At 63.4% G+C, this 56,748-nt stretch carries 51 protein-coding genes (1 of these 51 cut by a window edge); 25 read left to right on the forward strand and 26 right to left on the reverse strand.

Annotation, left to right across the window (positions count from 1 at the left end; all coding sequences use genetic code 11):
* The first annotated feature begins 32 nt into the window (after positions 1-32).
* The 3 genes from V1293_RS29625 to V1293_RS29635 all read left to right on the forward strand — a co-directional run bounded on the left by V1293_RS29625 (position 33) and on the right by V1293_RS29635 (position 3,729).
* Entirely contained in the window at positions 33-1,157 is a 1,125-nt protein-coding gene (locus tag V1293_RS29625) for an alkene reductase (protein ID WP_334514483.1), read from the forward strand.
* A 111-nt stretch (positions 1,158-1,268) separates the two neighbouring features.
* Positions 1,269-1,781 carry a GFA family protein gene (locus V1293_RS29630; RefSeq protein ID WP_334514485.1) on the forward strand — a complete coding sequence of 171 codons (513 nt, stop codon included), beginning with the start codon at positions 1,269-1,271 and terminating at the stop codon, positions 1,779-1,781.
* Positions 1,782-2,064: 283 nt separating this feature from the next.
* Positions 2,065-3,729, forward strand: a complete 1,665-nt coding sequence (locus tag V1293_RS29635) for a thiamine pyrophosphate-binding protein (RefSeq protein ID WP_334514486.1) — start codon at positions 2,065-2,067, stop codon at positions 3,727-3,729.
* Between the two features lie 93 nt (positions 3,730-3,822).
* Here V1293_RS29635 and V1293_RS29640 read toward each other — a convergent pair whose 3' ends face one another.
* Complete coding sequence (locus V1293_RS29640; protein WP_334514488.1) at positions 3,823-5,211, reverse strand: LLM class flavin-dependent oxidoreductase; 1,389 nt, start codon at positions 5,209-5,211, stop codon at positions 3,823-3,825.
* Between the two features lie 186 nt (positions 5,212-5,397).
* Between V1293_RS29640 and V1293_RS29645 the strand changes: the two genes are divergently transcribed.
* Positions 5,398-6,783 carry a M20 family metallopeptidase gene (locus V1293_RS29645; protein ID WP_334514490.1) on the forward strand — a complete coding sequence of 462 codons (1,386 nt, stop codon included), beginning with the start codon at positions 5,398-5,400 and terminating at the stop codon, positions 6,781-6,783.
* 7 nt (positions 6,784-6,790) lie between these two features.
* On the opposite strand, the gene V1293_RS29650 is transcribed toward V1293_RS29645, so the two are convergent.
* The 4 genes from V1293_RS29650 to V1293_RS29665 all read right to left on the reverse strand — a co-directional run bounded on the left by V1293_RS29650 (position 6,791) and on the right by V1293_RS29665 (position 11,378).
* Positions 6,791-8,299 (reverse strand): tripartite tricarboxylate transporter permease, encoded by a 1,509-nt coding sequence (locus tag V1293_RS29650; protein WP_334514492.1) that lies wholly within the window; start codon positions 8,297-8,299, stop codon positions 6,791-6,793.
* A 7-nt stretch (positions 8,300-8,306) separates the two neighbouring features.
* Positions 8,307-8,792 (reverse strand): tripartite tricarboxylate transporter TctB family protein, encoded by a 486-nt coding sequence (locus V1293_RS29655; RefSeq protein ID WP_334514493.1) that lies wholly within the window; start codon positions 8,790-8,792, stop codon positions 8,307-8,309.
* 162 nt (positions 8,793-8,954) lie between these two features.
* Complete coding sequence (locus V1293_RS29660) at positions 8,955-9,926, reverse strand: Bug family tripartite tricarboxylate transporter substrate binding protein (protein ID WP_334514495.1); 972 nt, start codon at positions 9,924-9,926, stop codon at positions 8,955-8,957.
* 189 nt (positions 9,927-10,115) lie between these two features.
* Positions 10,116-11,378, reverse strand: coding sequence for a D-amino acid dehydrogenase (locus tag V1293_RS29665; RefSeq protein ID WP_334514497.1), 1,263 nt, complete (start codon positions 11,376-11,378; stop codon positions 10,116-10,118).
* 455 nt (positions 11,379-11,833) lie between these two features.
* Here V1293_RS29665 and V1293_RS29670 point away from each other — a divergent pair, with 455 nt between their 5' ends.
* The 6 genes from V1293_RS29670 to V1293_RS29695 all read left to right on the forward strand — a co-directional run bounded on the left by V1293_RS29670 (position 11,834) and on the right by V1293_RS29695 (position 17,175).
* A complete protein-coding gene (locus V1293_RS29670) occupies positions 11,834-12,772 on the forward strand; it encodes a LysR family transcriptional regulator (RefSeq protein ID WP_442894381.1) in 939 nt (312 codons plus the stop codon).
* Positions 12,773-12,875: 103 nt separating this feature from the next.
* On the forward strand, positions 12,876-13,727 hold the full coding sequence (locus tag V1293_RS29675) for an amino acid ABC transporter substrate-binding protein (protein ID WP_334516967.1): 852 nt from the start codon (positions 12,876-12,878) through the stop codon (positions 13,725-13,727).
* Between the two features lie 232 nt (positions 13,728-13,959).
* Positions 13,960-14,691: an amino acid ABC transporter permease gene (locus V1293_RS29680; protein WP_334514501.1), complete on the forward strand. Its 732-nt coding sequence runs from the start codon at positions 13,960-13,962 to the stop codon at positions 14,689-14,691.
* A gap of 2 nt (positions 14,692-14,693) precedes the next feature.
* The gene (locus V1293_RS29685) at positions 14,694-15,386 is read left to right on the forward strand and encodes an amino acid ABC transporter permease (protein WP_334514503.1); all 693 of its coding nucleotides are present in this window, start codon (positions 14,694-14,696) and stop codon (positions 15,384-15,386) included.
* 4 nt (positions 15,387-15,390) lie between these two features.
* Positions 15,391-16,122 carry an amino acid ABC transporter ATP-binding protein gene (locus tag V1293_RS29690; protein ID WP_334514505.1) on the forward strand — a complete coding sequence of 244 codons (732 nt, stop codon included), beginning with the start codon at positions 15,391-15,393 and terminating at the stop codon, positions 16,120-16,122.
* A gap of 195 nt (positions 16,123-16,317) precedes the next feature.
* Complete coding sequence (locus tag V1293_RS29695; protein ID WP_334514507.1) at positions 16,318-17,175, forward strand: D-amino-acid transaminase; 858 nt, start codon at positions 16,318-16,320, stop codon at positions 17,173-17,175.
* Positions 17,176-17,329: 154 nt separating this feature from the next.
* Here the strand turns inward: V1293_RS29695 and V1293_RS29700 are convergent, their stop codons facing one another.
* Positions 17,330-17,737, reverse strand: a complete 408-nt coding sequence (locus V1293_RS29700; RefSeq protein ID WP_442894382.1) for a cupin domain-containing protein — start codon at positions 17,735-17,737, stop codon at positions 17,330-17,332.
* A 21-nt stretch (positions 17,738-17,758) separates the two neighbouring features.
* Positions 17,759-18,220 (reverse strand): carboxymuconolactone decarboxylase family protein, encoded by a 462-nt coding sequence (locus V1293_RS29705; RefSeq protein WP_334514509.1) that lies wholly within the window; start codon positions 18,218-18,220, stop codon positions 17,759-17,761.
* A gap of 190 nt (positions 18,221-18,410) precedes the next feature.
* Between V1293_RS29705 and V1293_RS29710 the strand changes: the two genes are divergently transcribed.
* The 3 genes from V1293_RS29710 to V1293_RS29720 are packed head-to-tail and all read left to right on the forward strand — an operon-like array spanning position 18,411 to position 21,393.
* Positions 18,411-19,598: an acyltransferase gene (locus tag V1293_RS29710; protein ID WP_334514511.1), complete on the forward strand. Its 1,188-nt coding sequence runs from the start codon at positions 18,411-18,413 to the stop codon at positions 19,596-19,598.
* A gap of 28 nt (positions 19,599-19,626) precedes the next feature.
* On the forward strand, positions 19,627-20,610 hold the full coding sequence (locus tag V1293_RS29715; protein WP_334514513.1) for a Bug family tripartite tricarboxylate transporter substrate binding protein: 984 nt from the start codon (positions 19,627-19,629) through the stop codon (positions 20,608-20,610).
* A 48-nt stretch (positions 20,611-20,658) separates the two neighbouring features.
* Entirely contained in the window at positions 20,659-21,393 is a 735-nt protein-coding gene (locus tag V1293_RS29720; protein ID WP_334514514.1) for a helix-turn-helix transcriptional regulator, read from the forward strand.
* A 15-nt stretch (positions 21,394-21,408) separates the two neighbouring features.
* On the opposite strand, the gene iaaH is transcribed toward V1293_RS29720, so the two are convergent.
* The 4 genes from iaaH to V1293_RS29740 all read right to left on the reverse strand — a co-directional run bounded on the left by iaaH (position 21,409) and on the right by V1293_RS29740 (position 26,256).
* Complete coding sequence (gene iaaH, locus V1293_RS29725; protein WP_334516971.1) at positions 21,409-22,836, reverse strand: indoleacetamide hydrolase; 1,428 nt, start codon at positions 22,834-22,836, stop codon at positions 21,409-21,411.
* Between the two features lie 167 nt (positions 22,837-23,003).
* Complete coding sequence (locus V1293_RS29730; RefSeq protein ID WP_334514516.1) at positions 23,004-23,789, reverse strand: fumarylacetoacetate hydrolase family protein; 786 nt, start codon at positions 23,787-23,789, stop codon at positions 23,004-23,006.
* A 15-nt stretch (positions 23,790-23,804) separates the two neighbouring features.
* Positions 23,805-25,172 (reverse strand): LLM class flavin-dependent oxidoreductase, encoded by a 1,368-nt coding sequence (locus V1293_RS29735; protein ID WP_334514518.1) that lies wholly within the window; start codon positions 25,170-25,172, stop codon positions 23,805-23,807.
* Positions 25,173-25,203: 31 nt separating this feature from the next.
* Complete coding sequence (locus V1293_RS29740; RefSeq protein ID WP_334514519.1) at positions 25,204-26,256, reverse strand: Ldh family oxidoreductase; 1,053 nt, start codon at positions 26,254-26,256, stop codon at positions 25,204-25,206.
* A gap of 392 nt (positions 26,257-26,648) precedes the next feature.
* Here V1293_RS29740 and V1293_RS29745 point away from each other — a divergent pair, with 392 nt between their 5' ends.
* Positions 26,649-30,737, forward strand: coding sequence for a sensor domain-containing phosphodiesterase (locus V1293_RS29745; protein ID WP_334514521.1), 4,089 nt, complete (start codon positions 26,649-26,651; stop codon positions 30,735-30,737).
* Here the strand turns inward: V1293_RS29745 and V1293_RS29750 are convergent.
* From V1293_RS29750 to V1293_RS29760, 3 genes are all read right to left on the reverse strand, one after another.
* The gene (locus V1293_RS29750) at positions 30,711-31,055 is read right to left on the reverse strand and encodes a hypothetical protein (RefSeq protein ID WP_334514522.1); all 345 of its coding nucleotides are present in this window, start codon (positions 31,053-31,055) and stop codon (positions 30,711-30,713) included. The two genes, V1293_RS29745 and V1293_RS29750, sit on opposite strands and share 27 nt — an antisense overlap.
* 60 nt (positions 31,056-31,115) lie before the next feature.
* Positions 31,116-31,355, reverse strand: a complete 240-nt coding sequence (locus V1293_RS29755; protein ID WP_334514524.1) for a DUF2171 domain-containing protein — start codon at positions 31,353-31,355, stop codon at positions 31,116-31,118.
* A gap of 139 nt (positions 31,356-31,494) precedes the next feature.
* Positions 31,495-31,962 carry a cupin domain-containing protein gene (locus V1293_RS29760; RefSeq protein WP_334514526.1) on the reverse strand — a complete coding sequence of 156 codons (468 nt, stop codon included), beginning with the start codon at positions 31,960-31,962 and terminating at the stop codon, positions 31,495-31,497.
* Between the two features lie 221 nt (positions 31,963-32,183).
* Here V1293_RS29760 and V1293_RS29765 point away from each other — a divergent pair, with 221 nt between their 5' ends.
* Complete coding sequence (locus V1293_RS29765; RefSeq protein WP_334514528.1) at positions 32,184-32,786, forward strand: 3-keto-disaccharide hydrolase; 603 nt, start codon at positions 32,184-32,186, stop codon at positions 32,784-32,786.
* A 34-nt stretch (positions 32,787-32,820) separates the two neighbouring features.
* Here the strand turns inward: V1293_RS29765 and galE are convergent, their stop codons facing one another.
* The 7 genes from galE to V1293_RS29800 form a co-directional block, all read right to left on the reverse strand.
* The gene (gene galE, locus V1293_RS29770) at positions 32,821-33,831 is read right to left on the reverse strand and encodes a UDP-glucose 4-epimerase GalE (RefSeq protein ID WP_334514530.1); all 1,011 of its coding nucleotides are present in this window, start codon (positions 33,829-33,831) and stop codon (positions 32,821-32,823) included.
* Positions 33,828-34,652, reverse strand: coding sequence for a WecB/TagA/CpsF family glycosyltransferase (locus tag V1293_RS29775; RefSeq protein WP_334514532.1), 825 nt, complete (start codon positions 34,650-34,652; stop codon positions 33,828-33,830). Before V1293_RS29775 ends, galE begins: the two co-directional genes overlap by 4 nt.
* The gene (locus V1293_RS29780) at positions 34,645-36,918 is read right to left on the reverse strand and encodes a GumC family protein (RefSeq protein WP_334514534.1); all 2,274 of its coding nucleotides are present in this window, start codon (positions 36,916-36,918) and stop codon (positions 34,645-34,647) included. Before V1293_RS29780 ends, V1293_RS29775 begins: the two co-directional genes overlap by 8 nt.
* 156 nt (positions 36,919-37,074) lie before the next feature.
* Positions 37,075-37,827: a polysaccharide deacetylase family protein gene (locus tag V1293_RS29785; protein ID WP_334514536.1), complete on the reverse strand. Its 753-nt coding sequence runs from the start codon at positions 37,825-37,827 to the stop codon at positions 37,075-37,077.
* A 4-nt stretch (positions 37,828-37,831) separates the two neighbouring features.
* Positions 37,832-38,620: a class I SAM-dependent methyltransferase gene (locus V1293_RS29790; protein ID WP_334514538.1), complete on the reverse strand. Its 789-nt coding sequence runs from the start codon at positions 38,618-38,620 to the stop codon at positions 37,832-37,834.
* A 40-nt stretch (positions 38,621-38,660) separates the two neighbouring features.
* On the reverse strand, positions 38,661-39,872 hold the full coding sequence (locus V1293_RS29795) for a hypothetical protein (RefSeq protein WP_334514540.1): 1,212 nt from the start codon (positions 39,870-39,872) through the stop codon (positions 38,661-38,663).
* The gene (locus V1293_RS29800) at positions 39,872-41,347 is read right to left on the reverse strand and encodes an oligosaccharide flippase family protein (protein WP_334514542.1); all 1,476 of its coding nucleotides are present in this window, start codon (positions 41,345-41,347) and stop codon (positions 39,872-39,874) included. Before V1293_RS29800 ends, V1293_RS29795 begins: the two co-directional genes overlap by 1 nt.
* A 614-nt stretch (positions 41,348-41,961) precedes the next feature.
* Here V1293_RS29800 and V1293_RS29805 point away from each other — a divergent pair.
* The 4 genes from V1293_RS29805 (at position 41,962) to V1293_RS29820 (ending at position 47,401) form a co-directional block, all read left to right on the forward strand.
* Complete coding sequence (locus tag V1293_RS29805; protein ID WP_334514544.1) at positions 41,962-43,860, forward strand: acyltransferase family protein; 1,899 nt, start codon at positions 41,962-41,964, stop codon at positions 43,858-43,860.
* Entirely contained in the window at positions 43,847-44,833 is a 987-nt protein-coding gene (locus tag V1293_RS29810) for a glycoside hydrolase family 26 protein (RefSeq protein ID WP_334514546.1), read from the forward strand. The genes V1293_RS29805 and V1293_RS29810 overlap by 14 nt, the downstream gene beginning before the upstream one ends.
* Before the next feature lie 256 nt (positions 44,834-45,089).
* Entirely contained in the window at positions 45,090-46,091 is a 1,002-nt protein-coding gene (locus V1293_RS29815; protein ID WP_334516973.1) for a glycosyltransferase family 2 protein, read from the forward strand.
* On the forward strand, positions 46,088-47,401 hold the full coding sequence (locus V1293_RS29820) for an O-antigen ligase family protein (RefSeq protein WP_334514547.1): 1,314 nt from the start codon (positions 46,088-46,090) through the stop codon (positions 47,399-47,401). Before V1293_RS29815 ends, V1293_RS29820 begins: the two co-directional genes overlap by 4 nt.
* Positions 47,402-47,404: 3 nt before the next feature.
* On the opposite strand, the gene V1293_RS29825 is transcribed toward V1293_RS29820, so the two are convergent.
* Complete coding sequence (locus V1293_RS29825) at positions 47,405-48,496, reverse strand: hypothetical protein (protein WP_334514549.1); 1,092 nt, start codon at positions 48,494-48,496, stop codon at positions 47,405-47,407.
* A gap of 231 nt (positions 48,497-48,727) precedes the next feature.
* Here V1293_RS29825 and V1293_RS29830 point away from each other — a divergent pair, with 231 nt between their 5' ends.
* From V1293_RS29830 to V1293_RS29840, 3 genes are all read left to right on the forward strand, one after another.
* On the forward strand, positions 48,728-49,660 hold the full coding sequence (locus V1293_RS29830) for a cupin-like domain-containing protein (protein WP_334514551.1): 933 nt from the start codon (positions 48,728-48,730) through the stop codon (positions 49,658-49,660).
* 12 nt (positions 49,661-49,672) lie between these two features.
* On the forward strand, positions 49,673-50,860 hold the full coding sequence (locus V1293_RS29835) for a GNAT family N-acetyltransferase (RefSeq protein WP_334514552.1): 1,188 nt from the start codon (positions 49,673-49,675) through the stop codon (positions 50,858-50,860).
* Positions 50,861-51,039: 179 nt separating this feature from the next.
* Complete coding sequence (locus V1293_RS29840) at positions 51,040-51,231, forward strand: hypothetical protein (protein WP_334514554.1); 192 nt, start codon at positions 51,040-51,042, stop codon at positions 51,229-51,231.
* A 320-nt stretch (positions 51,232-51,551) separates the two neighbouring features.
* Here the strand turns inward: V1293_RS29840 and wrbA are convergent, their stop codons facing one another.
* From wrbA to V1293_RS29855, 3 genes are all read right to left on the reverse strand, one after another.
* Positions 51,552-52,151, reverse strand: a complete 600-nt coding sequence (gene wrbA / locus V1293_RS29845) for an NAD(P)H:quinone oxidoreductase (RefSeq protein WP_334514556.1) — start codon at positions 52,149-52,151, stop codon at positions 51,552-51,554.
* 152 nt (positions 52,152-52,303) lie between these two features.
* A complete protein-coding gene (locus V1293_RS29850) occupies positions 52,304-53,002 on the reverse strand; it encodes a pirin family protein (protein ID WP_334514558.1) in 699 nt (232 codons plus the stop codon).
* Between the two features lie 73 nt (positions 53,003-53,075).
* Positions 53,076-53,828, reverse strand: coding sequence for an SDR family NAD(P)-dependent oxidoreductase (locus V1293_RS29855; protein WP_334514560.1), 753 nt, complete (start codon positions 53,826-53,828; stop codon positions 53,076-53,078).
* A gap of 116 nt (positions 53,829-53,944) precedes the next feature.
* On the opposite strand from V1293_RS29855, the gene V1293_RS29860 reads away from it, so the two are divergent.
* The 3 genes from V1293_RS29860 to V1293_RS29870 all read left to right on the forward strand — a co-directional run bounded on the left by V1293_RS29860 (position 53,945) and on the right by V1293_RS29870 (position 56,481).
* Positions 53,945-54,862, forward strand: coding sequence for a LysR family transcriptional regulator (locus tag V1293_RS29860; RefSeq protein ID WP_334514562.1), 918 nt, complete (start codon positions 53,945-53,947; stop codon positions 54,860-54,862).
* A 132-nt stretch (positions 54,863-54,994) separates the two neighbouring features.
* Positions 54,995-55,984 (forward strand): tripartite tricarboxylate transporter substrate binding protein, encoded by a 990-nt coding sequence (locus tag V1293_RS29865; RefSeq protein ID WP_334514563.1) that lies wholly within the window; start codon positions 54,995-54,997, stop codon positions 55,982-55,984.
* Positions 55,985-56,109: 125 nt separating this feature from the next.
* Complete coding sequence (locus V1293_RS29870) at positions 56,110-56,481, forward strand: hypothetical protein (RefSeq protein ID WP_334514564.1); 372 nt, start codon at positions 56,110-56,112, stop codon at positions 56,479-56,481.
* Here V1293_RS29870 and V1293_RS29875 read toward each other — a convergent pair.
* Positions 56,478-56,748: the 3' portion of a YbaK/EbsC family protein gene (locus V1293_RS29875; protein ID WP_334514566.1), read on the reverse strand. It continues 215 nt past the right edge of the window; the window shows 271 of its 486 coding nt (coding positions 216-486); its start codon lies off the right edge, out of view; it ends in the stop codon at positions 56,478-56,480. The genes V1293_RS29870 and V1293_RS29875 overlap by 4 nt on opposite strands.

The raw sequence follows: 56,748 nt of genomic DNA on the forward strand, positions 1-56,748 counted from the left end.
TATCCGCATCAACACGGGGTTCTGGAACAGACATGAATTATCCATCGTTGTTTTCGCCGCTCAAGGTCGGCCCCTACCAGCTCAAGCATCGTCTCGCGTTGGCGCCGTTGACGCGGATGCGGGCGGCAAAACCTTCGCTCGCGCCGCGGCCGCTCAACGCCGAGTATTATGCGCAGCGCGCGACGCCGGGCGGGTTGCTCATCGCCGAAGCCTCGCCGGTGACGGAAACGGGCTTCGGTAGCCCCGGCGTGCCCGGCATCTATACCGAACAGCAGATCGCGGGCTGGCGCGAGGTCGTCGATGCCGTTCACGCCAGGGGCGGAATTATTTTTCTGCAGCTCTGGCATGTCGGACGCGTCTCGCATTCCTCGTTCCAGCCGGGCGGGGTGTTGCCGGTCGCGCCGTCGGCGGTGCCGATTGCGGACCTGAGAACAGGGACCGCGGACGGCAAGGCGGTGCCCTACGAGACGCCGCGCGCGCTCGAGACATCGGAAATCCCTTTGGTGGTCGACGCCTATCGTCAGGCGGCGAAGAATGCGCTGGCAGCCGGCTTCGACGGCGTCGAGGTGCACGGCGCCAACGGCTATTTGATCGAGCAATTCCTGCAGTCGCACACCAACTTGCGCACCGACCAATATGGCGGCTCGATTCCGAACCGCACGCGCTTCCTGATGGAAGTGACGCAGGCGGTGGTGGACGTGTGGGGCGCCGACCGCGTCGGCGTGCGGCTGTCGCCCTATGGCGTCGCCAATGGCAGCGGCGAGCCGGACCCGATGCCGCTCTACACATATGCTGTTGAACAGCTCAGTCCGCTTGGCCTCGCCTATTTGCATTTCATCGAGCCGCGCTCCTCCGGCGCCGGCCGCGCCGAGGTCAACCATCAGAACGTGCCCTCGGCGATGGTGCTGTTCCGCCCGATCTGGAAGGGCGTGCTGATCACCGCCGGCGGCTTCACCGGCGACACCGCGGATGCGGCGATCCGCGAAGGGCACGCCGACGCGGTCGCGTTCGGCCGCATCTTCATTTCCAACCCGGACCTGCCGCGCCGCCTGCAACGCGGTTTTCCGCTGACGCCGTACAACCGCGCGACGTTCTATGGCGGCGACGTGGTGGGCTATACGGATTATCCTGTTCATAACGAGCTGGAGCAGGCGTGATCGCTTCGTCGCCCGGATGGAGCGAAGCGCAATCCGGGGCCAATAGCACCGGCGTTCCCGGATTTCGCTTCGCTCCATCCGGATCTACATGATCGTCGAAAGGGCCCGACCATGTTTCCGGAAGATGAATCGGAAAAGAAGAAAACCAAAGCCGTCGCGATCGGCAAACCCGCCGCCGGCCAGTGCCTGTGCGGCAAAGTCGCCTTCGAGATCGACGTGCCGGCGCGCTGGGCCTGGCACGATCATTCGCCGTCGAGCCGCCGCGCGCATGGCGCGGCCTATGCAACCTATGTCGGAAGCTGGCGCAAACGTTTTCGTATCACCAAAGGCAAGACCAGCCTTGCACGCTACGAAGACGAGGCCACCAAGACCGTACGCAGCTTCTGCTCGCACTGCGGCACGCCGATCGCCTACGAGCGCCCGCGCTCGCCGCACATGGTCAATATCCCCCGTGCGCTGTTTTCGGGCCGCACCGGGCGGCAACCGCTCTATCACATCGCGATCGAGGAATTGCAGGAATGGGCCTACACCGGCGAGCCGCTGGTGCCGCTGAAGGGATATCCCGGCGTGGTCTGGCAGCGCTCGAAAAGGAAGAAGCGCGCGGACCGGGAAGGGATGGTCTAGAGCAGGATGAGATCAGGTTGGGCCGTGACGACGGACTATCTCGTGCCCCGGAAGCAAGCGGCCTGAACGCTGCGGGCCGGCGCCCATTCTACTTTGCATGGGGTTGTTTTCGCGATTTTGTGTCTGGGCCCTGCGGTGTACCGCCGAAGCGTATCTGAGCGGCGTCCGGGAGACGGGCGTGGACGCGCAGGGCAGCCATGATCTCCCTCCATTGCGCGCGTCCTTCAAGTTTGATCATCTGCCTCCATCCCGCGGGCCAATGAACCGGCGGGCAGGAGGGGACATGAAAAACAAGATCACCGGGCGCTCCGCATTTCTGGCACTGCTGAAAGACGAAGGCGTCACGCATCTGTTCGGCAATCCCGGCACCACCGAACTGCCGATCATGCACGCGCTGAAGGACCATCCCGACCTCACCTATGTGATGGCGATGCAGGAAAGCCTCGTCGTCGCCATGGCCGACGGTTTTAGCCGCGCCTCGGGCAAGCTCGTCGCATGCAACGTGCACGTCGCGCCCGGCCTCGGCAACGCGATGGGCTCGCTCTATAACGCGAGCTTTACGGGGACGCCGCTGATCCTGACAGCCGGCCAGCAGGAGCAGGGTCACGGCCTGACGGAGCCGGTGCTCCACGGTCCGCTGGTGCAGATGGCGGCGCCGCTGGTGAAATGGGCGGTCGAGGTGACGCGGCTGGAAGATTTGCCGCGCATCGTGCGCCGCGCCGCCAAGATCGCGACCACGCCGCCGACCGGCCCGGTATTCATCTCGCTGCCGGGCGACATCCTCAATGCCGAGGCCGGCATCGAACTCGGCCGCTCGACCCGGGTCGATACGCGCGTCAAACCGGCGGAGGAATCGTTGCAGGCGCTGACCGCGCGCATCCTCAAAGCGGAGCGGCCCGTCATCATTGTCGGCGACGAGATCGTCAAGAGCGACGCATTGCAGGAGGCGGCTCGATTGGCGGAAACGCTGGGCTGTCCGGCGTATCAGTCTTCAACGCCCTATGGCGCGCATTTCCTCTCTGAGAGCCCGTGCTTCATGGGCGCGCTGGCGCGCATCCAGAAAATCGCCCGCGATACGCTGTCGCCGTACGATCTCATCATCGCGCTCGGCGGCGATCCCTTGCGGATGTCGGTGTTTAGCGAAATCGAACCGCTGCCGGACGGGCTTTCAATCGTTCAGGTCGGCCTGGTCGATCACGACCTCGCCAGGAATTACGGCGTCGAGATCGCGCTCAAGGCCGATGTGCGGGAAACCCTGCGTGCGCTGGTGCCGGCGCTGAAGGCCGCGGGCGGCAGTGGGCTCGAAACGCGTGCGAAGCAGGGACTGGCCGCGCTGGCGTCGAAGAACTGGACAGCCAGGCGCAGGCCGCTGGTCGAACAGATATCGAAACACGTCAGCACTTCGCCGATCGATCCGGATTGGCTGGCGCTGCAGGTGGTCGAGGCGATGCCCGAGAATGCGATCCTGGTCGATGAGGGACTGACCTCGTCGCGGCAGATGATCGCGCTGCGCCCGCATCGCGATCGCTACGGCTATCACGCGCTCGCTTCGGGCGGCATCGGCTGGGGATTGCCGGCGTCCGTCGGCGTCAGCCTCGCCAACCCCGAGCGGCCGGTCGTGTGTTACTCCGGCGACGGCAGTTCGATGTATTCGATCCAGTCGCTATGGACCGCGGCAAACCACAAGCTGCCGCTGACGTTCGTGATCGTCAACAATGGCGGCTACCGCATCATCAAGCAGCGCTTGCTCGCCTTCCACGGCGACGATCACTATGTCGGCATGGATTTCATCGATCCGCCGGTGGATTTTACGGGCGTGGCGAAATCGCTCGGACTTGAGGCGACACGGGTCACCGATCCCTCGCAATTGAAGTCCGTATTGTCATCCGCCTTCAGCCGCCCCGGCGCCAAGCTAGTTGAGGTGGTGGTGAGCAATTCGGTGAATTGATTACACCGTCATTCCGGGGCGATGCGAAGCATCGAACCCGGAATCTCGAGATTCCGGGTCTGGTCCTTCGGACCATCCCGGAATGACAGAGCACTACTCAGCCGCCTTCGCCTGCATGTGGGGCCGATACCTCGCCGCCGGATGCTGCGTCGTCAGCCGCGCCCGTCCGGCACCGAACAGTTTTTCGCGCAACGTTCCTTTCGCGTACTCGCTCTTGTACCGTCCGCGCTTCGTCAGCTCCGGCACCAGCATATCGGCGATATCCTCGAAATCGCCGGGTGAAGTCGCGAATGCGACGTTGAGGCCATCGACGTCGGTCTGCTCGAACCAGGCCTCGATATCGTCGGCGACCTTTTCGGGCGAGCCGACCACGACCGGCCCGGCGCCGCCGATGCCGACATGCTCGACAACCTCGCGCACGGTCCAGACCCTATCAGGATCGGCACGGGTGACGTTGTCGAGCGCGGTGCGGCCGGCATCGTTCTGAATGTGGCGCACCTGCTGGTCGAGGTCGTAGCCCGAGAAGTCGATACCCATCCAGCCCGACATCAAGGCCAGCGCGCCCTCGGGCGCGATGTGGCGGCGATAGTCGGCGTATTTCGCTTTCGCCTCGGCCTCGGTGCGGCCGAGAATGATCGTCATCATCGAGAACATCAGGATCTCGGCCGGATTGCGCCCGATTTCCTTCGCAGCCGCGCGGATCGCCGCTACGCGTGGCCCGATGATCTTGGCCGACGGGCCCGACATGAACACGCATTCGGCGTGCTGGGCGGCGAATTGCCGTCCGCGTGGCGAGGTGCCGGCCTGATACAAGACCGGCGTCCGCTGCGGCGACGGCTCGCTGAGATGAATGGCGCTGAGCCGGTAGTTGCTTCCCTCATGCTCGATCCGATGCACCTTGGAAGGATCGGCGAAGATGCCGCGCGAGCGGTCGCGCAGCACGGCGTCGTCCTCCCAGCTTCCTTCCCAGAGCTTGTAGACCAGCTCCATATATTCATCCGCGATCGCGTAGCGGTCGTCATGCGCGGTCTGCTTGTCCTTGCCGGCGCCGCGGGCGGCACTGTCGAGATAGCCGGTCACCACGTTCCAGCCGATCCGCCCCTCAGTCAGGTGATCCAGTGTCGACATCCGTCGGGCAAACGGGTAGGGCGGCTCGAAGGAGAGATTGCTGGTGACGCCAAAACCGAGATTTTGCGTCACCGCCGCCATCGCCGGGATCAGCATCAGCGGCTCGTTGGCCGGCGTCTGCGCGGCATTGCGCAGCGCGGCGTCGGGGTTATCGCCGAACACGTCGTAGACGCCGAGCACGTCGGCGAGAAACAGTCCGTCGAAGCGGCCGCGCTCCAGCACCCTTGCCAGATCGAGCCAATAGGGCAGGCGGTTGTAGCCGAGTGTGCGGTCGCGCGGATGGGTCCAGAGCCCCGGCGATTGATGCGCCACGCAGTTCATGGCGAAGGCGTTGAGCCGGATTTGTTTTGTCATGACGCGAACCTCGGTGCATGCAGGTTCCCTGCGCGTTCGCCCGGTTAAACGCCGGGCTGTTGCCTGAAATTGTTGCATCCTCGCTGTTTTTAGCAAGGCCTCATTCGGTAGCCCATGCCACTTCCAGCGGGCGGCTTATCCCGATAGGTTGCGCTCCACACATTAGCGAACAAGGGAAAGAAAAATATGGCTGATAGAGCCGACGCGATTGCGCGGGTACGTGAGCATCTAAATTCCGGTGCGTTTCTCGCCGAGCTCGGCCGCAGGGTCGGTTATCGGACCGAAAGCCAGAACCCCGGCAGCGGCGAGGCGTTGCGCGCCTATCTCGTCGACGACCTCCAGCCCGCCTTCGCCGCGCTCGATTTCTCCACCCGCCTGATCGAATCGCCGACCGGCAAGGGTCCGTATCTATTGGCGGATTATCGCGAGGACGCCTCGCTGCCGACCGTGCTCACCTATGGCCATGGCGATGTCGTCGACGGCATGGAAGGCGAATGGCGCGACAATCTCGACCCCTGGAAAACCACGACCAAAGGCGAGCGCGTCTATGGCCGCGGCACCGCCGACAACAAGGGCCAGCACAGCATCAATCTCGCGGCCTTGCGCGCCGTGCGCGAGACCCGCGGCGGCAAGCTCGGCTTCAACGCCAAATTCATCATCGAGACCGGCGAGGAGATCGGCTCGCCGGATCTGCGGCAGGTGTGCGAGGCTCATCGCGAGGAGCTGAAGGCCGATCTGTTCCTGGCCTCCGACGGCCCGCGGCTTTCGGCCGATCGGCCGACCATTTTCCTCGGCTGCCGCGGCGGCAACCGCATCCATCTCGACGTCAATCTGCGTGAGGGCGGGAACCATTCGGGCAATTGGGGCGGCGTGCTCGCCAACCCCGCGACGATCCTTTGCAACGCCATCGCGAGCCTCGTCGACGGCAAGGGGCGGATGAAGCTCGACGCGCTCAAGCCGCCGCGGATTTCGAACGCAGTGCGCGCGGCGCTCGCGGACGTGAAGATCGAGCCGACCGCCGGCGAGCCGGCGCTGGCGCCCGACTGGGGCGAGGAGGGATTGTCGCCGGCAGAACGGCTGTTTGCCTGGAACACGCTGGAAGTGCTGGCGATGTCGTCGGGCAATATCGACAAGCCGGCCAACGCCATTCCCGGCCGCGCCAATGCCGTGCTGCAGCTTCGCTTCGTCGTCGGCACCAGGTACGAAGAGGTCGCTGACGCCGTGCGCGCGCATTTGCATGCCAACGGCTTTCCGATGGTGGAGGTCAGCGGCGCGCAGCGCTTCGCCGCCTCGCGCACCGATGTCGACAGTCCCTGGGTGAACTGGACGGCGGACTCGATCCTGAAGACCACCGGCAAGGCGCCCGCGATGCTGCCGAATTTCGGCGGCTCGCTGCCCAACGACGTATTCGCCGAAGGACTGGGGCTGCCGACGATCTGGGTGCCGCATTCCTATCCCGGCTGCTCGCAGCATGCGCCGGATGAACACATTCTTCTGCCCGTGACCGAGGAAGCGCTCGCCATCATGGCGGGGCTGTTCTGGGATCTCGGCGAGAAGAAGCGGGCCTTTTAGCTGCGGCTCACACTCCTTCGTCCAGCGCGACCAGTTCGCGCTTCTTGCGCAGCGCCGGCAGCAGCGGGCCGATCAGCAGCACGACCGCCAATGCGAGACAGGCGGCCGAAATCGGCCGCTCGACGAAGGTCATCAGATCGCCCTGCGACAGGATCAGCGACTTGCGCAGGTTGTTCTCCAGCATTGGCCCGAGCACGAAGGCCAGCACCAGCGGCGCCGGCTCGTAGCCGAGCTTGCGCATGAAATAGCCGATAATGCCGAACGCGATCATCACATAGACATCGAACACGTTGTTGCTGGAGCAATAGACGCCGATGATGGTGAACAGGATGATCAGCGGGAACAGGATGTTGTAGGGCAATTTGAGGAGCTGCACCCACATGCCGATCATCGGCAGGTTCAGCACCAGCAGCATCAGGTTGCCGATATACATGCTGGCGACGATGCCCCAGAACAGGCCGGGGTTCTGCGTGATCATCAGCGGACCGGGCTGCAGCCCGTGAATGACGAAGGCGCCGAGCAACAGCGCCATTACCACGTTTGGTGGAATCCCAAGTGTCATCAGCGGAATGAAGGCGCCGCCCGCTGCGGCATTGTTGGCGGCTTCGGGTCCCGCCACGCCCTCGATCGCGCCGTTGCCGAAGCGCTCCGGCGTCCTGGACAGCCGCTTCTCCAGCGCATAGGACGCGAACGACGAGATCACCGCGCCGCCGCCCGGCAGGATGCCGAGGAAAAATCCAAGAACCGTTCCGCGCGTCATCGGGCCGGCACTGGCTTTCCAGTCCTCTTTGCTTGGAAGCAGGTGCGTGATCTTGGTGTTGATGATGTCGCGTTTGATGACCTGCTCGGTGTTGAGCAGCACTTCGGCGATTCCGAACAGGCCCATGACCACGGGGACGAGGCCGATGCCGTCGATCAACTCCACCCGGCCGAAAGTCAGGCGCGGCTGCGCGGTGATGCTGTCGAGCCCGATCACGCCGAGCACGACGCCGATGCAGGCCATCAACAGCGCCTTCGCCATCGAGCCCTGCGTCAGGAAGGTCAGCACCACGAGGCCGAGCACCATCAGGCTGAAATACTCGGCCGGGCCGAATGCAATCGCGACGCTGGCGAGCTTTGGCGCCACCAGCATCAGCGCGATCAGCGCGAAGGTACCGGCGAAGAACGAGCCGAATGCGGAGATGCCGAGCGCAGGTCCCGCGCGGCCCTGCTTGGCCATCTGGTGGCCATCGATACAGGTGACGACGGAAGCGGCCTCGCCGGGAATGTTGACCAGGATCGAGGTGGTCGAGCCGCCATACATCGAGCCGTAATAGATGCCGGCCATCATGATGATGCCGGACTCCGGCGTCCCCGACAGCGTGATCGGCAGCAGCAGCGACATAGCCGAGATCGGGCCGATGCCCGGCAGCACGCCGACCAGCGTGCCGATGAACACGCCGATGAAGCAGTAGATCAGATTGACGGGTTGAAGGGCGACGCCGAAGCCATGGGCGACATTGATGAGTGTGTCCATGGTGCGATCAGCCGATTTCGAAGATGCCGGAGGGCAACTGGATCAGGAGCAGACGTTTGAGGACCCACCACATCCCGAGCGGAACCAGCACGGCAATCGGAACGGCTAGCGGCCAGCGGACGGGATCGACCACGCGCAACAGCAGCAACATCAGCGGGATCGAGGACAGCAGAAATCCGAGCGGGTTGAGCGCGAAGGAAAAAGCGATGAGGCAGACGATCACCAGCAGCGGCTTGGTCCAGCGCGTGTCCACCCAGCGCGAGCCAAAGGTCGGCCCGCCCTCGGTCAATGCGGCGATGGTGATCGAGGCGGCGAACAGGCACATCAGGATGCCCGTATAGAACAGCACGAAGCCGGAGCCGGGATCGTTGATGGTGCCGAGCTTGAGCTTGAGGCCGGACCAGATCACGAAGCCGCCGAGCCCAAGCCCGACCAGCCCGCCCCACAGTTCGGAATTGTTGAGGCGGAATTTGACGTTGGTGTCGTTGGTCATTGCATCTTTCTCAGCCGTTCCCCGGACGCGGCGCAGCGCGAAGCGGTGCGCTGCAGAGCCGGGGTCCATGTGTTCGCGGGCGTAGTGTTTGCAGATGCAGTGGGTCCCGGCTCTGCGGAGCAGCGTGAAGAACGCTGCACCGCGTCCGGGACACGGCCGAAACTAGTTCGTCTTCTTCGCCAGCCCGAGCTTGTCGATCACCTTGCGCTCGGATTCGGTCACTTCGACGACGAACTTCTTGTAGTCCTCGGTGTTCTTGTAGTTCGGCACCATGTCGAATTTGGCGAGCGTGGCGATCACGGCTGGGTCTTCCAGTGCCTTCTTGAAGGCGTCGTGCAGCTTGGCGACGATCTTCGGGTCCATGCCCTTCGGTCCGGCGATGCCGAACGGCGAATCATAGACCATGGGATAACCGAGCTCCTTGAGCGTCGGCACATCGGGATAGTTCGGCGAGCGCGCCGAGGTCCACACCATCAACAGCCGCAGCTTGCCGGCGTCGACCAGCGGCCGCCAGCCGGTCGAATCCGCCTGCAGCATGGTGTGCTGTCCCAGCACCGCGGCATTGGTTTCCGCGCCGCCCTTGAAAGGCACCTGTGTCAGCTTGATGCCGGCCATCGAAGCGATCTGCTCCATGCCGATATGCAGCGACGTGCCGGCGCCTGGCGTCGCATAGGTCACCTTGCCGGGGTTCTGCTTGGCGTATTCGACCACATCCTTCCAGGTCTTGAATGGCGACTCGGCGCTGGCGGTGACGCCGAACGTGTAGCCGGTGAGGTGGACGATATAGGTGAAGTCCTTGTCTGGATTCCACGACACCTCCTGCATTAACGGCAGGCGGAACACGGTGATCGGAATCTGCGCGATAGTGTAGCCGTCCGGCCTGGCCGCCGCCGCCATGGTGGCAGGGCCGACGGTGCCGCTGCCACCGGCCTTGTTGTCGATGGCGATCGGCTGTCCGAGCAGTTTTGAGGCGCTTTCGGCGATCGCCCGCATCGAGATGTCGGTCGAGCCGCCTGCCGGCCACGGGACGATCAGCGTGATCGGCTTGGTGGGATATTCCTGCGCGCCGGCGGCTGCTGAAATCAGCATGCCGACGGCGGCGACGGCGATCGTCAAACGGCGAGCCCTGGACATATCGAACACTCCCCTGCGGCCTCATTGACGGGGAGGCGCGCTTATCTTCTTTTTCTGGGATCGATCTTCCCCGAAATCGCCTGAGAAGAAAAGCGTATTGACCGCGGCGAATGCCGCCGAGGCCGTCGCAATCGGGCGGAAATGCGACGTGCGACAATTGGCCTGCCGCGGCCTCCCGAGATACGGAATTTATGCCGCGCGCCGCAGCGCAAACGCGCTCGCCTCGTTGGCCTCGGGCTTGCGATCGATCATATCGGCTGTTAGCCGCGCACTGCCGCAGGCGAGCGTCCAGCCGAGCATGCCGTGGCCCGAGTTGATGAATAGCCCGTCGAGTGGCGACCAGCCGATGATCGGCCGGCTGTCCGGTGTCATGGGACGAAGCCCGCACCACGGCTTGACGTCGCCGTCGGCGTCGATGCCGAGCAAATCAGCCGAAGCGCGGCGCAGGATATCGACACGCCCGGCATCGACCGTTGTGTCGTCGCTTTCGAGATCGGCGATGCCGGCGACCCTGATCGCCGTATGCCCATCGCGCGCGAGCGGCGCGAATACCAGCTTGCGCTCCATATCCGTCACGCTGTGCCTCATGACGCGCGCACCGGGCGGCGGTGTCAGCGTGATGCTGTAGCCCTTGAGCGGATAGATCGGCAGATAGAACCCGCACGCTCTGGCAAATGCGCTCGATGCCGCTCCCATGCACAGAACGAAGCGGTCTGCCTGCACATGTCCGTTTCCGGTGTCGATGGCGACAAGCCGGCCGCCGGATCGAACCGGCCCGACAACGGGCGTATTGAGCAACCATTCGACGTTTCGCTGCCGTCTCAGGCGGAACGTAAGCCCCGCACAGAATGCCGCACAATCTCCGACCTGTTCGGAAGCGGTGAAGATGCCGCCCGCGAGTTCGCCGATGCCGTGTTGGAGCGCAGGCTCCAGCGCCAGGCATTCGGCCGGCGTCAACACCTGCTGGCCGACCTCGCCGGTCTCTCTGGTGATCGCGCGCCGCGCCGCGTCGAATTCCCTGCTGCTGCGGAACACCACAAGCTTGCCGGCGGTTCGCAGCCCGAACGAAAGCATCAGGCTTTGGGACAGCCGCACCAGTTCGCTCCGGCTCAAGGCGGCGAGCGCGAACTGCGCTGCGACGGTCTCGCGCACCGCTGCCGGCCGGCAGGCGAGCAGGAATCGCGCTCCCCAGGAGATCAGGGCGGGATCGAGGCCGGCGCGGATGCGCATCGGCGAATCCCGCGACAGCAGCAGCGATGGCAGCTTCCTGAGGGTTGCCGGAGACGCCAGCGGCGCCACGAACGCGTAAGAGAGCTGGCCGCCATTGGCGGCGCTGGCGTCTTGCGCGGTGGAAGCATGCCGGTCGACGATGATGACGTCGTGCCCGGCCTCGGCAAGGCACCATGCGGTCGTCAGTCCGATGACGCCGGCGCCCAGTACACAGATTTTCATTTCAGGGGTCTCGTCTTGGGTGATCGCCCGATCGAAACGCGAGAACCCGACCGGGCGAAGGGTTGTCGCGCACCAGATTAAGGCCCTCGGCCGCGGCCCTTGATGCCAAGTCTGCATGATGCAAAATTTGCATAACCTGCCCGCGGCGTGGCAGGCTAATGAAGGCGTGACCTCATGGGTGAGTGCGGACCGGCTTATATGACAATGCGAGGAATGATCGGGATTGTCGCGCTGATGACGGCGGGGGGTGGCGATGCAAAGCTTGCATTGGCCAGCCTTTCGGCCGATCCGCTACGTTTCCCGGCATGGGGCTTCACATTTCGTATCGAGAACCAGCGCCGGTTGGCGTCCGCGGCCTTGCGCTGGCCCGAGGCGGACTTTGCGGCCGCGCGGCGTTCGCGGCCTGCAGCAAGGCGGGGAGTGTGATGGAGCTTCGCTGGCTTCAGGATTTTCTGATGGTGGCCGAAACCGGCAATTTTACGCGCGCGGCCGAGAAACGAAACACGTCTCAGGCCGCGTTCAGCCGCCGCATCAAGTCGCTGGAGGCCTGGCTCGGCTTTGACCTGATCGACCGCAGCGTCTATCCGACGCAGCTCACGCCGCAGGGCGAGCGTTTCCGCGAACATGCCGGCGAGTTGCTGCGGCAGATGCTCGACAGCCGTCTTGAGCTTGGCGGCAAGCCGCTTCACCGCAACGAACATATCCGCATCGCCCTGCCGTTCGCGATGGCGACCGCGCGGCTGCCGCAATGGTGGCAGGCCTGGTCACAGGAGCGGCGGTTGAGCTGTTCGGTGGTGGTGGGCAACATCCACGATCTCGTCACCTCGCTGGTGTCAGACAATGTGGACCTGATGATCTGCTATCATCACGCGCAGCAGCCGATCCATCTCGATCCGGATCTTTACGAATGTGTGACGCTCGGCACAGAATTCCTGCGGCCCTATGCCAGCGAAGCGCTGGTGGCGAAGGGCGGTGCGTCGCTGCCGGGACGGGCGTCGCACCCGGTGCCGCTTCTGATGTATTCGCCCGGCGTCTATTTCGCCCGGCTGGTCGATCTCATCCTGGAGAATGCACCCATTTTCGGGGTGCGGGTCATCGAAAGCGACATGTCCGACGTATTGTGCGGGATGGCGCTGAGCGGCCGCGGCGTGGCTTGGTTAACGGAGGGCACCGTGGCGGCTTCGGGCCGGAAGCGGCTGACCCCGATCGGGGGTGACAAATGGGAGTTGCCTTTATCTTTAGTCGCATTCAGGGGTCGAATGCATGATGGTCAACGGGGGCTAAATCTGTTCTGGTCCGAATTGTGCAGGCATAGTGCCGCGCACGCCGGGGGCGGTCTTGCGAAGACAGGTTCGAGACCGCCGGCCAAACGGCCCGGCAAGTTGCTGAGTTAGGGCGGATGAGCAATCATCTGAAACCTTTTGAAGGAGAAATTACGTGAAACACCGTCAGATTATCGGCTGCCTGTTCGCTGGTGCGTTGTGCACCGCCCCGGCAATGGCGCAGGAACTCACCGGGACGCTGAAGAACATCAAGGAGACCGGCGCCATCACGCTCGGCTTCCGTGACTCGTCCATTCCGTTCTCCTACCTCGACGACAGCCAGAAGCCGATCGGCTACGCCATGGACATCTGCTACAAGATCGTCGATGCCGTGAAGAAGGAGCTCAAGCTCGACAAGCTCGAGGTCAAGCTCAATCCGGTGACGTCGTCGACCCGCATCCCGTTGCTCGCCAACGGCACCATCGATCTCGAATGCGGCTCGACCACCAACAACACCGAACGTCAGAAGCAGATTTCCTACACCAACACCCACTTCCTGACCGCGAGCCGCTACGTCACCAAGAAGGCGGCCAAGATCAATTCGATCGACGATCTCAAGGGCAAGTCGGTGGTCTCGACCGCCGGCACCACCAATATCAAGCAGCTCACCGAAGCCAACGCGGCGCGCAGCCTCAACATCAACATCATCCCGGCCAAGGATCACGCCGAGGCGTTCCTGATGGTCGAGACCGACCGCGCGGTGGCCTTCGTGATGGACGACATCCTGCTGGCGAGCCTGATCGCCGGCTCGAAAGCGCCGGCCGATTACGTCATCTCCAAGGATGCGTTCTCCAAGCCGGAGCCCTACGGCATCATGCTGCGCAAGGACGATCCGGCCTTCAAGAAGGTGGTCGATGCGGCGACCGCGGCGCTCTATACCGGCGGCGAGGGCCAGAAGATCTACGACAAGTGGTTCACGCAGAAGATCCCGCCCAAGAACCTGAATCTCAACGTTCCGATCAGCTCCGAACTCAAGAACGAGTTCGCCAAGCCGTCGGACTCGCCGGATCCGGATTCCTATAAGTAAGGGTAGGCCCTTATCGTGAGGGGCCGCGCTGTGCGCGGCTCCTCCAGCAATAGCGGCGATGCCGTTATGCAGGGGGGGTGAGGGGCAATAGCTGGTCCGGCCATTTTTCAAGCGGACAATGGCCGGACTTTTGCAGCCGGACTTTTGCATAAGCGTAGTGACGGACAAGCGATAGTGATACATAGGCGTTAGTGACCAAGAGATTTATCGGCACTTTTGGGCTGGGTGCAGCGTGAATTACAACTGGAACTGGCACATCTTCTTCGAGCCGAACCCGACCGGGGCCGGCAATTATCTCGACATGCTGGTGTCGGGGCTGGTGCTGACCATCGAGACGGCGCTGCTTGCCTGGGTCATTGCGCTGATCTTCGGCACGATCGTCGGCATCTTGCGCTCGCTGCCGTCGAAGACGGCATCCTGGATCGGCTTCGGCTATGTCGAATTCTTCCGCAACATGCCGCTACTGGTGCAGCTCTTCCTCTGGTTCTTCGTGTTGCCGGAACTGCTGCCGCCCGCCGCGGGGCTGTGGATGAAGCAGCTTCCCAATGCGCCGTTCTGGACGGCGGCGATTGGGGTCGGCCTGTTCATGTCGGCGCGCGTCGCCGTGCAGCTCGCCGCGGGCATCGCCTCGCTGCCGCGCGGGCAGAGGCAGGCCGCGACCGCGCTCGGGCTGACGACGGGGCAGGGCTATCGCTACGTGCTGCTGCCGATGGCATTCCGCATCATCATGCCGCCGCTTACCTCCGAATTCCTCAATACCGTGAAGAATACTTCCGTCGCGATCACCATCGGCCTGATCGAGCTGACCGGCCAGGCGCGGGCGATGCAGGAATTCTCGTTCCAGGTATTCGAGGCCTTCACCGCCGCGACCGTGATGTATCTGGCGATCAACATCATCGTCGTCACCGGCATGCGCTTCCTCGAACGCAGCCTGGCGATCCCCGGCTACATCACGGGGAAATGACGATGTTCGGCAATCTCGATTTCGACGTTATCCGCCGCTCGCTACCCTATCTGTTCCTCGACGGCATGAGTTTTACGCTGATGCTGACCGGGCTGTCGGCGCTGGGCGGCCTGGTTTTCGGCACGCTGATCGCGCTGATGCGGTTGTCGGGCTACAGAGTGATGGGACGTATCGCCGGGCTCTATGTCGACTTCATGCGCTCGCTGCCGCTGGTGCTGGTGATCTTCTGGTTCTATTTCCTGGTGCCCTATATCGGGCAATGGTTGACCGGCGCGTCGCGGCCGATCCGCGTCGGCGCGTTCACCTCCTCCCTCGTCACCTTCGTCATGTTCGAGGCGGCGTATTTCTCCGAAATCATGCGCGCCGGCATCCAGTCGATCTCAAGGGGACAGCCGGCGGCGGCAAGCGCGCTTGGCCTGACCTACGCGCAGTCCATGCGCTACATCGTGCTGCCGCAGGCGTTCCGGAACATGCTGCCGGTGCTGCTGACGCAGACCATCGTGCTGTTCCAGGACACTTCGCTGGTCTACGTGCTGTCGATCCCGGATTTTCTCGGCGCCGCCAGCAAGGTGGCGCAGCGCGATGGGCGCCTGGTCGAAATGTACCTGTTCGCGGCGGCGGTCTATTTCGCGATTTCCTGTTTCGCGTCCTACGGCGTCCGACGCCTGCAGGCGCGCATTGCCATTGTACGGTGAGAGCATGATCGAAATCAGCCACGTTAATAAATGGTATGGGCCGAGCTTCCAGGTGCTGAAGGACTGCACCACCAGCGTCGCCAAGGGCGAAGTCGTGGTGGTGTGCGGGCCGTCAGGTTCGGGCAAGTCGACGCTGATCAAATGCGTCAACGCGCTGGAGCCGTTCCAGGAAGGCCAGATCATCCTCGACGGCATCAAGGTCAACGACCCCAAGACGGATTTGCCGAAGCTGCGCGCCCGCGTCGGCATGGTGTTCCAGCACTTCGAGCTGTTTCCGCATTTGCGCATCATCGAGAATCTGTGCCTGGCGCAGGAGAAAGTGCTGGGCCGCTCGCACCAGGAGGCGATGGTCAAGGCCGAGAAACTGCTCGAGCGCGTTGGGTTGACGGTGCATGCGAACAAATACCCGGCCGAACTGTCCGGCGGCCAGCAGCAGCGCGTCGCGATCGCACGCGCGCTTGCGATGGACCCGATCGCGATGCTGTTCGACGAGCCGACCTCGGCGCTCGATCCCGAAATGATCAGCGAAGTGCTCGACGTCATGGTCGATCTCGCCCACGAGGGCATGACCATGATGGTCGTCACCCACGAAATGGGCTTTGCCAGCAAGGTCGCAAATCGCGTGATCTTCATGGACAAGGGCGAGATCGTCGAGGACGCGCTGAAGACGGACTTCTTCGGCAGTCCGCGCAGCGAACGCGCGCAGAAGTTCTTGTCGAAGATTCTGTCGCATTAGATGGTGCTGTCATTCCGGGATGGTCCGAAGGACCAGACCTCAGATGCGCAATTGCGCATCGGGGAATCTCGAGATTCCGGGTTCGCCTCTTTGAGGCGCCCCGAGGTGGCTTCCGGAATTCCTCGATCAAGCGTTAACGATTCGCCGTATAAGTCCACCACAACCGCTTTCGCACTACCTCCAGGAGACTCTACTTTGGAACAGCTCGCTTACGTCAACGGTTCGTTCGTGCCACTTTCGGAGGCGAAGGTCTCGATCCTCGACCGCGGATTCCTGTTTGCCGATGGCATCTATGAGGTCGCCGCCGTGCTCGACGGCAAGCTGATCGACAATGCCTCGCATCTGGCCCGGCTGGAGCGCTCGGTCGGCGAGATCGAGCTGGCGCTGCCGGAGACGACAGCGCGCATCCAGGAAATCCAGCATGAGCTGATCGCGCGCAACAATCTCGTCAGCGGCATGGTCTATCTGGAAGTAACCCGCGGCGCCGACACCGGACGCGATTTTGCATTTCCGAAAGGCGTCAAGCCGACGCTGATCATGTTCACATCGACCAAGGACATCATCAACGCACCCTCGGCCAAAACCGGCATCAACGTGATCACGGTGCCCGACCTGCGCTGGACCCGCCGCGACATCAAGAGCGTCGCGCTGCTGGCCCAGGTGCTGGCCAAGCAGGCCGCAGCGGCCGCCGGCGCCGGCGAGGCCTGGATGATCGAGGACGGCAAGGTGACCGAAGGCGGCTCGTCATCGTGCTTCATCCTGACCCAGGACGACGTGATCGTGACGCGGCAGAACGGCAGCGAGATCCTGCCCGGCTGCACCCGCAAGGCCGTGGTCGCCCTTGCCGAAGAGCGCCAGCTTCGCGTCGAGGAGCGGGCGTTTTCGGTCGAGGAAGCGCTGGCCGCCAAGGAAGCCTTCGTCACCAGCGCCAGCGTGTTCGTGCAGGCCGTGGTGTCGATCGACGGCAAGAAGGTCGCCGACGGCAAGCCCGGCCCGATGACCAATCGCCTGCGCGAGATCTATGTCGAGTTCGCCAAGGCGACGGCGGTGTAACCCCAAGATGTCGTCGCCCGGCTCGACCGGGCGACCTAGTGTTCCAGAGAAGTCAGTGTTGAGCCGAGAGGCCGCGGCGTACTGGATGCCCCGCCTGCGCGGGGCATGACAGCGGAGTGTGTGGTGCGCGCGCAGCTCTCCACCACACCACCCCTCATTTCTTCCCGAACGTCGTCAGTTGCGCGCCATCATCGGCGACGAAAATCGCAAGCAGGCTTGCCGGTTCCGTCGCGCTCGCATTCTCGCTGACGAGATGCTCGCTGCCGGGCGGCTCGAAGAAGTTTTCGCCGGCCTTGTAGACACGCGCAGGGCCAGTCGCGGAGTTCTCCGAACGGATGCCGCCCGACAGCACATAGGCAAACACGCTGCCGGCGTGATGATGGCTGGCCGACTTGCCGCCGGGCGCGTAGTTGACGACGACCGCGGTCAGGCTCTTGCCGGGTACGTTGGGAAGTTTCTCCGAACGAACAGGCGTTACCTTGTCGCCTTCGGCGTGGGCGGCGTGTGCACCGGCAATCGCCAGCGCAACCACGGCCATCGCGGCGACACGACGCATTGTGATTGTCATATCGGCCTCCCCGCTTTAAGCCACGGCTGCCTTGGCTTTCACCGGGTGTACCGCGCGAAAAGCGATCGCCAGCCGGTTCCAGGCATTGATGGCCCCAATCAGCATGGTGAGATTGACGGTCTCCGCTTCCGAGAAGTGGGCACGCACGTCTTCGTAGAGATCGTCAGGGGCATGCGTTTCGGCAATCAGCGTCAGCGCTTCCGTCCACGCCAGAGCCGCGCGTTCGCGGTCGGTATAGAGCGGCGACTCGTGCCAGGCGTTCAGCAAATAGAGCCGCTGTTCGGTTTCGCCCTGCTTGCGGGCGTCCTGGGTGTGCATGTTGATGCAGAAAGCGCAGCCGTTGATCTGCGAAGCGCGCGTTTTGACCAGTTCGATCAGCGATTTTTCGAGACCAGAGGCCTGGATCTGTTCCTCCAGCGCGACGAGCGCTTTGATGGTGTCGGGGGCAGCCTGGTAGTAGTTCATCCGGGGCTTCATGCGATTCTCCTCTCTGGACGTTTTCAATTTGAGGCGAATGTCAGTGTATCCTGAGCCGAACGATTTTCACCATCTGGATCGGTGTTGCCAGATACAATAATGTGATCCGATGCAATTTGGAGAGGCGGTGGATGTTATCGCGCAAGTTGGCGTCGACAGTCCGATTGGACGGCCCGATTAGAAGAAGTGAATGCTGCACAAGATAGGACGAAGCAATCGGGCCAAAGCCACTGAAGGGCGCATCGTCGCGCTCGACCGCGCCCGCACCTTCATCACGCTATTGGTGCTGATCCATCACTCCGCGGTCAACTACACCCATTTCGGCAGCGGCGACAAAATGCGCTGGCTGGGGTTCGACTTCGTCGTGCTGTTCAACGACAGCTTCTTCATGGCCTGCATGTTCCTGATCTCGGGCCTGTTCGTGCACGACAGCCTGACCCGCAGCGGCGCGGCGGATTTCCTGCGCGATCGCGCGTGGCGGCTCGGCATTCCCTTTCTGGTCTCGATCTTCGTGTTGATGCCGATTGCGTATTATCCAACCTTCCTGCGCTACCATCTGCCCGGCACCACCGATTTCAACTTCCTGCATTTCTGGTGGCGCACGCTGACGGTTGGTCCCTGGCCGTCGGGACCGGCATGGTTTTTGTGGGTGCTGCTGGCGTTCGACATCCTCGCCGCAGTGTTGCTGGCACTGGCGCCGCGCATGCTGAAGCTGTCCGGTCTGCTGATCTTTTCGCTGCGCGACCGGCCGTGGACGGCGTTTGCGGCGTTCCTCGCGGGTTCGGTCGTCATCTATGTGCCGATGCGGCTGATGTCGGGCGATATGAGCTGGCTGGAGCCCGACGGCTTTCCGCTGCCGATCCAGACCAGCCGGATCTTGCTCTATGCCGGCTATTTCCTGACCGGTGTCGGCATCGGCGTGGTCAGCCTTCGCGCCGGAATTCTCAGCGAGGAAGGTGAGCTGGCCAGGCGCTGGCCGCTTTGGCTTGCCTTTGCGTCGTTGTTCTACGGCGCGATCCTGCTGCTGGTCTATGCCCATCACAACTGGATCGCGGATTTCGATTCGCCGCCGCTATCCTGGCAGGCCGGCTATGGCCTTGCCTTTGCGCTGTTCAGCGCCGCGATGACGTTCACGGTGCTGGGCGCTTCCCTGGCTTTCGCCTCATCACGGATGAAGCTGCTCGACGCGATGCGGCCATCTGCCTATGGCATCTTTCTCACGCACTACATCTTCATCATCTGGCTGCAATACGCCGTCTACGAATACGCCTGGCCGGCTTTAGTCAAATTTGCCGTCGTTTTCATCGGTACGCTGGTGCTGAGCTGGGCGGCCACGGCGCTGTTGCGGAAAGCTCCGATTGTGTCGAGAATGATCTAGATCGATCTGAACTCCGCGGAATCCGGCCATGCAATTTCGTCAAGATGCGAAAAATCTGTTCGCTCTGCTCGTTCTCGCAGCGTGCGTCGCGATGTCGGGTTCTCTCGCAACCGCCGCCTATCCGGACCGCGTCATCAAGATTATCGTCCCCTTTGCGCCGGGCGGCGGAACGGACGCCATTGCCCGCGTGCTCGCGCAGGAGATGGCAAAGCATCTCGGCGCCAGCATCATCATCGAGAACAAGCCGGGGGCGGGCACCATTATCGGGGCGCAGGCGGTCGCTGCGGCCGAGCCGGATGGCTACACGCTGCTGATGGGAACGTTTGCCCATGCTGTCAATCCGAGCCTGAACGCCAAGCTGCCATTCGATCCGCACAAGGATTTTGCGCCCATCGCGCTGGTCGCGCGTTCTCCCAATATCGTCGTCGTCAATCCGAAATCGTCGTTTCGCTCCGTCGCCGATCTGATCGCGGCGGCGAAGGCCGAGCCCGACAAGATTTCCTACGGCACGTTCGGCACCGGCACGTCGGCGCATCTCGCCGGCGAAATGTTCAAGCGCATGGCCAAGGTCAACATGACGATGGTACCCTACAAGGGCTCCGCGCCCGCCATCACCGACCTGATCGGCGGGCAGATCCAGGTGATGTTCACGACGATCGCAAGTGCGGCGTCCCTGATCGAGGGCGGTCAGTTGCGTGCGCTTGCCGTGACCACGGCGGAACGCTCGCCCGCCTTTGCGCAATTGCCGACGGTCGCCGAAACCGGCCTTCCAGGGTTTGAAGCCGAAACCTGGTACGGCCTGTTTGCGCCGGCGAAAACGCCGCCCGATATCATCGACCGCCTCAACCGGTCGGCGGCGAAGGCCGTGCAGGCCGACGCCTTCAAAAAGCTCAGCGTCAATGAGGGCCTCGTCCTGATCGCAGCGCCTCCGCAAGAGTTCGGCCGCTACTACCGCAGCGAGGTGGAGCGCTGGCGCAAGGTCATCGAGGACGCCGGCATCAAGGTCGAGTAGGGGCCGAACCTGTTTCCCCGATCGCGGTTCCCCGCTAGGATGGCCCGCATGTATGTGAGCGCTTCCGAGAGCCGGGTGCTGGCGCGCATCTTCGGGCTGTTGTCCGAAGACCTCAGCGAACGCGACGTTCGCGAGGCGGTCGGCCATCATCTGCTGGAATTGCTGGAAGCCGATCATTACGCCTCCTTCGTCTGGCAGGATACGACCGGCCGTTTTGAAAAGGCCGTCTACCTGAACATGGATCCGGCCAACATCGCGGCCTACGATCGCTACTATCAGCAACGCGACCCGATCACCTCAAAGCTCCAGGCCCGCCGCGACGCGACGCTGGTCACCCAAGTGATGCCGCAACGCGACCTGATGCGGACCGAGTTCTTCAACGATTTTCTCGCCCGCGACGGCCTGCATTGGGGCGTCAATGCCTATAGTTTCGTCGACGGCCGCAATATCGGCGACGTCAGGATCTGGCGTGGCCGGCGTCGCGAGAATTTCGATGGTCACACACTTGAATTGTTGCGGCTGATCGAGCCGGCTTTCACCGGGGCTCTGGTCCGCGCGGCCGGTGGGACGGCGGCGATCGCGGCCGTTGGCTCACCGATCCTGAAACTCTCGGTGCGTGAGTTCGAGATCGCGCGGATGATATCGGATGATCTCAGCGACAAGGAGATCGCTCATCGGCTGCAGGTCGAGGTTTCGACGGTCCGAACCCATATCGAGCGGATTTTCACCAAGCTCGGCGTCCGCCGCCGCAGCGGCGTCGCGAGCCTGTTTGCCAGGCATTAGCGTCGCGAGCACAGCCTAGCGCGACGGCGGCGGCAGCCGGCCGAACAGCTTCTCCATCGCCATGCCGACCGCGAGCAACTTGCGATCGCTTCCCGCGGGTCCGTCGAGTTCGAGGCCGACCGGAAGCTTGCTCGACGCGCCAAGCGCGATCGGAAGCTGGATGCCGGGGACGCCGGCATTGCTGCCGGGATCGGTGTTCTGGATGAACAACAGGAAGTTGGCGAGACTCGACGAATCAGGATTTGACGCAATCGCGACCTTCGGCACGGTCGGGAAAGCGATGGCATCGAGCTTGTTCTTGGCGAAGGTATCGCGATAGAGCGCCTGCAGCGCCGGCCGGGCAGTCTTCATGGCGGCGTCATAGGCCGGCTTGGCCTCAGTGACCGTATCGTTCGGTCCCGGCAGCTTGCGTGGAATCACCAGCCCGTCATAGGTTCCCTTCACGTCGGGGCTTGCGATCTCCTTGGCGAGGTTCTCGATGCTGACGCCGGTGCCGGTTTTCTTGAGATAGGCGACCATGTCGTCATAGGCCTCATAGAGCGCCAGCGGAAACCCGACCTGGCCGTTGAGCTCGGCAAGTTTCGGCATGTCGATGTCGACTACCGTCACGCCGCTTGCCTTGAGCTTCTCCAGCGCGGCCTTGAATGCAGCTTCGGTATCGCCGTCGAGATTGGCCAGCATGGATTTGTCGACGCCGACCCGCACCTGTTTCAGCTCGGCGGGCGTAATTGCGCCGCCCCCGGCGATGACGCGATCGAGGGTGGCCACATCGGCCATCGTGGAAGCCATCGGGCCTGCGGTGTCGCGGGTGTGAGAAATCGGCGCGATCCCGGCTTGCGGATAGCGGCCGACAGTCGGACGGAGCGAGGCGCAACCGTTCAGGGCGCAGGGGACTCTCACAGAGCCGCCGGTGTCGGTGCCGAGGCCGGCGGTGACGATGCGCGCGCCGACCGCAGCCGCTGTTCCGGACGACGAGCCGCCGGCAATCTTTGTCGCATCATAGGCGTTGCGTACCCCGGACTCCGATCCGGTCTTGAAGGCAGCATTAAAGCCGGAAATGCCGAAGGCGAGCTCATGCATGTTGGTCTTGCCGATGATGATGGCGCCCGCCGTGCGCAGTTTTGCCGCCACCGGCGCATCCTTCTTCGGCACAAAACCCTTCAGCGCCGGCGTTCCGGCGCTGGCGGGAAGCCCGGCCACCTCGATATTGTCCTTGATGACGACGGGCACGCCGCCGAGCGGCTTGCACGAACCCTTCTTGCGGCCGGCGTCGAAGGCCTCGGCGGCCTTCATCGCGCCGGCCTCGTCCAGCGTGATGAAGGCATTGAGTTCGCCCCTTGCCTTGGCGCGCGCCAGCGCCGCCGAGGTCAGCGCCTTGCTGGTGATCTTGCCCGCGCATAAATCGGCGGCAGCTTGCGTTGCGGTCAGTTGATCCAGATCGATCGCTGGTTGGGCTGCGGCAGGAGACGCCGCGGCGAGGACAAGGCTCGTAAGGGCCGAGCCGAGCAGGATTCTGCTGGGAGCCATGATGATCCTCCGTTGGATAGACACCCGTTCGGACGAACCTTACCCAATGCCGGTTCCGGCGCCTGTCCTCATTTCTGAGGACGTCAGATCTTCTCGTTCACAAACCTGTTCCGCAACGTCCCGATCCCGGTGATATCGATCTCGACGACGTCGCCGGCCTTCAGGTTGGGCGAGGCACCGTCGGTGCCCATCCAGATCACGTCGCCTGGCGACAGCGTGAAATATTTGGAAAGCTCGACGAGGAACGGCACGACGCCGAAGATCATGTCGTTGGTGCGGAAGCGGCCGGTCTCCTTGCCATTGACCCGGATCACGGTTTCCATCTTGTCGAGGTCGACGTCGGTTTCGATCCACGGGCCCATCGGCTTGAAGGTGTCGGCGTTCTTGGAGCGCCACAGGCTGCGGTCGGCCTTTTGCCAGGTGCGCTCGCTGACATCGTTGCCGATGGTGTAGCCGAACACGCAATCCATCGCGTTGGCTTCGGCGAGGTGTTTTGCCTTCTTGCCGATCACGACCACGAGTTCGCCCTCGTAGTGGATCTTCTCGGTCGCGCTCGCCGGAATCACCACATCCTCGTCATGCGCGATCAGCGCGTTCTGCGCGCGATAACCGATCTCCGGCCGATCTGGCACGTTGGGCACCGTGCCGGCCTTGTCGGCGGCTTCCTTGAGATGCTTGAGATAGTTCAACCCGACGCAATAGAAGGTGCGCGGGATCAGCGGCAGCTCGATCTTCACGTCCTTGAGCGCATGGGATTGCGTTCCACGCTGCCATTCGCCGAACGGATCGCCATTGACGGCTATCACGTGCTCACCCTCGACAATTCCCCAGGATGTCTTGCCTGCGGCGGTGAATTTGAGCCAACGCATGAAATGTCCTTTGCTTTATTCGGCCGCGGCCTGCGGGCTGGTTTTCCAGGCGCCGGCGGCAGGCCGCGCCAAGCCGAGATTCTCGCGCAGCGTCTTGCCGGCGTAATCCTTGTGAAACAGGCCGCGGCGCTGCAATTCCGGCACGACATGCCTGACGAAATCGGCGTAGGAGCCGGGCACGATGGTGGCTGCGATGACAAAGCCGTCGCAGCCGCGCTCGACGAACATCTCCTCCAACTTGTCCGCGATCTCCTTCGGGCCGCCGACGATCGCGTCCTGCACCTGGCCGCGGCCGGAGAAGGTGACGAAGTCGCGCGCGCTGGGATTGGTCTTGCCTGAATTCCTGAGCACGCCGTCGCGAATGCCAAGGATGCCCTGCATGCTCTTGAGCTCGTCTGTTGTCAGCGGCTCGTCGAGCGGTTTTGACGCGAAATCATAGTTCAGCGCTTCCGCGAGCAGCGACAGCGCATCGATCTGCAGCGGCAGCTTGTTGATCACAGCCATCTTGTCCTCGGCCTCGGTCCTGGTCGCGCCGCAGACGGGTGTGGTGAGGTTGCAGAGGTACATCTGCTCGGGATCGCGGCCGGCTTTCGCCGCCTCGTTGCGGACCGCGGCATAGCCTTCCTTGGCGGCGGCCACGTTGCGCGCGGCGGTGAAGATCACCTCGCCCCATCGGCCGGCGAAGCGCTGGCCGCGGCCGGACGCGCCGGCCTGGATGATGACGGGATGGCCCTGCGCCGAGCGCGGCACGGTGAACGGACCGCGCGACTTGAAGAACGCGCCCCTGTGGTCGAGCCGCTTCACCTTGGCCGGATCGGCGAAGCGGCCGCTCTTCTTGTCCATGATCAGCGCGCCATCTTCCCAGGTGTCCCAATGACCGAGCACGACCTCCATGAATTCGTCGGCGCGGTCGTAGCGGTAGTCATGTTCGAGATGGGCGTCCTTGCCCATGTTGTGGGCCTCGCCGTCATTGAGCGAGGTGACGACGTTCCAGCCTGCCCGTCCGCCCGACATCAAATCGAGGGTGGCGAAGCGGCGCGCGACATCGAACGGCTCGTAATAGGTGGTCGAGCAGGTCGACCCCAGCCCGAGCTTCTCGGTGACCATGCCCATCGTGGTCAGCACCACGATCGGGTCCATCTTTACACAGCGGATGCCGTATTCGACGGTGTGGGCGTGGTCGTTGCCGTAGCGATCCGGCATCGCCAGGCGGTCGTCGAAGAACGCCATGTGGAATTTGCCGGCTTCGAGAATCCGGGCGATCTCCTGGTAGTAGTCGGCCGACATCGAATCGTCGCGCGATTCCGGGTGCCGCCACGAACTCGGCAGGTTGGTGCAGTTCTGCGCCTGCAGGAATCCCACCAGCGCCATTTGCCGTGTCATGCGGTTCTCCTTGTGCGCGTGGGATTGGATTTCATTTCAGACCGATTTCGGCGGCGAGCTTATAGTCAGTAGCGAGCGCTTTCAGCTTGTCCCACGTGGCATCTTCGACCTCGATGCCGTCACGCCTGCGCTGCTGCTCGCGGATATGTTCGATCTCGCCGGGATAGAACACGCCGGGCGAGCCTTCGGACGGCGGCGTCGATTTCAGATAGCGGGCGAACTCGCCGACTTCTTTTTCAAAATCCTTCAGCGGGCGGAATGCGGCGACGTTGAACACCGCCATGAAGCATCCGTCATTGTGGCGGCCGGTCGGCTCCACGCCAAAGCCCAAGCCCGTGAGCAGGCCGCACAGCACCTCGACCATCGCGGCGAGGCCGCTGCCCTTGTAGCCCTCGCTGCCGCCGAGCGGCAGCAGCGCGCCGCCCTTGCGATACTGGGTCGGATCGGTGGTGTGTCGTCCTTCGGCGTCGATGATCCACCCTTGCGGAATCTGTTCGCCACGCGCGACCGACAGCGCGATCTTGCCGGCTGCTACCGCCGACGTCGCCATGTCCAGATAGAACGGCGCTTCGAGATCGGACGGCACTGCAATCGAGATCGGGTTGGTGCCGAGCCGGGCCTCGCGGCCGCCGAACGGCGCGACATGTTTTGGCGAGCGGCCGGAATCGGCGGTCGCAATGCCGATCATGCCCGCCCGCATCGCCATCAGGGGGTAGGCGGCGAGCCGCCCGACATGGCTCTGCCGGAACACCGTGCAGGCCGCCACATTGGCGGTCTTCGCCTTTTCGATCGTCAGCGCCATCGCCTTGGCGTTGACGTGGAAGCCGAAACCCCAATGGCCGTCGATCACGGTCGTGGTCGGCGATTGCTGGACGATGCTCCATTTCGCGCCGGGCACGATGTGGCCAGCCTTGATGCGGTCGATATAGGTCGGGATCGCGATCACGCCGTGCGAGTCGTGGCCGGCGAGATTGGCGTTGACGCAGCCGACCGCAACGGCGCTCGCTTCCTCCTCCGACGCCCCGGCAGCCCGGAGCAGCGCCGCGCCGATATGCGTGAGACGGTCGGCCTGGACCTTCGGCATGGGAATTTCCTCTACCTTCGAACGCCCGCGTGAACGGCGGGTCTTGCTTGTTGCCGCTAGGCAGCATGCTCTCAAAGCGGCAGCGGCAGGGCAAGCCTGGAAATATCCTGTTAGCCATGCTGCAGGCACGGTCCTCGATGGCTTTCGAATTTCATCCTGCAAAAGTCGAAGATTGCCTTCGGCAGAGGCCCGTATCCCGGCCGGCGCGCGCCGGCGGTATGGCTGACAAATCGTGAATGAGCCCGTAGTTCTCCTGAGCGACGTCGCTGCTGTTGGTCCGACATTTACTCTGAATCGCAAGTCCGGGCCGCCAATAACGAGCATTTAGGCCTCCTGCACGCATAAAAATCCGCGGGGGCAGCCCGGCGCTGCCGGCAGGGAGCTTGGGGACGGTGAAGACCGATATCGCGCGCACGCTTGCGGCGTTGAATGCGACCAACGAAGCGATTCTGTACGCCAAATCACCCGAAGAACTGTACGCGAAGGTCTGCGAGGCCGCGTTCTCGGTCGGCGACTTCCTGGCTGTGGCGGTCTTCCTGCTGGAGCCGGAAACCAACCTTCTGCGCTTCGCTGCCGGCTGTGGCGATGACGTCCCGCGCCTGCGTAGCATCGATATTTCGACCGTGGCCGGTACGCCCGAGGGTTCCGGGGTCGCCGGGCAGGCCCTCCGCGACCGGCGAATATGCGTCAGCAATGATTTTCTGAACGACCAGCGCTCGCTGGCCTGGCGCGAGGGCGCCAAGGCCAATCAGGTGGGCGCGTCGGCGGCGCTGCCGCTGACCTGCAACGGCGAGAGCGTCGGCGTATTGCTCGTTTCGCGGCGCGAGGCGCACTCGATCGACGGGCAGCTTGTCTCGATGCTGGAACGCGTGTCGGCAAACATTTCGTTTGCACTCGACAATTTCGACCATGAGGCCGCGCGCAAGAACGGCGAGCGGGTCATGCGGCGGTTGAACCGGATGTTCGGCGCCATCAGCGCGACCAACGAAGCCATTCTTCGCGCCAAGACCGAACAGGAACTCTATCGGCGCGTTTGCGATGCCGCGGTCCACAGCGGAAAGTCCGCGGCTACCGTGGTTCTGCTGGCGGAGCCGGACTCGATCTGGTTGAAGCCGGTCGCAGGCACAGGCGCGATCGTCGAACAGATCATGCGGGCGCCGTTCTCGATCGACGCCGGCAACCCGTATGGAACGGGCGTCTGCGGCAGGGCATTCCGAACGCAGCTGCCGGCCGTCAACAACGACATCCTCAACTCGACGCTGGGGCAGCCCTGGCATCGGGCCGCCCGCGAGACCGGCGTCACCGCCTGCGTCGCCGTTCCGCTGATCAAGGCCGACGAGAGCGTCGGCGTGTTGCTGTTCTTTGTCGGAAAATTGTGGGCGGAGGACGAAGAGATCGTCGCCCTGATGGCGCGGATCGCGGAGAACGTCTCGTTCGCGCTGGATAATTTCGAGCGCGCCGGCGAAAAGGCGCGAGCCGACGCCCAGAAGGAACGTCTGGGGCGCATGCTGGCGGCGCTCAGTGCGACCAACGAAGCGATCGTTCGTGCAACGTCGCGGACGGAGCTGTTCGAACTGGTGTGCGAAGCTGCCGCGAAGGGTGGACGCTTTAACTCGACCAGCATTCTGCTAGCCCGGCCGGACAGCGACTTTACCGATATTGTGGCCGTGGCGGGGCCGACGGCCGCCAACATGCGCCGGGTGAGAGTTTCGACCGACGCCGATCGTCCGGAAGGACGCGGGCTGTGCGGCAACGCTTTTCGCTCCCGCCAGGCCTGCATCGCCAATGATTTGCGTTCTGACCCGCGCGGGTCGGCGTTTCAGCAATTCATCCACAGCGATGGCGCGATGTCGGGCGCGGCGTTCCCGCTGCTGGTCGACGGCCAGGCTGTCGGCGTGATGTTTTTCATTTCCTCCGAGAGGAATACGTTCACGTCCGAATTCGCCGAACTGCTGCAGCGGCTCACCGACAACGTATCGTTTGCGATCGCGACCTTCGACCGGGCCGACGAGAAGGTGCGGACTGAAAGTCAGAAAGAGCGCCTGACGCGGATGTTCGCCGCGCTCAGTGCGACCAACGAAGCCATCATGCGGGCTAAATCCCGCAACGAACTCTTCGATATGGTGTGCGAAGCCGCGGCGAACGGCGGCCGGTTCACCTCGGCCACCATCGCATTGGCCGATTCCGGCAGCGACCTGCTCAGGATTGTCGCCGCCGCCGGCCCGGCCGCCGAGACAACACGGCACGTCAGGTTGTCGGTGGATGAAAACCGTCCCGAGGGCCGGGGGCTCAGCGGAACGGCGTTCCGAACCAGGCAACCTTGCATCACCAATGATTATGTGACCGACCAGCGCGTCGCGGCTTTCCAGGCCATCGTTGGTTCCTACGGCGCTCAGTCAGGGGCCGCCTTTCCCCTGCTGGTTCGCGGCGAGCCGGTCGGCGTCATGATTTACATGTCCCTGGACAAGGACACCTTCACTTCAGAATTTTCGGAACTGCTGCAACGATTGGCCGACAATGTGTCGTTCGCGCTGGAGAATTTCGACCGCGCCGACGACAAGGCGAAGACCGAAATCCAGAAGGAGCGCCTGACGCGCATGCTGGCGGCGCTGAGCGCAACCAACGAGGCGATCATCCGTGCGTCGTCGCGGGCGGAACTGTTCGCGCTGGTGTGCGAAGCGGCGGCGAAGGGCGGCAAGTTTACTTTGACCTCGATCGCGATGATTAAGCCCGACAGCGATTTCCTCGACGTCGTGGCTGCCGACGGTCCGACTGCCTCCAGCGCCCGCGAGGCAGTGATATCGACCAGCGAGGCGCACCCGGAGGGCCGCGGGCTCTGTGGTTCGGCGATACGTTCGCAGCAGGCCTGCATCATCAACGATTACCTCGGTGATCCGCGCGCCGCGGCGTTTCACGGTAAAGCGCGCAACGACGGCACGAATTCCGGCGCTTCGTTCCCCCTGTGGGTGCATGGGCAGATCATCGGCGTAATGTCTTTCATGTCGCGCGAGAAGGATACGTTCACGCCCGAGTTTGCGGAACTGTTGCAGCGGCTCGTCGACAACGTTTCGTTCGCACTGGAGAATTTCGACCGCGCCGACGAAAAGACCAAAGCCGATGAGCGGATCGAGTATCTGGCGTCGCACGACAGCCTGACCAACCTGCCGAACCGGGAAATGTTCAACGGCATGCTGCGTCGCGCGATCGACGGTGCCGCGCGCTATCAGGGGCAGTTCGCGCTACTGTTCATCGACCTCGACAGGTTCAAGGTGATCAACGACTCGCTGGGACACGATGCCGGCGATATGCTGCTGGTGGAGATCGGTGGCCGGCTGCGTCGCGCGCTGCGTTCGAGCGACGTCGTGGCGCGGCTCGGCGGCGACGAATTCGTGGTCATTCTGGAGGAAGCTACCGAGCGCCACGAGGTCGAGCGCATTGCGGGCGAGCTTCTGTCCGTGCTCAGCCAGCCCGTGCAGCTCAGCGGTCACGAATGCCACACCACCGCCTCGATCGGGATCGCGATGCACCCTTCCGACGGCACCGACATGCAGACGCTGACCAAGAATGCCGATATGGCGATGTATCTCGCCAAGGAGGACGGCAAGAACGGCTTTCGCTTCTTCACCAAGGAGATCAAGACGCAGTCGATCGAGCGCCTGACGCTGGAGAGCGCCTTGCGCCGCGCGCTGGAGCGCGACCAGTTCTCGCTGCACTATCAGCCCAAGGTCGATATGGCGAGCGGCCAGATCACCGGCGTCGAGGCGCTGCTGCGCTGGAATCATCCCGAACTCGGCACCGTGTCGCCGGGGCAGTTCATTCCGCTGGCCGAGGAAACCGGACTGATCGTTCCGATCGGCCGCTGGGTGCTCGAGGAATCCTGCGCGCAGAACATGGCCTGGCAGCGCCGCGGCCTGCGGCCGGTGACGATGGCGGTCAACCTGTCGCCGCGGCAATTCGCCGATCCGCATCTGCTGCACGATGTCGATGAGGCGCTGCTGGCCAGCGGCATGTCGCCGGTGCTGCTGCAGCTCGAAGTCACCGAAAGCATGGTGATGCGGAACGTCTCGCGCGCCATCAAGGTGCTCGACGCGATCCAGGCCCGCGGCATCCGCCTTGCGATCGACGATTTCGGCACCGGTTATTCGTCGATGTCGCTGATGAAGCAGTTTCCGATCGATACGATCAAGATCGATCGCTCGTTCGTTCGCGACCTGCCGGTCGATTCCGAAGACCAAGCCATTGCGCAGGCGATCATCAGCATGGGCAAGGCGCTTGGCATGACCGTCATTGCGGAGGGCGTCGAGACCGTGGAGCAGGAGACCTTCCTGCGCAACCACGCCTGCGACGAGATGCAGGGTTTTCTGTTCTCCGAGCCGCTGCCCGCCAGGCAAATGGCCGATCTGCTTCGGGCCGCACCGCGGCTCGCGTCGCCGCCGTTGCAGCCGGAAGCCGGGTCAGGGTTGGAAGGCGCTATCGTCTGACGGCTGCGGATGCAGCTCACGCACGGCCTGAGCGTCCGGAATTTCAGTCTTGCGGGGAAAGTCGTATGGCCAGGGCAGCGACGTCTGCCCCGCAAAAGCCCCGAGGAAGATTTCTGCCGCGGCGGCATACGTCGCATGATTGGGAAGACCGAGCTCGGCGCACCATTCCGCCGGCAGGGTCTGCTGTGCGTTCCGCAACTCCATCGCCGGCCCCCACCACCAGGCCGCAGCGGGCGATCGTTCCTTTTCGGGAACACCACGCCAGCGAGCATATTCGCCAATCATGCGTTCAAATTGCAATCGCGCCGCCGGATGCATTCTATCTCCTGATCTCAGATGATATCCGCATCCATGCGCGGCGCAATGCTCGTTAGCCGGTTACTGGCGGCCATGCTGCCAGTGCGAGGTCACATCCGCACCGGATTTGTTGAGGTGGACGTGCTGATCGACGTGGTCGACCCACGACACCGGAATGAAGTGGTGGTGCTGCCCGTCGGGCGAGCTTTGCTTGGTCAACTTGATCTTGTCGGTTCCTTCCATATGGTCGACCTTTCCGACCGTCTTCTTGTCCGACGAGATGACGTCCATGTGTTCCTTGATCTGTGCGCTAACAGCCATGTTTCATATCCGTAAAATGGTTGGGAATATGAAACGCACCGCTGCGGAAATGGTTGCCAAAGCGGCACGCGTCTGCCGGCAAGCCCAACAGCCGCGCGGCATTGCCGCCCGCCACCAGCGCCATGTCCTCGTTGGCGGGTTACTTCTCTTCGGCCGCCGTTGATGTCGCCGGGCCTTCGCCCATGATCAGGAGAACGGCGTCTTCGTCCTTGGCGCCGTCCCAATGCACCTGCTTGGCGAAATGCGTGACGAAACTTCCGGTCGGCATCGGCGTCGTGTTGGCCGGATCGAATTTCGGCCCTGAGCCGACCCACCACGTGCCCTGCAGCACGACGATGTAGCGATCATTGGGGTGGAAGTGCGGGCGGCTGAAATGATTGCCCTTGGTCCACTTGTTGTAGACCATGTAGAAGCCGGGTTTTGTCGGATCCCCTACGACAACAGCGCTTTGCGCGCCGGCAGCGTTGACCGGGCCCCAGGGAATCTGGTCCGGCAATTTGTAGATGACGGCGGCCGGATTGAGTTCTGCCGAGCAAGCGATGCTCAGCATGCCGGCGAAAGCCAGCGGCGTCATGAGGTATCGCCAGGACTGGATTATCGCCTTCATGGTTTCCTCCGTCTCGTGAGCTGAGATGCGCTCATCTCTGTTGCTGCGATGCTAGCCGGTCTCGTTCCCGCGGAGCAAGACGCGTGGGCGCATGCGTGACCGGCGGCAGCGGAAAGCGAAATGTCGCACAACGCAGATGCAGCATGAAAAACGGATTTACGCCGCGCGCCGCGGTGATAGGTTTCCGCCCAACTAAAAGCAGCCATGGGAGGGCTACGTTCATGAAGCGCTTGTCGATACTTGCGGCCGGTCTGTTGATCGGCGCCGCCGCTGTTCAATTTTCCAGCGTCGCGTCCGGCCAGGGCGATGGCTGGATAACGCTGCTCGACAGCACCAAGATGGGTGACTGGACCGAGGTCGGCAAAGCCAATTGGGCGATGAAGGACGGCGCGCTGGTTGCGGACAAGATCACCGAGGGCAAGGATCCCTCCTATCTCGTCAGCAAGGAGTCTTACAGGGATTTCCAGATCAAGGCCGAGTTCTGGGCCGATGATGACGCCAACAGCGGCATCTTCATTCGCTGCGACCAGTCGGCGAAGATCGACGCCAAGATCTGCTACGAGGTCAACATTTTCGACAAGCGGCCCGATCCGACCTACGGCACCGGCGCCATCGTCGATGTGGCGAAGGTCGACCCGATGCCGAAGGCGGGCGGCAAATGGAACACCTACGAAATCACGGCCCAGGGTCCGCATCTTGTCGTCATGCTGAACGGCCAGAAAACCGTTGATGTCCAGGACTCAAAACACGCCAGCGGCCCGTTCGCGCTCCAATACGGCTCTGGCGTGATCAAGTTCCGCAAGGTGCAGATCAAGCCGCTGTAGGCCGCAGAGCGATCGCTTGCGGGATCGAGCCGCCTTACTCGCGAACCGGAGCGCCTGCCTTCAGCGGGTGCGCCTTCTTGTGCCACGCCCAGGCGGTGCGGATGATCGTGGCCAGATCCGAATGCGCGGGACGGAAGTTCAATGTCGCGCGTGCGGCGGAGGGATCGGCGACCAGATAAGTCGGATCGCCCGCGCGCCGCGGCTTGACGACATGCGGGACTTCGCGGCCGGTCTCGGCCGCGATCGCCGCGAGGATTTCGCGCACCGACAAGCCGTTGCCGGTGCCGAGATTGAGCGCGCCGCCCGAATGTCCCTCGAGCAGCAGCTTGAGCGCCAGCACGTGGGCCGCCGCCAGATCAGTGACGTGGATGTAGTCGCGGATCGCCGTTCCGTCGGGCGTGTCGTAATCGTCGCCGAACACGGCAAAATCAGGCACGTGCCCCTGCAACGCCATCATGGCGCGGGGGATCAGGTGTGTCTCCACCTCGCGCAGCTCGCCGATGCCCCCAGTGGGGTCGGCGCCAGCGGCGTTGAAGTAACGCAGCGCGAACGATCCGAAGCCATAGGCCGCGCGGTAATCCGCCAGCACGCGCTCGATCATCCATTTCGAGGCGCCATAGGGGTTGATCGGCGCGCAGGGATAGTCTTCGCGCAGCGCCTTGCTGTCTGCATTGCCATAGACCGCGCCGGTTGACGAAAACACCAGGCGATTGCAGCCGGCCTCGCGCATGGTCTCAAGCAGCGACAGCGTGCCGGCGAGGTTGTTGACGTAGTATTTCTGTGGATCGGCAACGGATTCGCCGACCAGGCTGGAGGCGGCGAAGTGCATGACGGCCACGATGTCGTGCTCGGCAAAGGTCCGCGCCAGCGTGGCCGTGTCGGCGATGTCGCCGACCACCAGCGCGCCCGCGGCGAAGCTGCGGTGGCCGGTCGAGAGATTGTCGTAGGTGACGGGCTGGTAGCCCGCCGCATCCAATGCCCTGCAGCAGTGCGAGCCGATATAGCCGGCACCGCCGGTGACGAGAATGGCTGGGCGGCTGCTCATCGGTTGTGTGTCCCGCCGATGTCAGTCGATCGGCCCTTGTTCAGCAAAAGATAGAGCGCGCGCGGGTTGGTGGTCAGATAGCGCCAGAACAGGCGGCGCGGCTCCAGCCAGATGCGCCAGGCCCATTCGAGGCCCGCACGCTGCATCCACAGCGGTGCGCGGGCGCGGCTGCCCGACAGGAAATTGAACAGCCCGCCCGCCGTCTTGATGACGCCGACATTGGAGAGGGCGGGGGTGAATTCCTCGACGAAAGCCTGTTCATAGGGAACGCCGAGCGCGACCCAGAGATAGTCCGGCGCCAATGCGTTGATCTCGACGACCTTGGCCCGCAGTGCCTCGCCCCGCAGAAAGCCGTGGCAGCGGCCGACGATCTTCAGATCAGGATATTGCTTGCGAACGCTGCCGACCGCGGCGGCGTTCTCGGCCTCGTCCGCGCCCAGCATATAGAAAGTCAGGCCGGCCGCCTGCGCCTTGCGGGCAACGGCGTGAAACAGGTCGGTGGTCGCGACGCGCTCGGGCAGCGGCGTCTTTGATCTGAACCGCGACATGGTCACCAGCGGCTGGCCGTCGGCATTGATCAGGTCGGCGGCCCGAAACAGCCGGTCGGTCATCGGTTCGGTCGAGCAGCGCGCCAGCACCTCGCCATTGGCCGAGGTCAGATAGAGCGGGCGATTGAGGCGGCGTTGCGGGAACACCATGTCGATCATGAAGTTCGCGGTCTGCTCGAGATCCAGCACGGCAAGCCGCAGCCCGCCCAACGTGATGCGAGGCACGCTGGCGGTAGCCGCTCTGCCGACGGGATTTACGCGACGCTCAAGCATATTGCTTGTCCCGCTGCGGGCTCGCGGCCGTCGGGTTGACTTCGCTGAGGACGACACCGACCAGCTTGCGCTCGGCCCCGCCGAGCGCTGCGATGATGTCTTCCATGCTGTCGTTGATGTCGAGGTGCACCGGGAGGATCGCAACGAGCCCCTCGGCCATGTCGAGCAGCTTGCGATCGGTCGGGCTCCACGGCATGGCCGGCCCATCGAGAACCACGAGGTCATAGCCGCCGGCGGAGCGGGCCTGCGCAATCGCCTTTCGGATGGCGTCGCCGGCTTTCGCATCCGTGGTGTTGACAGCCGGCAGGATCGTAATTCCGTTAGCGGTCTGGATCGGGCTGGCGGCCTTGGCGCCGATGCCGAGCCAGCCGAAACGGCTGGGCTCGTTCCCGGCCAGGTGGCTCACCTTGTTCGACAGTGCGCGTTGCCTGAGATCGGCATCGATCAGCAGCACCTTGGCGCCGTCACGCGCCGCGGCAAGCGCGACGTTCAGCGCGGCGATGCTGCGGTCCTGATCTGCCCCGGCGCCGATCACGGCCATCACGGGCGGGGTTTTCTCGCCGGCGCGTCTGGCCAGCGCCGCGCGCATCTCGCGCAGGGCATTGAGGACAGTCATCAGCGGAAAGCCCGCACGCAGCGTCGGCCAGCCCAGACGCGTGACGTCGGCGGTGCTATCAGTTGCAAGGATGCCACCGAGCGTGCGCATCACGTCGGCTTCCTGCAGCCGCGCGATCAGCGGCTTTTCGATCAGGCTGACCGCGGGTTGCGGCCGAGTTTCGGCGGCCGGTTCCTTGGAAGCTTCTGCCGACGCTCTATCGCGTGGCTGAACCGGGTTCGTGCCCGGCATCAACCGGCTGAGCGCAATGAACCAGCCGGAGGCAGCGAGCCCGCCAAAGACAAAACCGATCATCGCGAGCAGGCTCATGGCCGGCGGGAAGGTGCGCCGCTGCGGCACGGTGGCCTCGCCGATGATGCGTGCGTTCGAGGTGTTCAGGCTTTCCTGCTCCTCGGTTTCGCGCGATCGCTTCAGGAACGACTGATAGACGTCGCGGCTTGCCTCCACCTCGCGTTCGAGTTCGCGCAGGCGCACCGAGGCCTGGCTCATCTGGACGCTCTGGCGCTTCTGGGCTTCCAGCGCCTTGCCAAGCGAGGCTTCATAGTCGCGGGCGCGGACCAGATCGTTCTTCGCGGATTGCGCGAAGCGCTCGACCTCCTCGTTGATGGCGCGGCGCAGGTCCTGCACCTGCTGCTCCATCTGGCGCAGCGCCGGATGACGCGGCCCCAGTTCGCTCTGCAATTCCGCCTGGCGCTTCCGCGCTTCGGCATATTGCGCGCGCAGATTGGCGATGGTCTGCGACTGCAGCGCCTCGGAGATAGCGCCGGCGTCGGAGGATGCCTTGCGGCTGGCTTCGATCTGGTCGAGTTTGGCCTGCGCGTCGAGCGTCAGCGCGCGGGCGGCGGCGAGCCGCTGGTTGCTGGCGGAGAGCTGCTGGTCGCTGATCAGCGTATCCTGGGTGCCGACGAAATTATTCTGGGCCTTGTAGACCGCGAGCGTGTTCTCGGCGTTGCGAAGCCGTTCCTGCAATTCCTTCAACCGGCCGGAGAGATCGCTGGTCGCGCGCCGCGCGGCGGCGGCCTGCGACTGCTTGGATTCGGCGAGATAGGCTTTCGAGATCGCGTTGGCGAGCATCGCCGCCTTGGCCGGCTCGTACGACCAGACGTCGATATCGACGATGAAGGTGCGGTCGGTCTTCTTGACGTTGATGTGGCGATTGAGCGCTTCCAGCGCACCCATCTGGATCTGCTTCTGCTGCTCGGCGGTCGGCCGCAGCTCAACCCCGAACAGGCCGAGCAGCGATCCCGGGATGCCCTTCGAAACGCCGCCGCCGAACTCCGGATCCTTTTCCAGATGGGTGTCGCGGATTACCTGCAGCAGCACGTTGTTCGAGGTGATGACGCGCGCCTGGCTCTCCACCACCATCGCTAGGCCGGAAATATCCTGGGCGCGGGGCGTCAGTTCGCGATCGACCAGTTGCAGTTCGCGGGGATCGACGTAGAGCTGGGCAGACGCAGTGTATTTCGGCGTCAGGCTCTTGCCGACTGCTACCGCGACGCAGGCGAAGATCAGCGCCGCCGAGGCGATCGCGACCTTGCGTTGCCAAAGCAGCTGAGCGAGATCGAGCACGCGGAAGCCCGCCGGCGCGGCTGCCGCCGCGTGGCCGACCTCAGGCTTTGCCCGGTCTATCGGCTGGTCATAGATAAGCATCGACCCCAGCTTCCATTCGAACTGCCGCACGCATCGGCTGAGGGGTTACTCTTCGGGTCACGCCACGGGCGCCGAAAAAAAGCGCGGAACAAACGCAACAGGAAAAATTAACCATACTCGCCAAGGGACTATTCCCCGAATTGGCAAACAAAGCGTTTAAGCGCGGGCGCATCGCATCGCCTCCGCCATGGTCAGGGCTGGAATCTTCCGCTTCGCTGCCGCGCGGAGCGCATGGGCGAGCAAAGCGGGAGAACAGCCATAGGGGCTCGGCCGGTCGGTGACGTCGTGGCCGTAGAAAATTAACCATCCGTTATTGGTTTGCGCCTCGTCGAACGCACGGTCGATTCCGTCACGATCCATCTCGCGATCGATCAGCGGGATGGCACGCAGGAACTGCAAGTCGACGCTGCCGGCGTTGACGCCCTGCACGATGCTGCGGCAGGTCTGGAACTCCTTCCTGAGCTGATACTTGCGGGCGTATGAGCCGTACCCGAACGGATAGGCAAAGCTGTCGACCCGTATCGAAGGATCGAGCGCGCGAAGATAAGCTCGGTTGCGCATGATCTCCTGCATCATCGCCGCTTCGCCGAGATCGCAGGCGCGCTGATGCGAGAACGTGTGGCAGCCGATCTCGTGACCTCTGCGGTGAAGCGCGACCACATCATCGGCGTCACCCGCCACCCAGTCCGGCGCGTCGGCCCCGACCAGGCTACCCGAGACGTAGAATGTCCCGCGCGCGCCATGGGCTTCGAGCATCTGCGCACCGGTCGTTACCGCGCTCTTCGGCAGGTCGTCGAAGGTGAAGCTGACCATCGGCCTGCGGTTGCGCAGCCGGAACAGATCGACGCGCAGGTGCATCGCCAGCCGGTGGCCGACCTTTGCCCTTGCCTCTGACAACATTGCGTTCATGGTCTCAACGCTTTCGCAGGATCACGTGGTAGTCGCCGTGCCGCACGTCGGTGCGGGCGGACAGGAATAAGTTCATCACGCGCGCGGCGGCATCGACGAGCACCGCGAACGCGGGCATGCGCAGCCGCATCTCGGGATAGCGCGGGCTCTCATATTGTTTGCGATAGATCATCTGCAGGCCATGCTGCTCGGCGAACGCTTCAAGGTTCGTAAGCGTGACCAGCGGATGGAACAGCGTCGGGAACGGCGCGTGGCCGGGCAGGCCAGCTTTCTTGTCGCCGCGGACGTGGCGGTAGAACCAGACATGGAACCAGTGCGGCGAGTATTTGGTGACGACGCCGGACAGCGATCGCGGATTGGGCGCGCCAATCAGGACCATGCCGTTCGGCTTCAGCGCCTCGCAGAAGTGCAGCAGGGCTGCTTCGACATCGGGCACGTGCTCGATCACGTTGTAGCAGATCACGAGATCGAAGCTGTTGGGCTTGAAGCGGTGGGTCTGGATGTCGCCGAGGATCGCCTCCTGCGCATAGTCATTGTTGCGGATCTGGTCCTCGTCGATGTCGACCACGGTGACGTGGGCGCGGCGCAGCACCTTGAGCGGCAGGAAGCTGGTCGAGCCGCCGCCGGCTTCGTAGATCGAGAGTTCGCCCTCGGGCAGTCTGGCTTCGAGAATGCCGTGAACGGTCAAGAGGCTCTGCCGCGCCTCGCCATGCGCCAGCTCGAGCAGCGCCTGCGGATGCTGCACGGCGTCGGCTGCTGCCTGCGTGGGGTCGATCGTGACTGCCTTGTTCATCGGCCTCATCCATTCTGACGTGGGGCTTGTCTTGTTCATTCTAGTTGTCCCAATCGACGCGCTGAAAAGCTTCTATCAATGCGTGGTCCGCCTTGTGAACCGACGGATCGAACGGCACGCGGTTGGTGCGCTGGTACTTCCAGTTGCTGCCGATCTCGCGGAAGTGCCGGAACGAAAAGTCCTTGGTGCAGAAATAAGACGCCCACCAGGAGAAGATCGAATGGACGTGCCATTGCGCATGCGTGGGACACCGGCCGGGAACCACCGTCCATTTCGGCAGGCACTCGTTCGCATCGCGCCGCATCACGAGCCTTGAGAACTCGTATTTCGGCGGCATGAGAATCGAGAAGTCGGCGTGCCGATGCGGCGCCTTGTGCATGTTGTCGCGGATGCCGTCATCGATGCCGATGATCCATCGCCCGCGATATCGGACGAGCCCGGTCCATGATTGTTCGGCGGCCTCAAATACGGATTGTCCCGACTTCGACAGCACCAGCTCGTCGATGTCGGAGTTCATGGCGCTTCGGGCATTCTGCAGGAAGCGCCATCTGGCGTGCTCCCAGGCACCCAACTGGCAAAAATCGGAATCCCAGTGATCCCAGCTGTTCGCTCCTTGCGGACCGTATTTGAAAGGCCACTCCAACACGACCGAGCATCGGATGCCCGGGACCGACCGCAGCGCCGCGCTCAGGGTGGCGCTGTCATAGGCGCTGGAGCCGTTGTCATAGATGAGAACGGCATCCGCGCCGTGAATGTCCCGGTTGAACCTCACCCAATCAAGAATCCATTCGATCGGATTGTCCTTCGACATCGTGAAGATGACGCGGCGATCCCGGAACATTTCCGACTCGTTCGGTGACACCGAGAACGCAAAACTCCCCAGTTCGCCCAGTGCCTGGATCGGGCCGGCATGCTCGGGGATGTCCAGCCACAACTGCGCGTGGCGATCGAGGTGCCTCGTCCGCGCCTTGCAGGTCCCGGCGCCGCTGATGAAGTTCGTCGTCGCGACGTCGCGCGCGAGGTTGAAGAATGGCGGCGCAAGCAGGGCGACCTTCGATTGGCTCACCTGCACCGCGTCGTAGAACAGCGTATTGCTGTCGAAGTCGCGCTCGAAATTCTCGCCCCGAAACGCGGGCGGGCGCGTCGCCTCGCGCCGCTTGTCGGTGAAGTCCGACAGCGAAACTGAATTGGTTCGACAAATGACATGTCGATTGTCGGCTGCAACGACCGTATTTTTGCTCGCTAGCCGCATCATGGTTCTCTTGCCGACATGCTGGGTAGTCCCGTGGACGGGGCGGTGATGGACGGGGCCGGGAGATTGCGCCGCGCGGCAAAGGCGATCACGGCCTTGCGCAAGCCGGCGATGTCGAAGGCGAAGGCGGCGGCAACATAGACAGCGCAGCCGGTTGCGACCAGCACGCCAAAGGAGAGGACGCCGATTGGAAGCAGCGGTTTTGCGAATGTCAGCACCAGCGCCATGATCGCCGTCGCCGCAACGATGCGCATGACCTGGAACGCGTTGAAGGGAAGCGGAAAGGCCTTGCGCGTGAGATACCAGCCGAAGGCGGCGCCGAAGGCTTCTACGATGACGAGGCTCGACGCCGCGCCGACCAGGCCAAATCGGGCAAGCAGGACCGGCATGACCAGCAGGTTCGCAATCAGCATCGCGATGCTCTGCGTCGTCATCATGAACGGCGTCTTGGCCAGATGAAAGCTCGCGTGGATGTAGGATTGGGAAATCGACTGAAACAGCCAGGCGAACGCCAGGATCGGCATGATCTGCGCCGCGGTCTCCCTGAACTCGCTGCCAAGGATCACGCCGGCAATATAGCTGCTCGTCAGCGCCACGCCGGCGACGGCCGGCAGGACGGCGGCCAGCAGAATTTCGAGGCTGAATTCCAGGTGCGGCCGCGCCTCGGAGGCGCCGCCGGCGGCATAGGCACGCACCGCCAGCGGAATCGTTGCGGATGCGATGCTTACCGCGGGGATCAGGATGATCTGCCGGACGAGATCGGCGGATGCGCCGTACTGGCCGACCGCATGGTCGCCCATGAAATGAAACACCAGCATCCGGTCGAGCGCGGCGTGAAGCGCAAAGACGATGCCCGACAGCGTGATCGGAATGCCGAAGCCGGCAAACGTCCGCAAATCGGAAATCGTCGGTCCGGCGACAGGCGATCGCAGGATCGTGCCCGCAAAGAGCATGGTCGTGACGAAATAGGTGACGGTCACCATCGCGAGCTGGCACAGTCCGCCGCCGCCGAATAGCGCCGCGGCCAGGCACAGCGTGAACGCCAGGCAGGCGCGAATGATCGACGCCGACATGAACGCGAGCGATTGCAGCCGCGCCTTGAGCAGCTCTTGTCCGAGTTCAAAGAGGCCGAGCCCGAGCGCGAAAAAGATCGCCGCGAGATTTCGCTCCAGCGATACCGAGGTCGTCAGTGTGGCAACAAGGAGTGCGATCGGCGCGGCGAGGGCGGAGATGAGGTACGCGACGAAAATGGTTTTCCTGACGTCGACTGCGCCGCCTTCCGACTGGAAACGCAGGGCTGAGACGCGAACCCAGGTGAACAGCAATGCCGAGACGATGCCCGCGGTGCTTAGGCCGACGACGTACACGCCATACTCTTCCGGCGAGAGCAGCCGCGTGAACACGACCGCGCTCAGCAAGCCGATCGCGGCCGATACGACGCTCGCAACCGAATAATGGAACGTTTGGCGGAGCATTAAACTTTCGGTCTCAGAAGCGCGGAGTTCCGCTTCGGCAATGGGTTCAGGGTTAACGACAATTCATCTCGACAATCTGCGGGAGGCCGGCCGTTAACCGGCGCAGAACTCCCGCAATGCCCATGGAGCAAGATCGGTGCCGCACCGGCGAGTTGCGTCTTGCGGCGCGTCGGCATAGTTAACTTGCCGCTTTTTCCCTAAGTCTCTCGCGGCTGGAGCGCCGCGGCCCCACGAGGCCGGTCATTTTCGGTACATCCGCTCGGTCCACGGTGTCCGCATTTGCGACACACTGGTGCCGCTCAGCTCCGCGGTAACCATGGCGGAAGCACCGTTTCGCGCGTGCGTCCATTGTGGACCGGATATTGCAAAGCCGGTCGCTGGCATCGTCGAAGTCTTCGACGATTGGATTTCAGATGATCAGTTTTCAACGAAAACCCTTTTCGCGAGAAGCGGGGCTGCGAGCTTCCTGTTCTTTTTGATACAGCCAATCTGTCCGGCCTGTATCCTTTTGCGACCGCGAGCGCCCATCATTGCAACGGCTTCCTGCGGCACATTAACGCCGTGGCATCAGGCTTTGCCGGCCGACGCGTCCTTGCGCGGCAGGTAGAATCGAGGTGACCGGGTACCGCGCCGACATCGACGGCCTGCGGGCGATCGCCGTCATTCCTGTGCTGCTCTATCACGTCGGCATCCCCGGCTTTTCCGGCGGCTTTGTCGGCGTCGATATCTTCTTCGTCATTTCCGGGTATTTGATCTGCGGCATGATCGATGCGGATATCCGCAACGGATCGTTCTCGCTCGCCAATTTCTACAAGCGCCGCATCCTGCGCATCCTGCCGGCGCTATTCGCAGTGTTCCTGGTCACCAGCGTTCTTGCCGCTTTGTATTGCCTGCCGGTTGAACTCGTGGATTACGCCAGGAGCCTTGCCAGCGCCGTTGCGTCGATCTCGAATGTCTATTTTGCGCAGACCGCCGGCTATTTCGACGCTCCCGCTGAAACCAAGCCGCTGCTGCACACCTGGTCGCTCGGCGTCGAAGAGCAGTTCTATTTCGCAGCTCCCCTGTTGATGCTGCTCGTGCAACGCTTCTTGCCGAAGCGCATCGGACTTCTGTTCGCCATCATCGCCGCGGTTTCCTTTGCCGGCGCACTGGCGATGAGCACGCGAAATCCCACCTTTGCGTTTTATCTCACCCCGTTCCGGGCGTGGGAGCTGGCGATGGGCGCATTGCTCTCGGTCGAATTCCTTCCGGTTCCGGAAACTGTCTTCTGGCGAAATGCCAGTGGCGTGTCGGGACTGCTGCTGTTGCTTGGCGTCATCGGGTTCGGATCATCAGCGGTGCCGCTGCTGGCGATGACAGGTCTCGCCGCCGTCGGCACCATGCTGGTGATTGCGTCCAGTGAGCGCGCCATCTCGGTAGCGGGACGATTGCTGTCGCTGCGGCCGTTCGTGTTCGTCGGGCTGATTTCCTATTCGCTCTATCTGTGGCACTGGCCGCTGATAGTGTTTCAGCGAACCGACGCCATCTTCTTCACGGAATCATCGGTCTCGGCCAGGCTGATCTTGATCGCGCTCTCCGTCGGCATCGCCTATCTGTCGTGGAAACTGGTCGAGACGCCGTTCCGCAACCTGGCGAAGGGAACATCGAAGGCCGCCATTTTCGGCGCGACCTCGGCCACGATGGCCTCGACGGTCGGGCTGTGCGGGATGGTGATCCTGCTGAGCGGAGCCCCGTTCCGTTTTCCCAAGCGCATTGTCGAGATCGGTTCGTTTCTGGCCTACGATTCATCTGTCGCGTTTCGCACCGGGCGCTGCTTTCTGTCGACCAGCCGCCAGCAACTCGATATCGAGACCTGCCTGAAGCCTGATCCGGCGCGGCCGAATTACCTCCTCGTCGGTGACAGCCACGCCGCCCATCTCTGGTCCGGGCTTTCGCTGGCGATGCCGGAAGTCAACCTTATGCAAGCGACCGCCAGTCTTTGCCGTCCGGCGATCATGGCGGGATCGCGATATGACACGCCGGTATGCCGCACCCTGATGGAATTCGTGTTCAGCGATTTTCTCGTCCACAACAGGGTCGATGGCGTGCTCCTCGCCGCGTCGTGGAAGGATGAGGACCTGCCGGTTCTGTCGGCCACGCTGCAATCGCTGAAATCGAGAGGCATCGACGCCACGGTGCTTGGTCCGATCGTCGAATATGATGCGGCCCTGCCGCGCCTTCTCGTGGATGGTATCCTGCACGATACGCCGTCGATGGCGAGCGCGAAGCGGACGCCCGGAATTCGCGAGCGGGATCTGGCCATGAAGCGGATGGTGACGGATACCGGCGCCACCTATCTCTCCGTCTACGATGCCATATGCCGCGACGATCGCTGCGACGAACTCGTGCAGGGCAATATCCCCATGCAGTTCGATGCGGGTCATCTCACGGCCGACGGCGCGATCGAAGTGGGACGAAGGCTCTCGGCCGCCTTTGCCAGGAAGCATGCGAGGGCAAGCGATGTTTCGTACTGATCCGAGGCGGCGCAAGAAGCGCGGGCTGAAGCCGCTGGTGCTGTTTCTGGCGGCCTTCGTGCTGACCGTGCTGCTGCTGGCGCATGTCGACAGCAATGCCGCCTCGCGCGCCATTTCCACCCCGTCGAAATTCGCGGGCGCCTTCGTCAATTGGGGCCCGATAGGGCGCGAGCATACGCTGCAGGCGTGGGAAAAATGGCTGAAGCAGAAGCCGTCCTCGGTATTGGGCGTCGACTTCTATGGCCAATCGACCTGGGAGGATTTCTCCAAACTGAGCTGGGTTCCTGGCGTCTGGAAGAAGCTCAATCCTGCACGCAATGTGGTCTGGTCGATCCCGCTGACCATGAAAGGAACGCCGCTCGCCGACGTTGCCGATGGGCTCCACGATGCCGAATTCGAAGCCGCCGCCCGGGCGATCTCGGAAGCGCATCCGCAGGCGATCATTCGGCCCGGCTGGGAGATGAACCTGTCTGAAATGGCGTGGTTCGCCAAAGGGCATGAGGCCGATTACATCAAGGCGTTCCGGCGCGTCGTTGAAATATTCAGGCGTCACTCTCTAGCCTTCAAGTTCGACTGGTGTCCGGGATGGGGCCCGCAGGAGATGGCGGCGGACGCGAGCTATCCCGGCGACGACGTCGTCGACTACATCGGTCTCGACGTCTACGACTTCAAGCATGAAGGCTCGGTCGAAGAGCGCTGGAACACCTTCTACGTCAAGGCGCCATTCGGCCTGGAATGGCACCGCGAGTTTGCGCGTCTGCACGGCAAGCGGATGAGCTACCCCGAATGGGGTGTCGGCAATTTCGGCGACAACCCGTTCTTCATTCAACAGATGCACGACTGGTTCATGAAGAACGAAGGCAGCATTGCCTACGCCGCCTATTTCGACGTCGACGGGGCGTGGCCGACCCAGATCGATAACGGTCGGTTTCCGAACTCGCAGCGTCTGTTCCGCAAGCTGTTCAGCCGCTGATTTGCGGTCAGCGGTCGGCGGATTAACCCCGTCCATTAACCGTCGCCGGAGTTCCGCGCTTCACGTCCCGCCGCCGGACCGGATATTGCACTGCTGCGCGCGTTACGTTCGCAACGGCCGGACCAACCCCGGAACGAACGACCTTATCGAGACGGAAGTGTCCCGCGATTACGCGGGCTATCCCGTTTCGGGACGATGAGACGTATTCGTGAACGACCTGAGCGTCATGGCAGAGATTTCGACCAGCGATCTCCGGATGGACGGGCCTGATCCGTCGGTCCGGGCTCTGCGCGCGCTGGTGGCGGCTTCGCCCGCGCTCGATCGCACGATCGAAATTGTGGTTTGCATCCCCTGTTTTCGCCGTCCTCAGTACCTGCGCCGGACGCTGGAGTCGCTGGCCGCCCAGCGCACCCACCGCCGCTTCGCCGTCGTCATGGTGGAGAACGATGCGTCGAAGAGCGAGAGCGTTCCGGTTGCCGCCGAGTACCTCGCGTCGGGGAAATTCCCAGGGCTGTGCGTGATCGAGCCGCGGCAGGGCAATTGCCATGCGATCAACGCCGCCTTCGAGACGGCGCTGCAGATGTTCCCCGCGGCAACCAGCTTCCTGATGATCGACGATGATGAAATCGCGTCGCCGGACTGGCTGGAGCAGATGGTAAGGACGGCCGCAGCGACCGGCGCCGACATCGTCGGCGGCCCGGTATTCCCCGAATTCGACGACGAACGGAAGCGCGGATTACGGCGCCATCCGGCGTTCGCGCCGGCCTACGACGCCTCAGGCCCGGTGCCGGTGATCTATGGCTGCGGCAATTGCCTGATCCGCCGCTCGGTGTTTGCCCGGTTGGGCATGCCGGCATTCGACCTCCGTTTCAATTATCTCGGCGGCGGCGATACCGATTTCTTTTGTCGATGCCGAAGGCTCGGCATGCGGTTCCACTGGGTGAACGAAGCCACGATCAGCGAGACCGTGCCGCAAAACCGCACCAGCCTGAAATGGCTGGTGACGCGCGGCCTGCGGATCGGCGCGATCAACTATCATGTCCAGCGCAAGGCGACGCCGACGGCTTGGTTGCGGGCGAAGTTGACCGCCAAATTGCTGGCGGCCCTGCCGCTGTCTTTTGTCTATGCCGTGTGCGCGCTCCTGAGCGAGCGTAAGGGGACCATTGCCATGCATCCCATAACTGTGGCGATCGGCAGCGCGCTGGCGGCGTTCGGCCTCGAACCGCAGCCCTACAAGGCGTCGAAGATCGTCTCATGAGCCAGCTCCTCGACGCATCCGAAATCCGTGAGCTGGCCGCCGTGATCGAGCGCCAGCAGGTCATGGATATCGTCCGCGGCGCAACTTTCGTTGGCACGCTACTGCTCGGCTGGATATCGCTGCATCCGTTTGAAAGCCTCGGCGATATGCAGATCGGCGAGGCCGGTACCGGCAACGAGCTGGCGACCTATGCGGTGTTCGGGGCACTCAGCCTGCTGACGGTTGCATTGGCGATGCGAAATGACGCGCGGGGACTGGCGACGTTGTTGTCGCCGGCATTTGTGCTGTTCACCGCCTGGCTGCTGGCGACCGTCGTGTTGTCATTCGACCCGGGAACATCGATCAAGCGTCTTTCGCTGACGATCTGCGTCGTCGCGGTGGCCGCCGCCCTGATGCTGCTGCCGAAATCGCAGCAGGAGTTGATGCACTGGTTCACGATCTCAGCGCTCGCATTGCTGGCGATCTGCTATCTCGGAATATTGCTGGCCCCCGATCTTTCGGTTCACCTGGCGAGCGATCCGCAGGAGCCCGGCCTCGCCGGCAACTGGCGCGGCGCGTTCGGCCACAAGAACCAGGCCGCGGCCATCATGGTGATGGTGCTGTTTCTCGGCGTCTACATCATCCGCTCCGGCCTATGGATATGCGGTGCCGCGATCATCGCGCTGGCCTCGCTGTTCCTGTTGTATTCGGCCGGAAAGAGCTCCCTGACCCTGTGCTTTGCGGTGCTGCTGCTGACGTCGGTAACCTCAGTCATCCGCTCGTTCTGGCTCCGCGCGATCATATTGCTGACGCCGCTGCTGTTGCTGAACCTGCTGAGCGTCGGCACCGTGATGTTTGAAGGCCTCGCCGGCATTTCCAAGCTGCTGCCGTTCGATTCGACATTCACCGGCCGCACCGACATCTGGGCGTTTGCGCTGCAGTCGCTCCATGCGCGATTGCTCACCGGCTACGGCTTCGCGTCCTTCTGGGGCAGCAGCGCGATACAAAATCTGCCGGAAGGCAAGGAGTGGGCCGGCTTCGCCGCGCACAGCCACAATGGCTATCTCGACACCGCACTTGGCATGGGCGTTCCCGGGCTTCTCTTGCTCATCATGGTGCTGGTGATCCTGCCCTTGAAGAATTTCCAGCGCGCCGACGAGGGCGGCAACAACGGCCCGCTGGCCATGATGCTGCTGCGGATCTGGCTGTTCGGGCTCTATCTGTCGGCGATGGAAAGCTTCTTCCTCGACCGCTCCGATCCCCTGTGGTTCACGTTCCTGCTGGCGGTATTCGGCCTGCACTATCTCGCGCGGTTCCGGGCGAAAGCCTGAGGCTCAAAGCTGCGCGCGCACCGCTTCGGCGACGTCTTTCCACCAGCCGTCGAAATCGAACGGCAGGTGTACCGGCGGCCGTTTGACCACCGAGGCGATCCGGTCGGCATAGGCCTCGTTATCAGCGCCGCGCGCGACCAGCACGACGGCGCCACGCGCGATCAATTCCTTGAAGCGCGGATGGTGGTCGAATTCTTCCGGCAGCACGGGACCGGCGACGATCAGCGGACGACCGGATTGCACGCAGCTGAGAATGCTGGAGCGCCGCGCGGTGATCCCCTCATCGAGCGGATAGCAGAATGCGTCGATCTCGCTGAACAGCCCGAACACTTCGTGATCGGAGGCGATGAACCCGGAGATGATCACATCGTCGGCGATGCCAAGTTCTCTGGCGCGGGCATGAAACGCCTGCTCGACCTTGTCGACGCCGCGAATGAAGGAGCCGATGTAGACGAGCAGCGGCTTGAGCCCGCGTTGCTTCAGTATCGCGCCGATCTCGAGCAGTGCATTGGGCTGCTTGCCCGGGTAGATCGATCCGAAATGGCCGATCAAGAGTCGCCCGTCGCCCTTCGCGGCGACGAGCCGATGCCGCAGTTTCGAATCCTGAATTCCTACCGGAGCTTCGATGTTCGGCGGCAGCGGCGCCAGCACGCTCTTTCTGGCGGTCCAGCCGAGCAGGAGATCACTGGCCAGTTCGCGCTGTACCAGCGGCGAGAACATGACGATGGTGTCGGCCAGCAGCAGCGCCGGTATGTAGGTGATGCGGCGCAGCCAATGCAGCCCGCTCCATTCGTGTTGAATCAGGACGACCTTGCGCCGGCGCAGTTTGGCGATCGCCATCGCCGCGAGCGGCGCGAACATCACGCGCTTCCAGGCCACGATCGGGAAGTTGCAGACCACGCTTTGCGCCGCGCCGACCGCGCGCCAGATCTCGGCAAGCGAGCCTTCACTGCGCGTTAGCGTTAACATCGCGCTGGTGCCAGGCTCGAGCTTTTCGATCGTCTCCTGCAACAGCCGGGTGAACTGGCCGACGCCGCAATGCATCAGCGGTCCCGCGCCGAGAAACAGCGCCCGATATCGGCTTTCTCCATTCATCGTGCGGCGGGGTTTCCAGAAACTGTCGGCGTTAGCCATACATCCCAGACATTAGCTTCCGGTAAGCGGCCGCGTCCGCCCGGCACCGTTCTTGCCAATTCGACCGTGAGGAGCGTCCGGCCGTCTCATAACGGGACATCGGGCGGTCACGGCAATGGCCGGCAGGCCGCGATTTCGGGACACCCGGAATGGGCGGCGCCCACCCAATGGCAAGTGAGCAGGAGCGCGGCGATGACGGGCAAGATCTTCAGCACATGGGATGAGACGCATTCCGAGCTTTGGAGCCATCAGCCGATCCGGCTCGAACACCAGATGCACAAATCGCCGGCGTTCTCGATGGACGAGCTCGCGCAACTGATCGAAAACTATCCGCGCGAATACTACAGCCTGGTGAAGACGGGTGCCAAGGGCTCCAGCCGGGTGTGGCGCGAGGGCGATATCGGCAACCTCTCCGGCCGGCAGGTCATCGAGGCGATTTCCCGGGGTGGCCTCTGGCTCAACATGCGCGATGTCGGCTCGGTCGACAGCCGCTACCGCAAGCTGATCGACCGGATGTTCGAGGAGATCGCGACCAAGGTTCCGGGGTTCGTGGTGCCGAACCAACAGGCCGGCATTCTGATCTCCTCGCCGGATGCGCAAGTCTATTATCATGCCGATCTGCCGGGGCAGGGCCTGATCCAGATCGCCGGCCGCAAGCGGGTCTATGTCTATCCAAACACCGCGCCGTTCATCAAACCGCAACACCTCGAGGATATCGCGCTGTTCGACGTCGAGGTCGATCTGCCTTACGCGCCCTGGTACGACGGGCATGCGCAGGTGTTCGACCTCGAACCCGGCCAGATGCTGAACTGGCCGCTGAACGCGCCGCACCGCGTCGAGAATCTCGGCACCGTCAACATCTCGATGACGGTATCCTACGGCAACGACGAGATCCGCCGCGCCCAGATCGTCCACCTCGCCAACGGCCTGCTGCGCCATCGCTTCGGCTATACGCCGAAGACCAGCAATCTGCGGGGGCCGTCGTTCTTCGCCAAGAAGGTGCTGCAGAAGCTCGTGCGCGACAGCAAGTGGGTCAAGCGCGAGCGCAGCGTCCGCCGCGCGATTGATTTCCGTCTCGACGCCACTGAGCCCGGCAAGATCATCGACCTGCCGAAGGCGGCGTAAATCGCAACGCCGATGACGGTGCTGACGACCAGTGCGGGGCAATTGGCGGCGCGATCAACGCGCCGTGCGGCCGGATTCCGCGTCGAACTGCTGCGCGATTGGAAGCAGGCCGTCGCGCGCTGGCACGACATCAGCCCGTCGACGCCGTTCCAGCATCCGCAATGGTATGACGCCTGGTACGCCGCCTTCGCCGATGCCGAAGGTGTTGAGCCGCTAATCGCTGTCATCACCGATGCGTCGAGCGGCGAGCAGGCGGCGCTGCTACCGCTGATCCGCCGCAAGCAAGACAATGTCGCCATCGTCGAATTCGCCGATCTCAATCTGACCGACTACAACGCACCGATCCTCGGGAGTGCGGCGCCGCGCGATGCCAGGGCTGCGCGCGCGCTGTGGCGCAGCCTGCTGTCGGCATTGCGCCGGATGCCGGATCGGGCCGATCTCATTCGTCTGCGCAAAGTGCCTGCCGATCTCGATGGCAAGCCCAATCCATTGGCTCTGCTAAACGCCGCCGGTCCATGCTTGCTCAACGGCAATCTCGTCACCACGGGCGAGGATTACGACGCCTGGCGCTACACGCTGGAAAAGACCGTGCGCAAGGAGCTGGAGCGGAGCTGGCGCGTCTTCACGCGCGATGCGGCCGCGTCCTTTGCGATCATCACCGATACCAATGAAGCGTTGCGGGTTCTCTCGACCACCGAGGTTCAGCAGGGCGCGCGGATGCAGAGCCTCGGGCGCAACTACGTCCTCAACGACGAGACCTGCGCAACGTTCTACCGCAACCTGGTGCGCGATGGCGTCGGCAACGGCTATGCACTGGTCACAGTGCTCGCGGTCGGCGATGAGATCGTGGCAACACTGCTCGGCATCAGGACCTGCGCACGCTACGTGATGGTCCGCATCAGCAATGCCGGCGACAAATGGTCGAACTGTTCGCCGGGCCGGCTGATCATCGAGCGCACCATGGCCGCCCTGCACAGGGATGGCGTGTGCGAGTTCGATTTCTCTGTCGGCAACTACGCCTACAAGCGCCGCTTCGGCGTCACGCGCCTGCCGCTGATCGACATCAGCGCCGCCTTGAGCTGGCGCGGGTGGCCCTACGCGCTGCGTGATCACGCGGTGCGCGCGCTCCGAACCCACCCGCGGCTCGATGCCTGGCTGAAACGCGCACTCGGTAAGCCGCTGTCACGCGAAGAGGATTGACACATTGTTGCCGCACGGGAACGATCGTGCAAATTTGCAACACATGCCAGGATTTTGCGGATGTTCTTCCTGTGTTCACGAGAGTTGATGATCGCCTTTGCGGCAGCGGCGTATGCTCTGGGTTGGGTCAGGGACCGCCGGTGAATGCTTTCTTGAAAGCTTTCGTGGGGAGAGCCGACATGCCAGCCTATATCCATCAGCACAATATCGAACCGGCCTTCGTCATCTGTCCGAGCTGCGTCGGACTCCCGATGTATGTGCGCGATATCGAGCCGCATTGGAGCATGGCGAAGATCGACTTCACCTATGAATGCGCCGACTGCGGCATGGAAGTTCGCCAGACCATCGCGAAGCAGGAATTGCGGCATTAGGCCGTGACTTCGTAAGGTGGGCAAAGCCGCAGGCATGCCCACCATTCCCGATCCGTACGCTTGATGGTGGGCGCGCTTCGCTTTGCCTACCCTACGAAAATCGAGTCGGACAGCCGCCTCACGATTTCGTGCATTCCCGGCAGCGCCGCTGTCCGCGCGAGGCGCGGAAGAGGCTCCTGCACCACCAGCGCCGCGCCATCGCCTGCAGCGGGCGCTGCGCCAATTGAGCGATAAAGAGAATTTCGACCATCACTGAATCCATCGTCCCTCGGGCGACTGATATGGCGGCACTCTCCAAAGAGAATGCCGCCCATATCGCATCAGCCATGCAGTTTGTTCGCGGTCTCCGCGATCACGCGTCCCTGATAGCGCGCGCCGGCGAGCTCGTTTTCGCTCGGCTGGCGGCTGCCGTCACCGCCGGTGATCGTGGTCGCGCCGTAGGGGGCGCCGCCGGTGACTTCGTCGAGCTTCATCTGGCCGGCAAAGCCGTAGTTCAGGCCGACGATGGTCATGCCGAAATGCAGCAGGTTGGTGATGATCGAGAACAGCGTGGTTTCCTGCCCGCCATGCTGGGTCGCGGTCGAAGTGAACGCGCCGCCGAGCTTGCCGTGCAGCGCGCCCTTGGCCCAGAGGCCGCCGGCCTGATCGAGGAAGTTGGCCATCTGCGACGCCATCCGGCCAAAGCGGGTGCCGGTGCCGATAACGATGGCGTCGTAATTGGTGAGGTCCTCAATCCTGGCGATCGGGGCGGCCTGATCGAGCTTGTAATAGGAAGCCTTGGCGACCGCTTCGGGCACCAGCTCCGGCACGCGCTTGATGTCGACGGTCGCGCCGGCTTTGCGTGCGCCTTCTGCGACGGCATTCGCCATCGCCTCGATGTGACCGTAGGCGGAATAATAGAGCACGAGTACTTTGGCCATGACGGCTTTCCTTTGATTGGGTTGAGGTGTTCGAGGCAAAAACAGTCGTCATGCCCGGGCTTGTCCCGGGCATCCACGTCTTGCTTTGCGGCCAAGGCGTGGATGGCCGGGACGACGCCCGGCCATGACGGCGAGGGTGCGTCGGCGTTGCGCTATGCCGCGTCGACCAGCACCAGTTCGGAATCTTCCAGCGCGGTAATCGTCAGCTTCGCCTCGTTGCGGATCGCAGCACCATCGCGGGCGTTGACGCGCACGCCGTTGACTTCGATGCTGCCGGCCGCCGGCACCAGATAGAGGTGGCGCGCCTCGTGCGGTTCGTATTCCGCGCTCTCGCCGGCCTTCAGCGTTGTGGCGAGCACGCGCGCATCGGCGCGGATCGGCAGCGCGTCCTGGTCGCCGGCGATGCCGCTGGCGATGGTGACGAGCTTGCCGGAGCGATCCGACTTCGGGAACGGTTTCGCGCCCCAGGTCGGCTGACCGCCCTTCGTCGTCGGCTCGATCCAGATCTGGAAGATCTTCGTCTTGGCGTTTTCCAGATTGTACTCGGAGTGACGAATGCCGCTTCCAGCGCTCATCACCTGCACGTCGCCGGCCTCGGTCCGGCCCTTGTTGCCGAGCGAATCCTGATGCGTGATCGCGCCTTCGCGGACATAGGTGATGATTTCCATGTTGGCGTGCGGATGGGCGGGAAAGCCGGTGTTCGGCGCGATCTCGTCGTCGTTCCATACCCGCAAGGCGCCGTGGCCCATATTATCGGGATCGTAGTGGCTGCCGAACGAGAAGTGGTGCTTGGCCTTCAGCCAGCCGTGATCGGCGCTGCCGAGTTTTGCAAATGGTCTGAGTTCGATCATGGGATATTCCTTCGTTGAAAGTTTTTTGCATTGGGCGGCCGGGCGGCATCCGCCCGGCCCCGCTGGATTTGAGTTACGCGCCGAAGCCGCCATCGACGTTGAGCACCGTGCCGGTCACGAACGACGCTTCAGGGCTCGCGAGGAACAGCACGCCGGCGGCGATCTCTTCCGGCTTGCCGAAGCGTTGCAGCGCATGCTGCTTGCGCTGGAGGTCAGCAAAATCGCGGTCGTCGTCCGGGTTCATGTCGGTATCGATCGAGCCCGGCTGCAGCACGTTGACGGTGATGCCGCGGGGGCCGAGATCGCGCGCTGCGCCCTTGGAGTAGCCGACGACGGCGGCCTTGGTGGCGGCGTAGTCGGCAAGGCCGGGGAACGAGGCACGGGTCGCGATATCGGAGCCGATCGTGACGATGCGGCCGCCTTCGTCCATCAGCTTCGCCGCCGCACGGATCGCGGTGATGACGCCATCGACATTCACGGCGCTCTGCCGGGCCAATGCCGCGGCGTCGGCGTTGGGATCGTCGACCGCGCCGCCGACGGCAACGCCGGCATTGTTGACGAGGATGTCGAGCCGGCCGAAATCCTTGGCGACGTTCTTGACCAGTTGGTCGACCTCGACGGAGGAGGCCTGGTCGGCCTTGTAGGCGCGGGCGTTGACGCCCTTGGCCTTTAGTTCGGCGACGACGGCTTCCGCCTTGTCGGAGGATGCCACGTAGCTGATCGCAACGCTGGCGCCTTCTGCGGCGAGGGCGCGGGCAGAAGCCGCGCCGATGCCGCGCGAACCGCCGGTGACGAGGGCTACCTTGCCTGAGAGCTTCTTGGTCATGGGATTTCTCCGTTGCTTGAATTCCGATGGCCATTGGATATGCCGCCCGGCGTGGTATAGAAATAGAAACTATTGAAACTCATTGTTTCCAAAATTTAGCCTTGGAGGCGATCCGAATGTCAAAGCTCCCGGATTTCGAGGCACTCGCGATTTTCGCAAAAGTCGTGGAATTGCGGTCGTTTGCGGCGGCCGCCACCGAGCTGGCGCTGTCCAAGGCCACGGTGTCCAAGGCGGTCAGCCGGCTCGAGCAGCGGCTCGGCGCGCGGCTGTTCAACCGCACCTCGCGGCGGCTGGCGCTGACCGATGCCGGGCAAAAGCTGGCCGAGCGCGCCGCGCGCCTGCTCGCCGATGGCGAGGACGCCGAGAACGAGGCGCTGTCGCAATCGATGGCGCCGCGCGGGCTGGTGCGGCTGGCGGTGCCGATGACGTTCGGGGTGAAGGCCGTGGCGCCGATACTGCCCGAGTTCCTTGCGGCTTACCCGGAAGTCTCGATCGATCTTCACTTGAGCGACGCAACGGTGGACCTGATCGGCGAAGGTTTCGATGCCGGCCTGCGCATCGCGCGGCTGCCGGACTCGTCGCTGATCGCGCGCCGGCTCTGCGCGATGCCGCGCTACACGGTGGCGGCGCCGTCATATCTGAAGCGACACGGCAGGCCGACGCATCCGATGCATCTCGCGGAGCATAAATGCTTCGGCTACGCCTACCTCTCGACGCCCGGTGTCTGGCACTACACCAACGCGGCCGGCGAGCAGGCCAGCGTTCGGCCTGCAGGCCAGCTCCGCGTCAACAATGGCGAAGCCGTGTTGCCGAGCGTCATCGCCGGCCTCGGCATCGCCGATCTGCCGGACTTCATCGTCGGCGACGCGATTGCGTCGGGCGAGGTCGAGGTGATCCTGAAAGGCTGGCACCAGCCCGAAGGCGCGGTGCATCTGGTCACCCCGCCCGGCGGCCCGCGGCCCGCGCGCGTCGAAGTGCTGGCGGAGTTTCTGGCAAAGCATTTTGCGAAAGCGAAAAAGCGGAAGGCTGGCTAGGCGAGGCTTCTCTTTACCCTCCGCTGGAGGGCCCTCCAGCGGAGGGTGAGACGACGTGCGCTATCGCCGTATGCCCCGTATCGGCTAGGCTCGCCGGATAACCAAAACAAACCGCTCGGGGAGAAACTACCCATGAACCGCCGTGAACTCCTGAAGGCCGCTGCCGCGCTGCCGCTCGCATCCACCGCGCTCTCCAACGCCGCCTTCGCGCAAAGCCCATACCCCTCGCGCAACGTCACCATGATCGTGCCGTTCCCGCCCGGCGGCCAGGCCGATCTCGCGGCGCGCCCCGTGGCGCAGGCGCTGGAGCGGATCCTCGGCAAGCCTGTGATCGTCGACAACCGCGCCGGCGGTGGCGGTGGATCGGTCGGCAATGCCGCGGCGGCGCGCGCCGAGCCCGACGGCCATACGCTGTTGATGACGCTGTCCTCGCTTGCGGTGCTGCCCGAAGCCGACCGGCTGTTCGATCGCCCGGTGGCGTATGAGGTCTCGCAGTTCGCAGCCGTTGCGCGCGTGCTCGCCGATCCGACGCTGCTCGCCGTGCCGGCGTCGGCGCCCTGGAAGACGCTGCAGGAGTTCGTCGACGATGCGAAGAAGCGTCCCGGGCAAATTCCGTACGGCTCCTCGGGTCCCTACGGCACGCTGCATGTGGCGATGGAAATGTTCGCGGCGAGCGCCGGTATCAAATTGCTGCACGTGCCGTTCCGCGGCGCAGGCCCCGCGCTGGCTGCGCTGCTGGGCGGCACCGTGCAGGCGATGGCGTCAGCGCCGGGTACGCTGAAGCAGCAGGTCGATGACGGCAAGATGCGCGTGCTCGCCAACTGGGGCGCCGAGCGCGTCAAGAGTTTCCCCGACCTGCCGACCTTTAGGGAACTCGGCTACAAGGATGTCGAGTTCTACATCTGGGCCGGACTGTTCGCGCCGAGCGCGTTGCCGGCGCCGATCAAGACGCGGCTGCGCGAAGCGATGGCGCAAGCCGTAAAAGCCCCCGAGGTGGTCAGGACTTTTGAAACCGCCGGCAGCCCGGTCGCCTACCTGGATGCGCCGGAATTTTCAAAATTCGTCGCGGAAGACAGCGCGCGGCTCGTTGCCGCAGTGAAGAAGATCGGCAAGGTGGAATAGGGAACCTACTTCACATTTTTTTGTTCGCACTAACGTCGCGTGGCCGCATTCCTTTGACAGGCTTGCGTATATCGCCGCGCGGAGTTTTTCGCGTCTATCTTCAAATCGAACGAAAGGACCCGGACATGCGAACGCAGCGGATTGTCCTCGGTCTTGCCATCGCGATCGGCGGAACAGGCGCGATCGCTCCCGCATCGTCGCAGGAATATCGCGGAACCTGGGAACAGCAGATGGCCTGCACGCCCGACGTCTGGCGTCTTTGCGGCGACCAGATCCCCGATGTCAGCCGGATCGTGGCCTGCTTGCGGCAGAACACGCCGCAGCTCTCCAGTAATTGCCGCGCGGTATTCGAATCGCAGGCCGACGCGCAGCAGCCGCCGGCGCCACGAGGACTGCAGCAAAACGCACCACGTGCCCGCGCCCCGCAGCCGGGGCAGCCGCAGGCGGTACGGCCGCGGCCGATGCAGCCTCCGCCCTATTATGAGGAAAACGATTAGGCCACAGCTTCGCGCTCGGCCCTGATCTCGCAGACGTCGACCCATTCGGCCGCCGTCAGTTCCGCCATGCGCGCAGGCGTAATCTTCACCGCGCTATGCGTTGATCCCGCGGCCGGCACCACGACATCGAACGCCTTCAGCGACACGTCGCAATAGACCGGCAGCGGCGTCTTCAATCCGAACGGGCAGACGCCGCCGACTTCATGGCCGGTGATCTCGGCGACCTCTTCGAGGCCGAGCATTTTCGGCTTTCCCCCGAACAGCGCC

The organism is Bradyrhizobium sp. AZCC 1693, from assembly GCF_036924745.1.
GTDB lineage: Bacteria > Pseudomonadota > Alphaproteobacteria > Rhizobiales > Xanthobacteraceae > Bradyrhizobium.

Excerpts from the sequence above, each read along its gene's own strand:
- V1293_RS29865 (WP_334514563.1), top strand. The coding sequence starts at position 54,995 with ATGAACCGCCGTGAACTCCTGAAGGCCGCTGCCGCGCTGCCGCTCGCA.
- V1293_RS29735 (WP_334514518.1), bottom strand. The coding sequence starts at position 25,172 with ATGACACGGCAAATGGCGCTGGTGGGATTCCTGCAGGCGCAGAACTGC.
- V1293_RS29750 (WP_334514522.1), bottom strand. The coding sequence starts at position 31,055 with ATGCATCCGGCGGCGCGATTGCAATTTGAACGCATGATTGGCGAATAT.
- V1293_RS29810 (WP_334514546.1), top strand. The coding sequence starts at position 43,847 with ATGTTTCGTACTGATCCGAGGCGGCGCAAGAAGCGCGGGCTGAAGCCG.
- V1293_RS29790 (WP_334514538.1), bottom strand. The coding sequence starts at position 38,620 with ATGAACAAGGCAGTCACGATCGACCCCACGCAGGCAGCAGCCGACGCC.
- V1293_RS29625 (WP_334514483.1), top strand. The coding sequence starts at position 33 with ATGAATTATCCATCGTTGTTTTCGCCGCTCAAGGTCGGCCCCTACCAG.
- V1293_RS29760 (WP_334514526.1), bottom strand. The coding sequence starts at position 31,962 with ATGAAGGCGATAATCCAGTCCTGGCGATACCTCATGACGCCGCTGGCT.
- V1293_RS29685 (WP_334514503.1), top strand. The coding sequence starts at position 14,694 with ATGTTCGGCAATCTCGATTTCGACGTTATCCGCCGCTCGCTACCCTAT.
- V1293_RS29720 (WP_334514514.1), top strand. The coding sequence starts at position 20,659 with ATGTATGTGAGCGCTTCCGAGAGCCGGGTGCTGGCGCGCATCTTCGGG.
- galE (WP_334514530.1), bottom strand. The coding sequence starts at position 33,831 with ATGAGCAGCCGCCCAGCCATTCTCGTCACCGGCGGTGCCGGCTATATC.
- V1293_RS29820 (WP_334514547.1), top strand. The coding sequence starts at position 46,088 with ATGAGCCAGCTCCTCGACGCATCCGAAATCCGTGAGCTGGCCGCCGTG.
- wrbA (WP_334514556.1), bottom strand. The coding sequence starts at position 52,151 with ATGGCCAAAGTACTCGTGCTCTATTATTCCGCCTACGGTCACATCGAG.
- V1293_RS29710 (WP_334514511.1), top strand. The coding sequence starts at position 18,411 with ATGCTGCACAAGATAGGACGAAGCAATCGGGCCAAAGCCACTGAAGGG.
- V1293_RS29860 (WP_334514562.1), top strand. The coding sequence starts at position 53,945 with ATGTCAAAGCTCCCGGATTTCGAGGCACTCGCGATTTTCGCAAAAGTC.
- V1293_RS29670 (WP_442894381.1), top strand. The coding sequence starts at position 11,834 with ATGGTGGCCGAAACCGGCAATTTTACGCGCGCGGCCGAGAAACGAAAC.
- V1293_RS29830 (WP_334514551.1), top strand. The coding sequence starts at position 48,728 with ATGACGGGCAAGATCTTCAGCACATGGGATGAGACGCATTCCGAGCTT.
- V1293_RS29715 (WP_334514513.1), top strand. The coding sequence starts at position 19,627 with ATGCAATTTCGTCAAGATGCGAAAAATCTGTTCGCTCTGCTCGTTCTC.
- V1293_RS29765 (WP_334514528.1), top strand. The coding sequence starts at position 32,184 with ATGAAGCGCTTGTCGATACTTGCGGCCGGTCTGTTGATCGGCGCCGCC.
- V1293_RS29785 (WP_334514536.1), bottom strand. The coding sequence starts at position 37,827 with ATGAACGCAATGTTGTCAGAGGCAAGGGCAAAGGTCGGCCACCGGCTG.
- V1293_RS29675 (WP_334516967.1), top strand. The coding sequence starts at position 12,876 with ATGGCGCAGGAACTCACCGGGACGCTGAAGAACATCAAGGAGACCGGC.
- V1293_RS29645 (WP_334514490.1), top strand. The coding sequence starts at position 5,398 with ATGGCTGATAGAGCCGACGCGATTGCGCGGGTACGTGAGCATCTAAAT.
- V1293_RS29870 (WP_334514564.1), top strand. The coding sequence starts at position 56,110 with ATGCGAACGCAGCGGATTGTCCTCGGTCTTGCCATCGCGATCGGCGGA.
- V1293_RS29800 (WP_334514542.1), bottom strand. The coding sequence starts at position 41,347 with ATGCTCCGCCAAACGTTCCATTATTCGGTTGCGAGCGTCGTATCGGCC.
- V1293_RS29665 (WP_334514497.1), bottom strand. The coding sequence starts at position 11,378 with ATGAAAATCTGTGTACTGGGCGCCGGCGTCATCGGACTGACGACCGCA.
- V1293_RS29635 (WP_334514486.1), top strand. The coding sequence starts at position 2,065 with ATGAAAAACAAGATCACCGGGCGCTCCGCATTTCTGGCACTGCTGAAA.
- V1293_RS29825 (WP_334514549.1), bottom strand. The coding sequence starts at position 48,496 with ATGAATGGAGAAAGCCGATATCGGGCGCTGTTTCTCGGCGCGGGACCG.
- V1293_RS29655 (WP_334514493.1), bottom strand. The coding sequence starts at position 8,792 with ATGACCAACGACACCAACGTCAAATTCCGCCTCAACAATTCCGAACTG.
- V1293_RS29855 (WP_334514560.1), bottom strand. The coding sequence starts at position 53,828 with ATGACCAAGAAGCTCTCAGGCAAGGTAGCCCTCGTCACCGGCGGTTCG.
- V1293_RS29705 (WP_334514509.1), bottom strand. The coding sequence starts at position 18,220 with ATGAAGCCCCGGATGAACTACTACCAGGCTGCCCCCGACACCATCAAA.
- V1293_RS29775 (WP_334514532.1), bottom strand. The coding sequence starts at position 34,652 with ATGCTTGAGCGTCGCGTAAATCCCGTCGGCAGAGCGGCTACCGCCAGC.
- V1293_RS29740 (WP_334514519.1), bottom strand. The coding sequence starts at position 26,256 with ATGCCGAAGGTCCAGGCCGACCGTCTCACGCATATCGGCGCGGCGCTG.
- V1293_RS29850 (WP_334514558.1), bottom strand. The coding sequence starts at position 53,002 with ATGATCGAACTCAGACCATTTGCAAAACTCGGCAGCGCCGATCACGGC.
- V1293_RS29730 (WP_334514516.1), bottom strand. The coding sequence starts at position 23,789 with ATGCGTTGGCTCAAATTCACCGCCGCAGGCAAGACATCCTGGGGAATT.
- V1293_RS29755 (WP_334514524.1), bottom strand. The coding sequence starts at position 31,355 with ATGGCTGTTAGCGCACAGATCAAGGAACACATGGACGTCATCTCGTCG.
- V1293_RS29630 (WP_334514485.1), top strand. The coding sequence starts at position 1,269 with ATGTTTCCGGAAGATGAATCGGAAAAGAAGAAAACCAAAGCCGTCGCG.
- V1293_RS29640 (WP_334514488.1), bottom strand. The coding sequence starts at position 5,211 with ATGACAAAACAAATCCGGCTCAACGCCTTCGCCATGAACTGCGTGGCG.
- V1293_RS29840 (WP_334514554.1), top strand. The coding sequence starts at position 51,040 with ATGCCAGCCTATATCCATCAGCACAATATCGAACCGGCCTTCGTCATC.
- V1293_RS29815 (WP_334516973.1), top strand. The coding sequence starts at position 45,090 with ATGGACGGGCCTGATCCGTCGGTCCGGGCTCTGCGCGCGCTGGTGGCG.
- V1293_RS29780 (WP_334514534.1), bottom strand. The coding sequence starts at position 36,918 with ATGCTTATCTATGACCAGCCGATAGACCGGGCAAAGCCTGAGGTCGGC.
- V1293_RS29690 (WP_334514505.1), top strand. The coding sequence starts at position 15,391 with ATGATCGAAATCAGCCACGTTAATAAATGGTATGGGCCGAGCTTCCAG.
- V1293_RS29650 (WP_334514492.1), bottom strand. The coding sequence starts at position 8,299 with ATGGACACACTCATCAATGTCGCCCATGGCTTCGGCGTCGCCCTTCAA.
- V1293_RS29660 (WP_334514495.1), bottom strand. The coding sequence starts at position 9,926 with ATGTCCAGGGCTCGCCGTTTGACGATCGCCGTCGCCGCCGTCGGCATG.
- V1293_RS29795 (WP_334514540.1), bottom strand. The coding sequence starts at position 39,872 with ATGCGGCTAGCGAGCAAAAATACGGTCGTTGCAGCCGACAATCGACAT.
- V1293_RS29835 (WP_334514552.1), top strand. The coding sequence starts at position 49,673 with ATGACGGTGCTGACGACCAGTGCGGGGCAATTGGCGGCGCGATCAACG.